Here is a 46,578-nt window from a genome sequence, read left to right as displayed (position 1 = left end):
GTAAGATCCCTGAAAGATGATCAGGTTGATAGGTTCGAGGTGGAAGCATGGTGACATGTGGAGCTGACGAATACTAATAGATCGAGGACTTAACCATATAATATGTAGCAAATGTTATCTAGTTTTGAAGGAATATATAATTTTCTTCTTGACATTTCGAAAGAAATGTTTATAATGATAAAAGTCTGGTAATGATGGCAGAGAGGTCACACCCGTTCCCATACCGAACACGGAAGTTAAGCTCTCTAGCGCCGATGGTAGTTGGGACCTTGTCCCTGTGAGAGTAGGACGTTGCCAGGCTAATATTATTCCGCAGTAGCTCAGTGGTAGAGCTATCGGCTGTTAACCGATCGGTCGTAGGTTCGAGTCCTACCTGCGGAGCCATTATGCTTCCATAGCTCAGCTGGTAGAGCACTTCCATGGTAAGGAAGAGGTCACCGGTTCAAGCCCGGTTGGAAGCTTGGGAATAGGTTTAAAACTTTTTTGGCCCGTTGGTCAAGTGGTTAAGACACCGCCCTTTCACGGCGGTAACACGGGTTCGAATCCCGTACGGGTCACCACTTTTGGAGGATTAGCTCAGCTGGGAGAGCACCTGCCTTACAAGCAGGGGGTCGGCGGTTCGATCCCGTCATCCTCCACCATATATATTTTAAATGTCGGAGGGGTAGCGAAGTGGCTAAACGCGGCGGACTGTAAATCCGCTCCTTCGGGTTCGGCAGTTCGAATCTGCCCCCCTCCACCATTTTCTTTAAAATAACCTGAGAGGGTTTATTTTTTTGAAAAGATAACCATACTAGTAAATATTAATGGGCTATAGCCAAGCGGTAAGGCAACGGACTTTGACTCCGTCATGCGCTGGTTCGAATCCAGCTAGCCCAGCCATTTACGAGCCATTAGCTCAGTTGGTAGAGCATCTGACTTTTAATCAGAGGGTCGAAGGTTCGAGTCCTTCATGGCTCACCATTTTCGCGGAAGTAGTTCAGTGGTAGAATACAACCTTGCCAAGGTTGGGGTCGCGGGTTCGAATCCCGTCTTCCGCTTAATTACTAAGGGGCCTTAGCTCAGCTGGGAGAGCGCCTGCCTTGCACGCAGGAGGTCAGCGGTTCGATCCCGCTAGGCTCCATCTAATAGAGAAAGCTTACATCATATGATGTAAGCTTTTTTTGTGTTTAAAAAGACAACTTTCATACTTGTCATTTAAAATGGAGAAAACGTGAAAATAAAGGGTGGGGGATAATTATGAAAGTTGTTATTGCATCTGATTCATATAAAGAAAGCTTAACAGCTATAGAAGTATGTGAAGCTATTGAAAGAGGTTTTGGAGCAATTTTTCCTAAAGCAGAGTACGTAAAAATACCAATTGGAGATGGAGGGGAAGGAACGGTCGATTCCCTTGTTGATGCTACAAGCGGGAGGATTATATCATTTCATGTGACAGGACCGCTTAGAGAGAGCGTACAAGCCTTTTACGGTATGTCTAAAGATAAAAAGACAGCGTTTATTGAAATGGCAGCAGCATCAGGTTTACAACACGTTCCGGCTAAAAAGCGAAACCCACTTATTACGACGACGAAAGGAACAGGAGAACTTATACTACATGCGCTAGACGAAGGAGCTGAGCATATCATTTTAGGACTTGGGGGAAGTGCTACAAATGATGGAGGAGCGGGTATGTTGTCAGCTTTAGGAGTCAGGTTTATAAATAGAAAAGGAGAAGTAATAGAGCCGTCTGGTGGAACGTTACATTCGATTGTCTCTATTGATTTTTCACAAATGGATTCACGCTTAAAGCATATAAAGATAGAAGCAGCATGTGATGTAGATAATCCGTTAGTTGGAATAAAAGGAGCATCTTTCGTATTTGGACGACAAAAGGGTGCGGATGAAGAGATGATGAAAGAGCTGGATGAGAATTTAAAGCATTATGCGCATATCCTTAAACAATACCTATTTTGCGACGTATCTAAAATACCTGGTGCAGGAGCTGCAGGAGGTATGGGAGCAGCTGTTATTGCAGTGCTAAAGGGAGGCTTGCGGAGAGGAATTGAAATTGTATTAGATTATACAAATTTTGATAAGCATATAGAAGGTGCAGATTTAATTATAACTGGCGAAGGGAGAATAGATGAACAAACAGCATATGGAAAGGCACCAGTAGGTGTTGCGGAGCGTGCAAAGCGTCTTCATATTCCTGTCATTGCGATTGGGGGATCAGTATCTCCGAATTACTCGGCTGTTCATGAAAAAGGAATTGACGCAGTATTTAGTATTACAACAAGTCCGATGACATTAGAGGAGGCATATAAAGTAGCAGAAGAGAATATCGAAATGACAGCAAAGAATATTGCAGCAGTGTGGAAAATAGCATCAGAAAAACACTTCTAAATGCGGGAGTGTTTTTTATTATTATCTAATAATAATGATGGTAGTTGTTTCATTAAGTTAACTTTATACATAGAATAGTCTTAACATTTGGATTTTTAGGTGGATATAAGTGAATAATTTGTATATCCATACAGAAAAATGTCGAGTTGAGTCAGACTATATAAAAGATTTAAAATATTTAGTGAAGGCACAGAAGGGGGATACTATCTATGAAAAAAGAAATTTCAGTTATTGGAGTTCCAATGGATTTAGGGCAGATGCGTCGTGGCGTTGATATGGGACCGAGCGCAATCCGTTATGCAGGTGTAATTGAAAGAATTGAAGAAATTGGATATGACGTTAAAGATATGGGAGATATATGTATAGAGAGAGAAAAAGAAGTAGAGGTAAATACAAGCTTAAGAAACCTTACACAAGTTGCAACTGTATGTAACGAATTAGCAAGTAAGGTGGATCATATTATAGAAGAAGGGCGTTTTCCACTTGTATTAGGTGGCGATCATAGTATCGCTATCGGTACATTAGCTGGTGTTGCGAAACATTATAAAAACCTAGGTGTTATTTGGTATGATGCACATGGTGATTTAAATACAGAAGAAACTTCACCATCTGGAAATATTCACGGTATGTCACTTGCAGCAAGTTTAGGGTATGGACATCCCACGCTTGTAGATTTATACGGGGCATATCCAAAGGTGAAAAAAGAGAATGTTGTAATTATCGGTGCACGTGCATTAGATGAAGGAGAAAAAGACTTTATTCGAAATGAAGGTATTAAAGTATTTTCAATGCACGAGATTGATCGTATGGGTATGACGGCTGTTATGGAAGAAACAATCGCGTATTTATCTCATACTGATGGTGTGCATTTATCATTAGATTTAGATGGTCTTGATCCTCATGATGCACCAGGAGTTGGAACACCTGTAATTGGTGGCTTATCTTATCGTGAAAGTCATTTAGCAATGGAGATGTTAGCGGAAGCTGATATTGTTACATCTGCCGAGTTTGTTGAGGTAAATACGATTTTAGATGAGCGAAATAGAACGGCAACAACAGCGGTTGCTTTAATGGGTTCTTTATTCGGTGAAAAACTAAAATAAATGTAAGAAAAGCAACTGAGAAGTTGCTTTTTTTATTTGAAAATAGGCGTATAATAATGATTTATATTATACTGTACGATAAGAATGTTTGACATCTTACCAATTTAGACTAAAGGGGGTTGTTTGTAATTGTCGTTTGTTTCATGTATGGTATAATTAACTAGTTGTTGGAAATACATACAGATAGAGCATAAAACAATATTTCAATATATGGATAGAATTGCTCGTAAGTAGGAGGAAGGGTTAGCATGCCTTTTGAAGATACGACCATTTTGAAATATCTTAGTACGGCATTAGATATTGCCGTTGTATGGTTTATTATATATAAGCTAATTCTCATAATCCGAGGGACGAAAGCTGTTCAACTTTTAAAAGGGATTACAGTTATTATTGTCGTTCGGATGATCAGTATTTTCCTTGAATTGCGAACGCTATATTGGCTAACTGAACAAGTATTAACGTGGGGATTTTTAGCCGTTATTATTATTTTCCAGCCAGAATTGCGAAGAGCGCTTGAGCAGCTAGGACGCGGGAGTTTATTTTCGCGTACTGGAACTCACGAGGATGATGAGCCTGAAATGGTTGCAACAGCGATAGCGAAAGCAACGGAATATATGGGAAAACGTAGAATTGGTGCATTAATTACCTTGTCAAAAGAGACCGGTATGGGTGATTATGTAGAAACGGGTATTCCGCTAAATGCAAACGTATCATCGGAATTACTCATTAATATTTTCATTCCAAACACACCTCTTCACGATGGAGCAGTAATTATGCAAGGAAGTACCATTAAAGCAGCAGCTTGCTATCTTCCGTTATCGGAAAGTCCATTTATTTCTAAAGAGTTAGGAACTAGGCATCGCGCTGCAATGGGAGTTAGTGAAGTTACTGATAGTATTACAGTAGTTGTGTCGGAAGAAACAGGCCAAATTTCTTTAACGAAAAATGGTAAGTTGCATCGTGATTTGAAGACAGAACAACTGAAAGATATGTTGTTAGCTGAATTTAGTGCGAACGAAAAAACGACTTCTTCGTCTTTATGGAATTGGAGGAGAAAGCGTCATGGATAAGTTAATGGAGAATCATTGGTTTTTAAAGGGGATCTCATTACTATTGGCGTGTATGCTTTTTATGTCAGCGACTTTAACTGAAAAAAATACGACATCGGGGATACTACCTTTTGCAAATGATGCGAAAGAAACATTAACTAATTATGCTATTAACGTTAAGTATGATGAAGAGAAATATATTGTAAGTGGTATTCCGGCAGAGGGCGTTAAGGTGAAGTTAGAGGGTCCAAAAGCAGCAGTTGCTACGGCAAAAGCGAAAAAACAATTTGATATACCAGTTGATTTGAGAGGCAGCGAAAAAGGAACGTATGAAGTTTCTTTGAAAACGAATGGACTTCCAGATGATGTGAAAGGAACAGTTCAGCCATCAACAATTAAAATTACTCTTCATGAAAAAGCGAGAAAATATGTTCATGTAGACTTGAAATTATCAAATGAGGATCAAATGCCAGCTGGTGCTACTCTCGAAAAATCAAACATTAAACCTGATACGGTTGAGGTAGTTGGGACGAAAGAAGAAATTGAAAGTATTTCATCTGCTAAGGCGTATGTTGATTTAAAAGGTGTTAATAAAACTGTTACAAAAACAGCCGAAGTTACATTATACAATAAAGAAGGCAAACGTTTAAATGTAAGAACAAGTCCATCTAAAATTAGTGTAACGTTGAATGTGGCGACGCAAGCTACGGCCAATAATACTGAAAAAACTGTTCCTATAACATATGCGAAAAAGGGGAGTTTACCGGAAGGATTGGCCGTTACAAATATTAGTGTTGAGCCGAGAGAAGTAACGATAGCAGGTCCAAAAGATATATTGGATAATATACAATCGATAGAGGGGGTCGAAGTAGATCTTAGTCAATTGACAGAGTCTACAACATTCGATACCTCTGTTTTATTACCAAAGGGTGTAACAAGTGCGAAGCCAAATCAAGTAAAGGTTTCAGTAGGTGTACAAAAAACAAAACAAACGAAAACAAGAACGATTGATGGTATATCAATTCAAAAAAATGGACTTTCTAAAGACGTTACGGCCCAGTTACTTTCGCCGCAAGATGGGAAGATAAGCGTTGATATTTCAGGAGAAACAAGTATAGTAGATAAAATAACAGCTGCTCAAATAACAGCAGTGATTAATCTACAAAATGTGTCTCCTGGGACGAAGGATGTTGCTATTCAAGTGAGTGGCCCTGGTAATATTTCAATAGAGCCAAAACAAAAAAGTGCTAAAGTTACAATTGTGAAGAAAGAAAATCCCGATAAAGAAGTACAGGGTAACGGTGAGCAACCAAATTCAAATAATAATAAAGATAATCAAACTGAAAAACCAAAAAATCCTGAACCTGAACCTAAGCCTGATCCAGAAAAGGAAAAGGAAAAGGAGAAGGAATCGGAACAAAATAAAGATAAAGAAACTAGCCAAGAGCCAACAGTAGATAATCAAAAAGAGCCAGAAAAAGGAGCGAATCATAATGGGTAAATATTTTGGTACAGATGGAGTACGCGGGGTTGCGAATAAGGAGTTAACACCTGAATTAGCGTTCAAAATTGGACGTTTTGGTGGTTATGTATTAACAAAAGATACAGACCGTCCAAAAGTAATTATCGGCCGTGATACACGTATATCAGGACATATGTTAGAAGGAGCTTTAGTAGCAGGTCTATTATCAACTGGAGCAGAAGTAATGCGTCTTGGTGTTATTTCTACACCAGGTGTTGCTTATTTAACGAAAGCGTTAGATGCACAAGCTGGTGTTATGATTTCTGCATCTCATAATCCAGTACAAGATAACGGAATTAAATTCTTCGGTTCAGACGGTTTTAAATTAACAGATGAGCAAGAAGCAGAAATTGAAGCTTTATTAGACAAAGAAGTGGATGAATTACCACGTCCAACAGGTACGAACCTTGGGCAAGTGAGTGATTATTTTGAAGGTGGACAAAAGTATTTACAATACATTAAACAAACTGTAGAGGAAGATTTCTCAGGTTTACATATCGCTTTAGATTGTGCGCATGGTGCTACGTCTTCTTTAGCTCCGTACTTATTTGCTGATTTAGAAGCTGATATTTCAACAATGGGAACTTCACCAAACGGTATGAACATTAACGATGGAGTAGGTTCTACGCATCCAGAAGTATTAGCTGAATTAGTAAAAGAAAAAGGTGCTGATATTGGTCTTGCTTTCGATGGTGATGGTGACCGTTTAATCGCTGTAGATGAAAAAGGAAACATTGTTGATGGCGATCAAATTATGTTTATTTGTGCAAAGTACATGAAAGAAACTGGTCAACTAAAGCATAATACAGTTGTTTCAACAGTTATGAGTAACTTAGGTTTCTACAAAGCACTTGAAGCTAACGGTATTACAAGTGATAAAACAGCAGTTGGTGACCGCTACGTAATGGAAGAAATGAAGCGCGGAGGTTACAACTTAGGTGGAGAACAATCAGGCCATATTATCTTACTTGATTACATTACAACTGGTGATGGAATGTTAAGTGCACTTCAACTTGTAAACATTATGAAAATGACGAAAAAACCATTATCTGAGCTTGCAGGAGAAATGACAAAATTCCCACAATTACTAGTAAACGTTCGTGTGACAGATAAAAAACTAGCACTAGAAAACGAAAAAATTAAAGAAATTATTCGTGTTGTAGAGGAAGAAATGAATGGTGATGGCCGCATTCTTGTTCGTCCATCTGGAACAGAACCACTTATTCGTGTAATGGCAGAAGCACCAACACAAGAAGTTTGTGATGCATATGTACATCGCATTGTAGAAGTTGTGAAAGCGGAAGTTGGCGCTGAATAATTTAATAAATTTATTGAAAAGGAGCACAATAAGTGCTCCTTTTTCATATGTTTTATAGATGGTGAAAAAATTTTCATTGACGGTTTATCCATGTTTGTTATAAGATGGTCTTGTTCTTTTTCTCAAAGGAAATATTGTAAATTATAGAAGCGCCAGAACTACAAGTAGTGTAGTTGACGAGGTGGGGTTTATCGAGATTTCGGCGGATGGCTCCCGGTTGTTCATCACAACCGCAAGCTTTTACTTAAATCATTAAGGTGACTTAGTGGACAAAGGTGAAAGTGTGATGAGAGAAAAGGAACGGATACAAACTAGCTGTATAAGTATATACGGACTTAAACCCAATCGAGAGGAAGGTGAAAGCCGTTACAAGCTTACAGGGCTAGCAATATGTAATCCGTTTTTTAGTATAAATAAAAATGGTATCGGACTATGTCGTTACATGTTCGCAGAGCAGTGTAAGCATTTGTAACGGCGACTAAACATGTGTGGAATCGTAGGATTTATTGGAGAGCAAGATGCAAAGGAAATTTTATTAAAAGGTTTAGAAAAGCTAGAATATCGTGGATATGATTCAGCAGGTATTGCAGTACAAGCAGAGAACGGTGTTGTTGTATACAAAGAAAAAGGCCGTATTGCAAAACTTCGCGAAATCGTAGATGAGAACGTAGCAACAAGCGTGGGGATCGGTCACACACGCTGGGCTACACATGGTGTTCCGAGCAAAGTAAACGCGCATCCGCATCAAAGTACATCAAAGCGTTTTACACTAGTTCATAACGGTGTAATTGAAAACTATGAGTTAGTGAAGAAGGAATATTTACAAGATGTAACGTTCGTAAGTGAAACGGATACAGAGGTTATCGTACAGCTTATGGAACAACAAGTGAGCACAGGACTAAGTGTAGAAGAAGCGTTCCGTAATACGCTATCTCTTTTACATGGCTCTTATGCAATCGGATTACTTGATGCTGAAAATCCAAACATGATTTATGTTGCTAAAAACAAAAGCCCGCTATTAGTAGGTGTTGGTGACAACTTTAATGTTGTGGCGAGCGACGCTATGGCGATGTTACAAGTTACAGATCAATTTATTGAATTAATGGATAAAGAAATTGTAATTGTAACGAAAGAAAGTATTACAATTAAAAACTTACAAGGTGAAACGATTGAACGTGCACCGTTTACAGCGGAATTAGACGCAAGTGATATTGAAAAAGGAACATACCCTCATTTCATGCTTAAAGAAATCGATGAGCAACCACTTGTTATCCGTAATATAATTCAAAAGTACCAAGATGAAAATGGCGAGATTGAATTAGATCAAGATATCCGCAATGCGATTTTAGATAGCGATCGTATTTACATCATTGCATGTGGAACAAGTTATCATGCAGGTCTTGTTGGAAAACAATTTATCGAGAAGTTTGCAAAAATGCCAGTTGAAGTGCATGTAGCAAGTGAATTCTCTTATAACATGCCATTATTAACAGAAAGACCATTCTTCATTTACATTTCACAAAGTGGTGAAACAGCTGATAGCCGTGCAGTACTTGTACAAACAAATGAAATGGGTCATAAAGCATTAACAATTACAAACGTACCTGGTTCTACACTTTCTCGTGAAGCAGATTATACACTTCCGTTATACGCGGGACCAGAAATCGCCGTTGCATCAACGAAAGCTTACACAGCACAGCTTGCAGTACTTTCAATTTTAGCTGCAGATATTGCTAAAGCAAAAGGTGAAATTCTTGGTTTTGACTTAACACACGAACTAGGACTTGTAGCAAATGCAATGGTACAACTTTGTGATCAAAAAGAAGAAATGGACGCATTAGCAAAACAATTTTTAGCAACAACTCGTAACTGTTTCTTCATCGGACGTAGCGTAGACTTCTACGTAGGTTTAGAAGGCGCGTTAAAACTAAAAGAAATCTCTTACATCCAAGCAGAAGGATTTGCTGGAGGAGAATTAAAACACGGTACAATCGCCTTAATCGAAAATGGTACACCAGTTATCGCACTTGCTACACAAGAGCACGTAAACCTTGGAATTCGTGGTAACGTGAAAGAAGTAGTAGCACGAGGAGCTAACCCATGTATCATCTCAATGAAAGGCTTAGAAATGGAAGGTGACAGCTTCGTATTACCAGCTGTACATGAAGCACTAGCACCGTTAGTAGCAGTTATTCCATTACAACTTATCTCATACTACGCAGCACTTCACCGTGAGTGTGACGTTGATAAGCCACGTAACTTAGCTAAGTCTGTTACGGTTGAGTAGGAGATTAGTAGGTTAGTAAATATAGTTGTGGATTTGAAATAAAGTCGCGATGTTTTAAAAAAAGTTGTGATGCTTCACCCCTTTAGATATGATTATCTAAAGGGGTGTTTTTATGTCTAAAAGAAAAAGAACACCTGAAATTGAAAAGTGGATAAAAGAAGGTCGTGGTTCAGGTATCGGTATAAATTATAAAACATGGCTGAAAATTCAAGATGTATCCTCTCTAGGTCGTTCAACTCGTTTAAAAGGAATAAAAATGAGTAGGTAACATGAATTTTTATCGGATTTAGAACAAAAACATTTTTATTTAAATGAATATTAAGATTTTATTAAGAGAGAAATTGTTTAAGAGGTTATTGAAGTGAGGAAATATCCGAAAGTTTATTTTGAGAGATCTGTCAATTTTTATTCTGAATATTATAAAAAAGAGTTGTTTTGTAATAAAATTAGAGTAGATTTAAATAGCATTTACTGATGAATTGCATTAATTTGTAAAGATGAATAAATTTCAAAATAATTGTACTTTACTTGAAGGTATGATGGTGAAAACGGGTGCGAAAAAAGCTTGGTCAACAGTAGCGGGGTGGTTTAATTAACATGCAAAAAAATATAGATTTTAATAAGAAAGCTTTTGAATACTATATGGCTGTTTATGCTGCACAGGATATAAGATCGACCATTATTACTCTTGTTATTGGGATAGCAGACATATTTGTTCTTGCGCCTGCTTTTGCGAATCCTTTTCGATTATTGTATGTATATATAGTGGCTCCTCCGATTATCTTTTTGAACTTATGGGCGATATGGATTATTATCAATCCTCGGAAACGGCAATTACAATACACTCTATTTCGAGGAGTATTTGGTATCGTATGTTCAGTAGGATTATTGGTTATAGCTCAAAAATTTGCATATGAAATGTTAGAATTACAAACGCCAATTTATTTTATTTTTTCATTTGGTTTATATAGTTTTGCTTTGTATCATTATTATAAAAATCATATTAAAAAACTTCAGGAACCAAGAAAAAAGTCAAAATCATCGAAAGGAATGGGGGGCATAGGAGCAGTTGCTTTTGTAGGATTAGGGCAACTTATTGCTAACATCAGTCTTGGTTTTGCAACACAACAGATGGTGGCAATTGTATTAATGTGTGTATACTCAATGCTTTCGCTTATTTTGTTTCATTTCATTATGGAACTTCATAGATATTATTATTTACGGAAGCATATAGAAAGTGGAGGGAAAACACATAGAGCCTTTTAAAGAGGGTTTGTTGAACCTTGATTATATAATTGCATTCCTCTTTTGGATAAGAAACCATTTTGATTAGACTTTTTCAAAATGGTTTCTTTTTATTCATCATAGAATACGGTTTAACACAATATTTTTAATCAAACTTTATTTTAAAGCCACACATTGCTTTTTCTTATGGTAAATTTGTTTCTTAGTTATTTCCTGCATTTTATATCGTTCACCAATTATGTAATGTTAAGGGAGATGACAAAAGAAAGGAAGAATGTACAAATGAGTATAGTAAAAAACGGAACATTGCAAGTAATTGGAGCAAGCATCTATTATGAGGTGCGTGGCTCGGGTCCAATTCTTCTTTTGATTCATGGTGGGGGTGGTGATGCCGACAAGTTCCATAATATCGCCGACCATCTTGCTAAGTGGTATACCGTTGTTACTTACGATCGTCGTGGTCATTCCCGTAGCAATCTCGTCAATAAAAATGAGGATTACCATGTGCACACGCATAGCGAAGATGCTCATCGGTTGCTAGCTAATCTGACCAAAGAACCGGCTTATGTATTCGGAAGTAGTTCTGGTGCTGTTATCGGACTTGATTTGTGCATACGTCATCCTGAGCAGGTACAGTTACTAATTCCACACGAACCGGTTTTATTACAACTTTTATCTGAAAATGAGTTGAAGCAGGCTATAAATTTCATGGAAGACCTTAAAGGGAATCATCAAAGTGAGGTCATGAAGTTATTGTCAAATATTGATGATAGTAATTCCGAACCATCGAAGGATATGCTAACAGAGCGACTACTTGGCAATTCGATGTATTTCACTGAGTATGAAATCCCGGGAATTCTCAGCTATACTTTAAATATCGATGCATTAAAGTCCCTATTAAAACCTGCATCGATACAGGTACGTCCAGCTGGTGGAAGTATTTCAAGAGAAACTTTTCCTTATCATTGCGCATTCAACTTAGCAGAACACCTCGGAACAGAATTCACAGAGTTTCCAGGACATCATGTGGGTTATAACACAGTGCATCATAAAGAGTTTGCTGAGAGGTTACATGATGTTATTGAGAATTAATCGGGAAGCTATCAATGAGCAATGTATAAACACAATAGCGCGAATAGATATTCATGGAGTTACAAGACAATACGTAATTTAGGGTTTTGTCTATATGTCTAAATTAATTTCAAAGCATCAGCAGAATATGAACAACTAAAAAAGCAGCTACCTCTCCATTTAAAGGTAGCTGCTTCTTTTTACATAGATTCTATAATTATTTGTCTTTCATACCACTTGTTTCGTTTTCCATTTCCTAAATCTTCTTTATCAACAATAATAGTTTTGGGGTGACTTGATTTGTTAGCTTAATAATTATGGGATTTCCTCTAATAGAACCAACGCGAACAATAAAAGCGCTTGCATAATTAAAAATCCGAGTTATAATACTTGTATACAAGTATACTTGATTAACACGAGGTGGATTTATGACGAAATCAATGGAATTTCTTTATCCTGAAAAATGGCTTTCAAAAGCTTCTACAGGTGATCGTGTTGCGAGCGAATTGAGAATGCGCATTATTGCAGGTGCAATTGAAAGCGGTACCATCCTGTCAGAAAATAAAATAGCTGCCGATTTTTCTGTAAGTCGGTCACCCGTTCGTGAAGCATTAAAATTACTAGCTTCTGAAAATATTATTCGCTTAGAAAGAATGGGCGCAGTTGTCATTGGTTTAACCGAGAAAGAAATTGAAGAAATATATGATGTTCGTTTACTTATAGAAACGTTTATCTTTGAGCGACTTGGAAAGATGGACACAAATGATTTAGTAAGAGAACTAAATAAAATAATGGAAATGATGAAAATCGCCATTAAGTATCATGATTCTGATGAATTTTCTTATCAAGATCTCTTATTCCATGAAACGATTATTCGAACCATTGAGCATTCCTACATCCTGATGATTTGGAATAATTTAAAGCCTGTTATGGAAAGCTTAATCCTTTTATCAATGCGTACTCGTTTCAAGGAAAAGTACGAAGACTTTGAACGGATTATTAAAAATCATGAGCTTTATATAAAAGCAATCGAATCAAAAGATCGAGCCCTCATGATTAAGGCCTTACATCAAAACTTTGATGATGTTCAAGGGAAAGTCGAAGACCTCTGGATGTCACAACAAATGTTATCTAAAGGAGTTGAGCAAGGACATGAGTAGCTATATGTTAGGTATAGATATCGGTACAACAAGTACGAAAGCAGTTTTATTTACTGAAAAAGGCGAAGTCATTCAAACTGAGAATATTGGTTATCCACTTCGCACACCGGATATATCCACAGCGGAACAAGATCCAGAAGAGATTTTTCAAGCAGTTTTACAAGCAATATCAAATATAACGAAACAGCATTCAGATAAAAACCCATCGTTTATTTCATTTAGCAGTGCTATGCATAGTGTCATTGCCATGGATGAAAATGATCAGCCGCTGACACCTTGTATCACTTGGGCAGATAATCGCAGTGAAGCATGGGCACATAAAATCAAAGATGAACTGAATGGCCATGCAGTTTATAGACGAACAGGAACACCTATTCACCCAATGTCACCATTAAGTAAAATTACATGGATTGTGAATGACCATCCGGAAATTGCTATTAGAACGAAAAAATATATTGGAATCAAAGAATATATCTTCAAAAAATTCTTTGATCAATATGTTGTTGATCATTCCATCGCCTCGTGCATGGGTATGATGAACTTAAAAACGCTAGATTGGGATGAGGAAGCTTTAAAAATTGCTGGTATAACATCAGCTCAATTATCTAAACTCGTACCAACCACCAAAATATTCAGCAACTGCAATCCAGATTTAGCCCAAAAGATTGGTATCGATTCCCAAACGTCGTTTGTCATTGGTGCCAGTGATGGGGTGCTTTCTAATCTAGGTGTGAACGCAATTCGGAAAGGGGAGATTGCTGTCACAATTGGAACAAGTGGTGCTATTCGGACCATCATTGATAAACCACAAACAGATAAAAAAGGAAGAATATTTTGTTATGCCTTAACCGAAAAACATTGGGTAATTGGTGGACCGGTAAACAATGGAGGGATGGTCCTTCGCTGGATTCGTGATGAACTTGCTTCATCAGAAGTAGAAACTGCGAAAAGACTAGGAATTGATCCATACGATGTATTAACTAAAATAGCAGAACGCGTGAGACCTGGTGCAGACGGATTATTATTCCATCCGTACCTCGCAGGGGAACGTGCACCATTATGGAATCCAGATGTACGTGGCTCCTTCTTCGGTTTAACGATGTCACATAAAAAGGAACATATGATTCGTGCAGCTTTAGAAGGTGTTATATATAATTTATACACTGTATTTTTAGCATTAACAGAATGCATGGATGGTCCTGTAACTCGTATTCAAGCAACAGGCGGCTTCGCAAGGTCTGACGTTTGGCGACAGATGATGTCCGATATTTTCGCATCTGAAGTCGTTGTTCCAAAGAGCTACGAAAGCTCTTGTCTAGGTGCATGTATATTAGGTCTCTATGCCACAGGAAAAATTGATTCTTTTGAAATCGTTTCCGAAATGGTTGGCAGTACCTACAAACATACACCGAAAGAAGAAGCAACAAAAGAATACAGACAATTACTGCCTATATTTATTAACCTATCAAGGGCGCTAGAAGACGATTATACACGAATTGCAAATTATCAAAGAAATTTAATAAAGTAAAACTTTCATCAGTAATCTCCCATGCCTCGCTTCTATCTAAATCTCGAGGTGGTGGGGGCCTTACTGCCCACGAATAGCGGGATCAATACAAATACAGCTAAGATTAGGGGGGAACTACGATGCCATTAGTCATTGTAGCAATTGGGATTTTAGCATTACTTTTACTGATTATGCGCTTTAAATTAAATACCTTTATTTCATTAATCATTGTATCCGTCGGGGTTGCGTTAGCACTTAGAATGCCACCAGAAAAGATTTTTAAAACCATTGAAGCGGGATTAGGTGGAACACTTGGGCACTTAGCACTCGTTTTTGGACTTGGTGCGATGTTAGGTAAGTTGCTTTCAGATTCTGGGGGGGCACAACGCATTGCCATGACCCTTGTGAAAAAATTTGGTGAAAAGAACATTCAATGGGCTGTTGTGACTGCCTCATTTATTATCGGGATTGCATTATTTTTTGAAGTAGGATTAGTATTATTAATTCCGATTGTATTTGCAATTTCAAGAGAATTAAAAGTTTCTATCTTATATCTCGGTATTTCGATGGCAGCTGCTTTATCTGTAACACACGGATTTTTACCACCACACCCAGGACCAACTGCTATCGCTGGTGAATTGCATGCAAACATCGGTGAAGTATTACTTTACGGTTTTATGATAGCGGTTCCAACAGTTGTGTTAGCTGGACCTGTATTTACTAAACTTGCAAAAAAACTAGTACCTGAGGCGTTCACAAAAACCGGTAATATACAATCATTAGGTGAGCAGAAAGTATTTAAACTTGAAGAAACCCCTGGTTTTGGAATCAGTGTTTTTACCGCTTTACTGCCTGTTCTTTTAATGGCAGTCGCTACAATTATTACTTTGTTGCAAAAAACAATGGGATTCAAAGATAATAGTTTACTAGCAACGATCGAGTTTATTGGGAATGCGGATACTGCCATGTTGATATCCTTACTAGTTGCGATCTATACAATGGGATTGGCAAGAAATATTCCAATCAAAAACGTGATGGAATCTTGTACAACAGCGATCTCGAATATTGGGATGATGCTCTTAATTATTGGTGGAGGCGGCGCTTTCAAACAAGTATTAATTGATGGCGGCGTTGGTAACTATGTAGCCGAATTATTCAAAGGAACTTCATTATCACCGATCTTGCTCGCATGGATTATCGCTGCCATCTTACGTATTTCATTGGGGTCTGCTACGGTTGCTGCATTAACAACTGTCGGTTTAGTGATTCCGATGTTAGGTCAATCTGATGTTAACCTTGCTTTAGTTGTCCTTGCAACAGGGGCTGGTAGTTTAATTGCTTCACACGTGAACGATGCTGGTTTCTGGATGTTCAAAGAGTACTTTGGTTTAAGCATGAAAGAAACATTTGCAACATGGACTTTACTTGAGACTATCGTTTCTGTAGCCGGATTAGGGTTTACTTTATTATTAAGTTTATTTGTATAGATCTTTCTAAACAGTAAAAGGGATACGGAAGCTGTTTAATGTGATTTTTCATGATTGATTAATAAGGATGAAAATTTCTCTTTATTTTTTAACTTGATAGTGATGTGCCGTGTCCCTTTAACCTTTTGCACGAATACTGGCAGAGCCTATTGAAATGAAAAAGTTGGATTATTTGATTAAAATGTTATTTTAGGTATATATACTATAATACAGAGTAACATACATGGAAAGGAACGATAGAATATGGAAAAGTTACAAATTGGAGTTGTTGGTGTGGGCGTTATGGGAAAAAGCCTTGCACTTAACTTTGAGAGTAAAGGGTATTCTGTTGCCCTATATGATATTTCAAAGGAAAAAGTTGATGAAACCATTGAGGAAAACCGTGGTAAAAACTTAGTTGGTACTCATATAGTTGAAGAGTTTGTTAACTCACTCGAATCACCTAGAAAGATTTTATTAATGGTTAATGCGGGAGAAATTACAGATAAAGCGATTGATTCTCTAGTCCCTCACCTCGATAAAGGTGATATTTTAATTGACGGTGGTAATACATACTTTGTCGATACAATTCGCCGAAACAAACGTCTTGCCGAAGAAGGAATCAATTTCATCGGGGCAGGTGTGTCAGGCGGCGAAGAGGGTGCATTGAAGGGACCATCTATTATGCCCGGCGGACAGAAGGATGCATACGAAAAAGTAAAGGATATGCTTGAAAACATCTCTGCAAAAGTGAATAACGAGCCTTGCTGTTCTTATATCGGACCTAATGGGGCAGGACACTATGTAAAGATGGTTCACAATGGTATTGAGTATGGAGATATGCAATTAATTTGTGAAGCATATTTCTTCTTGAAACAAACACTAGATTTGACTGCAGAAGAGTTCCATGAAATATTTGCTGAATGGAATAAAGGTGAACTGAACAGCTATTTAATTGAGATTACAGCCGATATTTTCAAGAAGAAAGATGAAGAAACTGGTAAGCCATTAGTGGATGTTATTCTTGATACTGCAGGACAAAAGGGTACAGGGAAATGGACAAGTCAAAGCGCACTTGATTTAGGTATCTCTCTGCCTATTATCACGGAATCTGTATTTGCACGTTGCATTTCTGCTTTAAAAGAAGAGCGTGTGAACGCAAGTAAAGTTTTATCTGGCCCTAAAGATAAAACAGCAATTGGAGTTGAAAAAGCCGAATTAATTGAAGCGGTGCGTCAAGCTTTATATATGAGTAAAATTTGTTCTTATGCACAAGGATTCACGCAGTTGAAGGCAGCTTCTGAGGAATATGATTGGAACCTTGATTTTGGCAGCATTTCTATGCTTTGGAGAGGCGGATGTATTATCCGTGCTGCCTTTTTACAGAACATTAAAGAGGCTTATGAGGCTAACATTGACCTACCGAACCTTTTACTTGATCCATACTTTAAAGAAATTGTAGAGTCATATCAAGGTGGATTACGCCAAATTATCTCAATGGCGGTACAACAGGGCATTCCGATACCTGCATTTTCAGCAGCAATTTCTTATTATGACAGCTATCGTACTGCCAAACTACCTGCAAACTTGTTGCAAGCGCAGCGCGATTATTTTGGAGCGCATACGTATAAACGAGTAGATAAAGAAGGTACATTCCATACAAAATGGATATAAAATAAAAAATGGACTAAGATTAAATTCTTAGTCCATTTTTTATTCCACAATTCGTAGGCTATAAGACTCCCACTGATGGAAGTTCACTTTAAACGAATGTATGAATCAAAATGCGTTTATTTTTCCCATTTAGATGAAAACCACATAATCTTTAATTTGAGTGGATAGAACCCTATAGATTAAAGTTTTACTTTATCAGATGCACTTTTATTTATCTGAATTTTCCGTTACTATTTTAAGTATCCGTGAACAATTTACTTTATTATGACAAAAAGAGACGAGAGATTTATGGACATTACAAGGGGGCATATTGATGAAAGTGAGTGAAAAAACATATTTAAGTATAGAAGATATTATTTCATTACCGGCCGTATCAAGTACAAACATAAGTGATGATGGCAAAAACGTAGCATTTGTTAAGAGGACAGCTAACTGGAAAGACAATACATATAGAAATCATGTATGGATATATGAAAAAGGTAAAGGGCAAAATTATCCATTAACAAATGGGGATATAGATAGTACATGCCCGTTATGGTCTCCAAATTCTAGGGATATTGCATACCTTAGTCCTGGTGGTAATGGGAAAAATCAAATCTTCGTTAAGTCATTAGATGGTTATGGTGGGGTGCAAATTACTGATGAGGAAGAAGGGATCAGTACATTCAAATGGGATCATACTGGTAAAGGTTTTTATTATATTACACAGTCAAAAGAATGTGAGGAAATAAAGAAACGTAAGGAGCTATATGGAGATTTTCAACATGTAGGTAAGGAACATCAAAATAATTGTTTATGCTACATTGAAATAGAAAAAGTGATACAAAATGATAAAGAGGAACGAGAGATTAACGGTGTTTATCAATTAACTGATGGTAAGGAGTTTTATATCCATGACTTTGATATTTCAAATGATGGGAAAAAAGTTGTATGTATGGCTACACCAAGCCTAAACGATTATATGAATGGTGATCTATATATATTAGATGTTGAAGCTGAGGAACTGCAAAAGATGAATGTAGATAAGTTGTTGGGCGGGAGCATTTGCTTTTCTCCTGAGGGCAGCAAAATATGTTACTCAGCAAGCATAAGAGAGAAGGATTACTATAGAAACCATATACAAGATAGTACATTAGAGATATATGATATGAATACGAGAGAGGTAATTCAACCTTTAACAAATTTTGATAGTACGGTTATGCCATTACAGTGGACAGCTAAAGGTATTTTAATTAGATGGCAGGATAAAACGAATTATCGTATTGGATTACTAGCTGAAGATGGCACTGTGGAAGCATTAAGTGACAACATAGATGGCTTTATAATGGATGCCTCTATAACAAGGGATGGCAATCATATAACCTATAATAAGGCTATAACAAATGAAACCTTTGAAATCTATTTGGATGATAAAAAAATAACGAATGAAAATAGCTTTTTCGAAGACAAGCTTAAAAGCAACAGGGAAATCATCTCATGGCAAAGTAGTGATGGTCTTAAAATAGAGGGTGTTTTATCAACACCAGTAGAGTTTGATACAAATAAAAAATATCCTTTATTAGTAGTAATTCACGGAGGTCCGGCTTGGGCATCCTTTCCGATATTTTCAGACTGCTTCAATGAGAAATATCCGATTGAACAGTTTGTTGAAAAAGGCTTTATCGTTTTAGAGCCAAACTATAGAGGAAGTTCTGGTTATGGTAATGAATTTTTAAAAGCGAACTACAGAAAACAAGGACTTGCTGATTACGATGATGTTATATCTGGAGTGGATGAACTAGTTGAAAAAGGGATTGTAGATAAAGATAGAGTAGGAGTTATGGGATGGAGTAACGGAGGATATATATCAGCTTTCTGTTCTACATTTAGTAGCAGATTTAAGGCAATTTCAGTTGGGGGCGGAATTACGAACTGGAGTACTCATTACGTAAATACAGATATCCCTTACTTCATTAGGATGCATTTAGGAAATACTCCATGGAATGATCCAGATATATATACGAAAACATCACCAATGACGTATATTAAATCAGCTTGTACGCCTACCTTAATCCAACATGGCGAAAAGGATGCAAGAATTCCAGTTACAAATGCATATGAGCTACATCAAGGATTAAGGGATATGGAAGTTGATACAGAATTAATGATATTTAAAGGAATGGCATATAGTCCTGATCAGCCAGGAATGAATGTAGCTATTATGAAGCAGAATTTGATGTGGTTTTCACATTATATTCTTGGAGAAAGTATGGAGGGTTTTAGTACTATATAATGGATATCCGCACAGGGATTATTCGTTGTGCAATCGGGCCAGATTGTTGTAAACTGCAAGTAAACCATTATTGAGAAGATTTAAGTGGTTATAAGGAAGCTTAATTCGGAGGACGAATATGACAGAGAATAAAAATGAGTTATCTGTAGAACGACGTGAAGAACTATTAAAAGTATTACAAGCCCGTTTTGAGAAAAACATGAACCGCCATGAAGGCCTTGAATGGGCTAAAGTTGAAGCGAAGCTGGCTACTAATAATGAAAAATTGTGGTCACTTAATGAAATGGAAGTAACAGGCGGTGAGCCGGATGTTGTTGGTTATGATGAAGAGAAGGACGAATATACTTTCTATGATTGTTCAAAGGAGAGTCCTAAAGGCCGTAGAAGCCTTTGTTATGATCTTGAAGCGTTAGAATCAAGAAAGAAGCATAAACCAGAAAATAACGCTATTGATGTGGCAGCCGCTATGGGTATTGAACTATTAACTGAAGAACAATATCGAGAGTTACAACAACTTGGAGATTTTGATATGAAATCATCAAGCTGGGTACAAACACCTTTAGATATTAGAGAACTCGGTGGTGCGCTATTTTGCGATTATCGCTTCGGGCATGTTTTCGTGTATCACAATGGGGCAGATTCTTATTATGCTGCCAGAGGTTTTCGTGGCTCGTTAAGAGTTTAAATTTGGAGTAAATAAAAAAGAGCCTATACGCAGGCTCTTTTTCTTATTTATATTTTAAGAGTAAACCGTTACTACGCAGTTTTACTTAATTTATATGTTCCGTGGTTGTTTTTACGGAAAATTTTTGGGAAAACATAGCCATCTAATCCAATACGTCCAGCGTTCTGTCCTGCAACTAAAATGAACATAGTCAAAATAAGCAGGTTTGGATTTACACTAACAGTTCCGCTTAATAAAAATGAAAGATTCATTATGATTGCGAAAAATGCAGCTGTTTTTGTTAATCCACCTAAAATCAAACCTAGACCTACTAAAATTTCTCCCCATTGAACTAAAAAGCTAAATAGGTCTGCGTTTGGAAGGACAAAATGTTGAAGAAAATCTGCCCACCAACTTTGCACTGCAGGATGGTCACCTGATGCTTGAGCAATAGCGCCCTTTAGAAAACCACTTGCGTCAAAAGATTGTCCAAAGACTTTGCCTATTCCAGCAGCGAGCCATGTATACCCTATGTAAAGTCGTAAAAATAATAATATGAAAGTAGCACGTTTATCAGTTCTTAAAAAATTGATAACCATTGAAATCCCTCCAATATTGTATTTACAAGTTTATTATATATCCATTGTGAAAAAATTCACAATGGATATAATGTGAACAAATTTATGATTTTTTATTTATAAAATTGCACATAAAATATTGTGAAGTTTATTTTTGAAAATTAAGCAATAAATGAGAGATGGGAGCTATCTATTGTAGCGGATAGCTCCCGTAGTAAACAGGTTCATGTATGTTCTTTAAGTTCATCTGGGGGTTCCTTATTATTTCTCTGGTTTTATATAAGGAACAATTGGTGCAGTAACCCCTACAGAAGCACCACGAATAAATTCTTGATTTTCTAATGCCTTAAAGTTTTCCGTTTTTCCTGTTAGCATAACACCTAAAATTTTCACTTGATCGAATGGTTTGCCCTTGTTTGATTTTAAAAACTTTTGGATATCTTCGTGATATCCATCGTCATCGTATTGTTTAAGTGAATCAACGAACTCTTTGTACGCTTCTTTAGGAGAATTGTCTGGATTGAATCCGTAAACGGGCATACCAGCAGGTCCTTTGCTTTCATCTCCAATTGGTGAGGTCATATATAACCATACAATGTTTAAGTTGTCTGGAATTTTTTCTTTAATTTCTTGTAGTGTGTAGGGCTGATTGAAAGAGATAGCAACTTCGGCAACATAGTTGTTCATTTGTGAAACTTCTCCTAATTCATTTTGGACATCATCAAAATAGTCCTTAATAGCAGGATTATAAAATGTTGCAAATTTATTCTTTGTTTGTTTATCATACTCATAAAACTCTGTATTGGACCTAGACCAATAAAAACCAGGCGTTAATTCATTGGAATCAATATTGATACGGATCCAACCATAGGAGCTTGTTAATGTGTTCCATGGGACGATATAACCATTAATATTTTTGGAACGATTTGATATAATATTGCCGCCAAACATAGATGAATTACTCGTTACTTGAGAATCAATTTGTACATTTGGTTCTGCAATTGCATTATGTAAAAATAGTTGTTCGTGAAGTTTCGTAGAACTTTTGGCTGCGAAGTAATTGCCCACCTTATAAATGATAGGGATAAGTATGATGACAACGATAATAGAAGTAATGATGATTTTAAGTAACTGTTTCCTTTTAGCTTTTTTTAATGCATCTTTTAAAGAAGTATCCATTAAGGTTTTCCTCCTACTGTAGAATGAATTGTTTTACGTGCGCGATGTAACTTTTGTTTGACGCTGTTTACTCGAATATCTAGTATTAGTGCGATTTCTTCGTATGTAAAATCGTAATAATACTTTAAAAAGAAGGCTTCTTTGTATTCTAGTTTTATATCTTTTAATAGATAGAAAATCTCATCTTTATTTAAAACAGCATCTAATTCTCGGTCTGTATATTGTAGTTTTGAATAAATCTCTTCAGTTAAATAGATGTTTTGCTGCTCTTTTTTTCTCTTCAAGTCAATGTATTCGTTTAATGCAACCCTAAAAAACCATGGACGTATGTTATTCTCTGTTAGGTCATCTAGCAACGTATATACTTTATAGAAAGTATTTTGGATGATGTCTTCTGCGTCTTCTTTTATAGCCCCTTTCGCTAGTAATAGTTTGAACACTTCCTCCCCTAAATTGATAAGATAGGAGGTCAATATATTTTCTTTTCCCATCATTTTTCCTCCCTATACTTATACAACGAATAGGTAATCATAAATGTATACACTTAAATGAAAGTTTTGTTCTTGATACAAATAGAAAAGGCATATAACAATCATATGTTATATGCCTTTTCTATTATATATTTAGTAATTTATTTAGGTAATGTAAATTTAGCTTTTTTACCTTGTGAAATATCTTTAGCTTCTTTATTTCTCATAGGTCCTAACTCAATCTCAAAGCTTTTGTCTTTCCAAATCTTCTCATACTGCTCTTGATCTAAAATAAATACTTGCAGTAACTCTCCAGATGTTCCCGTTTTGACTGCAGCGTTATAGTCGTAATTTAGTAGCATACCTTCATTAATCGTATATTGTGTACCATCATTCACTCTCAATGTAGAGCTTATAGGAGATAGTGAAACGTCTTGAGTATCTTTGTTATCAAGCTTGAATTTCACTGTTAATAGAACAATACCATTTTTGAAATTTGCAAAGCGTGGAGCTTCGACGGAATTTGGTGTGAATTGAGTAAATTGGTATCCGTCTAATGTAACATGAACAGCACCTAATTCTTGGCTGCTATTAATACTTGATTTCTCTTTTAACATTTTTTTATCGCCCATGTTATTAGCCGTAGCTTTATCTTGGTAGAAAGTTTTATCTGTTGCAACCTTCTCAGCACCTTGTTTATTTAAACTTAATGAAAAGCTTCCAGGGCTTCCGATTGGAGCATCGAATTTTCCTTTATTAGCTTGTGCAGTTGGGACTGTGACTGAGACTGTTGAGAGACTTGAAATTTTTTCTAGATCATCTTTTCCGAATGGATACGCGATATAACCAGAAATAGTTTCTCCTGCTTTTACTAAGTAATCATTCGTTGGAGCAAGCTTAGTTGGTAGCTGATCTTCTTTTGGAATTAAGTCTTTATAGTTACTATATACTTTCTGAGCACCAGTAAATGACATGTCCAATGCTGGCATATAATAAATATCTTTAGCTGAACTATTTTTTACGCTATAGTTCACAAGAATAACTCCGCCCTCTGTTTGACGGTTAAATGGAATGTTAAAGTCCGTATGGAATCCATTTAATTCAACTAATGTATAACTATTCATTGATACTGAAACATCTTCAGATTTATAGACTTGTGGTTCCTTATTTTCAAAAAGAACTTTTGTTTTACCACCTGTTTCTTTTTCCATGTAGGAAATAAGTTTAGAATAATCGCTGGAGCTAGTAGCGGTATTTTCCGTCTTTTTATCTTCAGTTTTCTTGTTTTCGGATTTTTTATCTTCAGGTTTATTTTCTTTCGTCGTATCCGTTTTTTCTGTTTTGCTTTCTTTTGTTGCATTCTCTTTTTGTTCTTTATTTGTCGTATCGCTTTGACCACAGCCGGTTATTACAAAAGCTGCTACGATTATTGTAGAAAATAAAGAAAGTAATTTTTTTGACATGTTTCTTCCCCCTATTTGTATAAAACTAAACTCTCACATTAGCCCCACGTTTTATTATAAGAAGGCTAGTCAATATTTACCAGTGTTTTTTCTAATTATTTCCATTATTTAAATATTATAATATAATAAATTTGATAGAAGTTTGGAATGGAATATTGGTTTTTATTTTTTATCATTTAAAATATTACATCATATTGTTAAGATAGAAATAGAGGTATATGGAAAGGAGACAAGGACTCAATATGTGGATGAACTTGTAATGATTAGAAATTAGATAGATGAATTTTTCTCTCATAAGTGAGGGGTTATTTAGCTATCTGTAAATCATGCAAGGATTGCATATTTGGCTTGTGCATCCCCTTTGTAAGGATAGATACGTATGTGGGGAAATTCATATCTCTTATATAAAATATGCGTCCTTTAAAATTGGAGGAGTATATGATGAATCAATTAAAACATAAAGTAGCAGTTGTTACAGGTGTAAGTCGTCTAGATGGTATAGGTGCAGCAACTTGTAAAGAATTAGCTGAAGCAGGATACGATATATTTTTTACATATTGGACAGCTTACGATAAAGAGATGCCTTGGGGCGTTGATCAAAGTGAACAAATACAATTACAAGAAGAGTTACTAAAAAATGGTGTGAAAGTATCGAGTATGGAGTTAGATTTAACTCAGAATGATGCACCGAAAGAGCTTATAAATAAAGTTACTGAACAACTAGGCTACCCCCATATATTAATTAATAATGCAGCATATTCTACGAATAATGATTTCTCTAATTTGACTGCTGAAGAACTGGATAAGCATTACATGGTAAACGTTCGTGCGACTACATTGTTAAGTAGTCAATTTGCCAGAGGATTTGATAAGAAATCTGGTGGTAGAATTGTGAATATGACGTCGGGACAATTCCAAGGGCCTATGGCGGGAGAACTAGCGTATGCAACAACGAAGGGAGCTATTGATGCTCTAACTAGTACGTTGTCAGCAGAAGTAGCTCATTTAGGAATAACAGTGAATGCAATTAACCCAGGTCCAACCGATACAGGCTGGATGACTGAAGAGATAAAGCAAGGATTAAAACCGATGTTTCCATTTGGTAGAATTGGTGAACCAAAGGATGCAGCAAGACTTATTAAGTTTTTAGTAAGTGAAGAAGCGGAATGGATTACTGGACAAGTTATTCATTCAGAAGGTGGATTCAAAAGGTAAAAAGAAGGTATCTCACCCTGGTGAGATACCTTCTTTTTTAATCCTTATATATTTTATTTTAAGGTAATCGAAACATTTCCTTTTTTATGCCCTTTTTCCACATACATATGAGCTTCAGCAATTTCTTCTAATCGGTAAGTTCTATCAATAACAGGTTTTAAATGTTCTGTTTCAGTTAGTTTTTTTAGTAGAATCATATCCTCTTTACTTACCTTTGCCATCATTCCATTCACAGATACATATTTTCCATTGGGTGTTAATGTATTTGTACAAAGGGATTTTTTATACTTCCCAACTGCATCAAATATAATATCGTAGCGCTCGCACCCCTTAGTAAAATCTTCTTTCGTATAATCAATTACTTTATCAGCCCCTAAAGATTGAACGAGTTCAAAATTTGAATTACTACAAACAGCCGTAACGGTCGTACCAAAATATTTAGCGAGTTGTATGGCAGCTGTTCCTACTGATCCAGAGGCACCATATATGAGAACTTGTTGCCCCTTTTTTATCCGGCCTTTTCTCAGAAAATGCAACGCTGAAGTTCCACCAAAAGGAATAACTGCCGCTTCTTCATACGTTACATTGGTAGGTTTTAATGTTATTAATCCACTTTCATGCACGCATGTGTATTCGGCATAACCACCAAGATTGAGTTCTGTTAATGCAAAAATTTGATCCCCTTTTTTAAATTGAGTTACATCTGTCCCAATATCCTCTATCTCTCCTGCTAATTCTACGCCAAGTATAGGGTTTCTCGGTTTTCTAAGTCCTAATATAAGTCGCATAGGAATCCAAAATAATAGAGGGCTATTAAATCCGCGTATTTTACAATCTCCAGTCGATACACTTGTTGCGTGAATTTTAACTAATACTTCGTTCTTTTTAGGTATAGGTTTCTCTATATTTTGAAGCTGAAGAACGTTAGGTGGTCCATACTGTGTGCAAATGATCGCCTTCATAATGTCCTCCTGAAATGAGTTGTCGTTATTTACATCATATTTAAAATCTTTATTAAACATGTCGCTATATAGCGAGTATAGATTAAAAATTATATAGATTTCATAGGAAAAGAGGTGATATTATTTTGGGAAAGGGGGCAACAGTATGAAAAAAATTATTTTTGTTTCAAGTTTAGTACTTGCAATCAGTCTAGGGGTAGGGTGTAGTAATGAGAAAACAGCAAAGACGGATGAGCCGAAAAAAGAATCCGTTCAAAAAGAAAAGGAATTAACGGCGAAAGATGTTTTCAAGAAAACGAATGAAGCTTTTAAAAATGAAGAACATGTAACGATGACATATGGTGTAGGGGTAAAAGCTGAGGGGACAGAGATGGATATATTAAAGGCTAAGATGCAATTAGAGCCAAAGACAAAGAATTCTCGTTCTGAAATGAATATTTCCGGTACAGATGTTGTAGTGTATACTGTGGATGGTAAAGTTGCTGGTGAGGTAAAAAACCCTAATACAGGAGAAGTTATAACCGTACCAGAGGAGCAATTAAACGCTGGTGGAATGAAAGCGACTCAAGATATTATAGATAAATTAGAAGTACCGGAAGTAGTTTTAGATAAAATGAAGCTGGAGAAAAGCGGAGATAAATATAAACTGAAATTTACATTAAAAGGGCAAGAAACAGAAAGTATGTTAACTAGCATGGATGAAACGCAGAAGAAAATGTTACAAGCACAAAATGCGAAGATAGAAGAAGTGGATGCAGAATATATCATTACAAAAGATTTTAAATATGAATCAGCAAAGATAGACATGATTATGAGTAGTAATGGCAAGGATAAAGCACACATTATTACGAACGCAAAATATACGTCGTATGAAAAGTTTGACCCAATACAATTGCCAGCAGCAAAGTAACAGTTTTGATAAGGAGGGACCTAAAATAAGGTCCCTCTTTTTTGTATTCTTTCTTCATAGGAAAATAGGTACAATATAAAGAGGAAAAGATGTAGAAGAGGAGAGTGTCATTTGAAAAAAAGAAAGATAGCGGTGGTCATTGTAGCATATACAGTGTTGCTTGCAACGTCTGTACATACATATAAAAAACAACTCGATCATCCTATTATGAGTGATGTAGGTAAATTGCTTCCGACAAAAATAAAACGTGTTGAAAGTGCTACTGATGAGCAATCGTTAATAAAATTAGTGCAAGATGCGAATGTTTCTGGAGAGAAGATTTCTATTGCTGGTATGCAACATAGTCAGGGCGGGCAGACGTATTATCCACATGGTACGATGCTTGATATGAAAGGGTATAATAAAATATTAGAATTTGATCCAGAGAAGAAGCGCATTACAGTTCAAAGTGGTGTCACGTGGAATGATATTCAGAAGAAAATAAATCCATATGGTCTTGCAGTTCAAGTTATGCAATCTCAAAATATTTTTACGGTTGGCGGTTCATTAAGTGTAAATGTACATGGTCGTGATATTCGTCATGAAGCATTGATTGATACAGTAGAGTCGTTTAGATTGCTAATGGCGGATGGTACGGTGCGTAATGTAAGTAGAGAAGAGAATGCAGATTTATTTCCTTACGTCATTGGCGGTTACGGGTTATTTGGTGTCATTTTAGATGTGACCTTAAAGTTAACAAATGATGAATTATATGAAACGCATACGAAAATGCTAGATTATAAAGAATACACGTCTTATTTCAAAGAAAAAGTGAAAAAAGATGCTAATGTTCGTATGCACTTAGCTCGTATTTCTGTTGCTCCAAATTCATTCTTAAGAGAAATGTATGTGACAGATTATACATTGGCACAAAATCAAAATATGAGGGAAGAGTATAGTGAACTAAAAGAAGAAACTATTATAGCAGCGCCGAAATTTTTACTTGGATTATCACGTTATAGTGATTGGGGAAAGAATACGTTTTGGGATATACAAAGAAGTTATTTTGAACGTACAGATGGAAAGTATGAGACGCGAAATAATGTTATGAGGTCAGATAGTGCCTTTATGGAATATGAAAACCCGAATAGGACAGAGGTGTTACAAGAATATTTTGTGCCTATAGATTCTTTTACGGAATACATAGATGATTTACGTAACGTATTAAATGAAGAAGAGTTTAATTTGCTCAATATTACGATTCGTTACGTGGAAAAGAATGAAAATGCAGTTTTATCCTATGCGAAAGATGATATGTTTGCACTGGTTCTTTTAATTAATCAAGGGCGTTCTGAAAATGAGATAAAGAAAACAGAGGATGTTATTCAGAAGATGATTGATGTTACGTTAAAGCATAACGGTAGTTATTATTTACCGTATTATTCTTATCCAACGAAAGAGCAGTTAAAGAGAGCATATCCTCGTATAGAAGAGTTTCTTCAGAAGAAAAAAGAAGTGGATCCAAAAGAGAGATTTGTGAATTTATTTTATAGGGAGTATACGAAATGACATATAGAAGATTTGTAGCTTCACAAAGCATCATTATGATGGCAGGAAGTATGGTATTTCCTTTTTACATTCTATTGCTTCGGAATGTTGGAAATAGCTTCTCACAGTTTGGCTGGGCATATGGCTTATTTGCCTTAACTTCAGCTCTAGTATATCCGTTAGTTGGAAGAATCTCTGATAGAGTAGGTGATAGAAAGTTACTAATTATATACGCCTGGTCTATGGCAATATTAATGCTTTGTTTTTCTATTGCAACAGAAGTATGGCATGTATACATTCTTCAAATTTTAATGGGTATTTTAGGGGCTGTGCAGCGTAATACGGAGAAGACTTCGTTAGCACGAAAAGTTGTACAAGAAAATGCTGGTTATGAGATTGGAAAATATCATGTGTGGACATCGATTGGAGGAGCAGTAGCAATTATTGCAACAGGATATTTAGTAGATTTCTTTACGATCGGCACGATTTTTTATATTGCATCTATCTTATATGTAGTGAGCGGAGTTGTATTAAGTAGTAAAAAAATATAACAATTCCCATTTTTACCTGAATAACCTTTATTTGTTATACTAAAGAGGAAGACAAAAGAAAAGGGGACATTGCCTTTGATGAAATTTTTAATTTTAGCTATTCTCACTTTGTTTTTGATTCCATGGACAAGAAGAAGCGGTAGTAAACTTCGAGCAGTGGATAAGAAAGGGGATGAGAAGGTTGTAAAGGGTAAGAAATCATCTATTTTAGTTATTCCAGTTTTATTTTGGATAGGTATTGCAATCTATGAATATTTTTGGCTAATTGATGATCGAGCAGATTCAATTCTTACTCATTATTCTGTTGCAGTAGCGATTTTAATTGGGCTTGTTTTATTTTCCCAAGATCAAATAGGTAAATTAAAAGGTACGTTAAAAGGACTTCTAATGCTTGTTTTACTTGCAAGTTACGGCTACTTTGGTTATTTGTACGATATAGTAATCTCGCAAAAGAAATATGATTCTGTTGTAAAGGTAGAGAAAGATATTTCAGAGCCATTTACTGAAAATGATCAGCCATTTACAGTGCCGCCAAAGACAGCGGAGAATAAGATGAAAAAAGTATTTGGGGATATTCCGAAAGTAGCTTATTTTGAGCTAGGAGAATTAACGCCACAAATGGTAAATGGCGAGGCTTTATATGTAGCACCGATTGAAGTTTCAGGATTTTTTAAAGCACGTAAAGCTGAGACAATTCCAGGGTACGTCACGATGTCAGGTACGAATCCTGATGCAGAAGCAAAGCTGCACCTTGGTTATAAAATGAAATACGTGCCAAGCATGTTTTTCGGAAATAATTTAGAGCGTGTGGTAAGGCAAGCAGAACCAAATTTAATCTTTAAAGGAAAACCTAAATTTGAAGTGGATGATAAAGGGAAACCGTATTATACAATGACGTACGGTGAATTTATTTCAGGAAGATCTGGATTTGAGGTAGAGGGCGTTGTAGTAGTAGATGCACAAACAGGCGAAGTGAAAAGATACGATAAAGGAAAGGCACCTAAATTTGTTGATGGCGTATTAAATCACGAGACTGCATCTACGTTAAATACGTACTTCGGTAAATATATTCACGGATTTTGGAATACAAAATTCTCGCAAACTGATATGAAGATCCCGACTGAGTGGGGAACGAAAGAAGGAGTTACACCGATTTTCGGTAAGGATGGAACACTATATTACTTTACTGATTTCACTTCTCCGAAAGAAGGAGTAGATTCTGCGTTAGGTTACTCACTCATTGATGCGCGTACAGGTAAGTTGTATTACTATAATGGAAAAGAAGTAAAGGGAATTATGGATGGTTCGGCTGCTTCGGAAGTCGTGGATAATTCCTTTAAGAGAGAAAAGTGGCATGGAACAATGCCGGTTATTTATAACGTGTACGGTAAACCTTCTTGGATTGTACCTGTTATTGATGATGGAGGGTTAGTACGTGCCCATACTGTTATCTATGCTTCTAATGCGAAAATATTTGCAACAGGTTCGACGCAAAAAGAAGCGCTTGAGAATTATAAAAATGCGCTGAGTGGAAGCGGAGATTCATTTAGACCGACTTCAAATGGAAAAGAGGCGCAAAAAGAAGGCGTTGTACAACGTGTATATAAAGAAAAATCAGGTGAAAATACAATCGTGTACGTACTGTTAGAGAATGAACAAAAAGTATTTATGATACCTGTGAAGAAATTCCCATATGCTATGTTTACAGAAGTGGGAGATCCAATTCAAATCACATATTTAGATACAGGAGAGGCGATGTCTTCCGTATCCAAATTTAAAAATAGTAATTTGAACAAGTAAAGCGATAGAAATTCTATCGCTTTTTTTACAGAATTAAACAGGAAAATGCGCTATACTTGACGTATGTTTATGTTGTAACTATAATTGTTACGATTTAGTATGTATAGGAAAGGGTGAACGAAAAAAGTGAATGAAGTTAATCAGGAAATATATAAGCCTGTAAAGATGAACAGGTTATGGATGATTCTTGTATTAGGAACACTTACGGCAATTGGGCCATTATCTATTGATATGTATTTGCCTTCGTTACCGAAGTTAACGGATGACTTGCAAACAGGTGCATCCCTAGCGCAGCTTACATTAACAGCTTGTTTGCTTGGGCTTTCAGTAGGACAATTATTTGTTGGCTCAATTAGTGATATTTATGGAAGACGCAAACCTCTTATTATTGCTCTCATTATTTATGTTGCTTCTTCTTTACTTTGTGCTGTTGCGCCATCTATTTGGACTTTAGTGTTATTACGCTTCCTACAAGGAGCTTCAGGATCAGCCGGGATTGTTATATCACGTGCAATGGTACGTGACATGTATTCAGGTTCTGAAATGACGAAATTCTTCTCATTGCTTATGTTAGTAAACGGAGCAGCACCTATTTTGGCACCGATTATAGGGGGACAATTATTACAGTTCACAACGTGGCGCGGTGTCTTTATCGTTCTCGGGGCAATAAGCGTATTTATGTTAATATCAGCTACTTTCGTATTACGTGAAACATTACCTCCTGAAGAAAGAGAAACAGGCGGTTTGTCAGGGACGTTAGCGACGTACGGAAAACTATTAAAGGATCGTTTGTTTATGGGATATGCATTGTCACAAGGATTAGTAACAGCGGCAATGTTTGCTTACATTTCGGGATCGCCATTTGTATTGCAAAATATATACGGGGCATCACCACAGCAATTTAGTTTATTCTTTGCGATTAACGGTATCGGTATTATTATTGCTAGTCAGGTAACGGGTCGTTTAGCAGGGAAAGTGAATGAGAAGACATTATTTGTCTCTGGTATCATTATTGCAGCTGTTGGTGGTTTATCTTTATTACTGACAATCTTACTAGGGATAGGGTTAATTGGTGTTTTATGCTCGTTATTCCTTGTCGTATCAAGTGTTGGGGTTGTCTCAACAACTGGGTTCTCATTAGCGATGAGAAATCAAAAACAAGCTGCAGGAACAGCATCAGCTTTATTAGGCTTATTACAGTTCATTTCAGGAGCGCTTGTTGCACCGCTAGTAGGTATAGGTGGAAGTAACACGGCATTACCGATGGGTGTTGTAATAGCTCTTTGTGAAATTGGTGCGGTACTATGCTATTTATTTATGGCTAGAAGAAGTGAAAAGCAGTTTGAACTGCAAGCAAGACAAAATTTAGAGGCTTAACAAAAAAGAACTGATTCAAAGGGAATATTTGAATCAGTTCTTTTTTCATTTCTTTGAAATACCTCATATAGTTTTGTAAGGTGCTGTAGTAAAGCAGTGCAAAAGTTATTTGTATAAAGTGACGATACTGTGACAAACATGTTGGTATATATATTATGATGTCGTCTTAAGTGTAAAAAGTAGGATGTTCTCGGTATAATAACAAGTGGAGATAAAAGAAACTATAATGAGTAGTAGCTGTAGATAAAAGGAGAAGAAGAGATGAAGAAGGTTTTGGGTATTGCTGTAATGGGAAGTATGATCCTTCTAGCAGGATGTAATGGAAATAAGGATACGAAAGAACCGAAAGAAAAGGTAGAGCAATCTACAGAACAAACAGAAGAAATGAAAGAATACCGTGCAGTACATGAAAAATACGATTTGAAAATGAATAAAGAAATTAATAATGCACTGCAGTTATTTGAAGTGGCAAAAGAAAAGGGCGGTAAGGAAATAACGACTGCTACATATAAAGAAGATGTGCAAAAGGTAACAACGAGCATGTTAGAAGATATTGATCATATACGAAAAGAAATTCGTGTTCCGAAGTCGAAAGAGCAAGAACATGAGGTATATGTTGGTTTCTTGAATGAATCGGAACAAGCAATGAAAAAATTACAGAAGTTAGCTAAAGAAGAAGATTCATCGTTGATTCGTGATATAGAAATTAATTTTGCAACAGCATCGACATACTATAAACGTTTTCAAGCAGAAACGAAAAAATAACCTTGCCTATGCAAGGTTATTTTTTCTTCTTGCCATCTCCATCTTCATCCTCGGATACTAATATCTTCTGTTCTTCGTGAAATTCGGAAATAGTTTGCCCGGTAATATTATCAAAGGGGGTGTAAAAAGAGGTAATGCTTTTCTTTTTAATGAAAAGCTTATAAAATCCAATGATAACAAGTATAACGATTGTTAATGGTAATCCTATAGTTGTTAGAAGTAAGGGATCCATCATATAACTCCTTTCATATCGTTTTTTTTTATTATAGGCGAAAAACTGTAATTTAGATAAATACACTATTAAAAACTGATTTTTCTAAATATATCCAATTTGATTGACTTTTCATTTTTTCAGAATTATAATTCGAAATATACAATTTGAACCAAATAATAATATAGCAATTTACTTATCCAGAGAGGTAGAGGGACTGGCCCTATGACACCTCAGCAGCGGGTTCTGTAATAGGAACACCGTGCTAATTCCAGCAAGCAAGTCTTGAAAGATAAGTGATAGGCCTTTGTTTATTAAGCCTTGATCTTATTTTTTAAGATCAAGGCTTTTTGTATTCTAAAAAGAGAAAGGGAGTAATGGAAAAAGTACGTTCATAAAACTAAGTAAATATATGTGTTTAGGGGGTTATTGGAGTGTATGTAATTAAAAAATTATCGGTTATGGTGTTCACACTATGGGTTATTACGACAGTGACATTTCTAATTATGCATATTATTCCGGGAGATCCATTTTCATCAGATGCAAAGATCTTTCCGGAGGAAGTTGTGCAAAATATGAGAGCGAAGTATCACCTTGATGAACCGTTATGGAATCAATATGTTGCTTATTTAGACGGCGTAGTTCATTTTGATTTTGGTGAATCTGTTCAATCAACCGGGCAAGGTGTATCAGAAATCATAACAACTGGCTTTGGTCCATCAGCAATTATTGGTTTACAAGCACTTATTATTTCATTGCTAGTCGGAATTGCTGCAGGTACATTTGCTGCTCTCTATCATGGGAAGGTAATTGATTACGGTGTAAGTTTACTTGCCATCCTCGGTATTTCTATTCCAAGTTTTATTTTAGCACCACTATTTATACAAATATTCGCTATTCAATTCGAGCTCTTACCAGTAGCCTCTTGGGGTACATTTGAACATACAGTATTGCCATCCTTTGCATTAGCGTTAGGACCAATTGCAGTTATTACAAGATTTGTTCGCTCTAATATGATTGAAGTTTTGCAGAGTGATTATATTAAGTTAGCGAGAGCGAAAGGTATACCGATTAAGAAAATTATTATAAGACATGCTCTTCGAAATGCAATTGTTCCAGTGCTTACATTTGTTGGGCCGTTAATGGCTGGGTTGTTAACGGGGACTTTTATTATTGAAAAAATCTTTGCAATTCCTGGTCTCGGAAAATATTTTGTAGATAGTATTTTTAACCGAGATTATCCAGTCATTATGGGGACGACGATTTTCTATAGTGCATTATTAATTTTTTGTATTTTCATTACAGATATTATTCATCGTATTGTTGATCCGCGTATTCGTTCTATTACGTAAGGAGGGAGGATATTTAAATGGGTGCTTATGAAATTAATAAACAGTTATTGACAAATGAAGAGAAAAAAGAATTAACAATAAATAAAGATCAGCAAGCAATTAGCAGAAAAAAAGAAGTGTTCCGTAAGTTTGTATCAAATCCAATCGCAGTTCTAGGAACGGTGACATTGTTACTCATTATTATTTTTTCTCTTATCGGTGAAAGTTTAACCACTTTCACTGCGAGTGAACAAGTAAAAGAGGCGACAAATTTACCACCTAGTAGTGAGCATTGGTTCGGAACAGATGATTTGGGAAGAGATATTTGGGCGCGTACTTGGGCTGGTGGGAAGATTTCGTTAGTAGTTGGATTAGTAGCAGCTGTTCTTGATATAGGACTTGGTGTACTAATTGGAGGATTTAGTGGATATGTGAGAGGGCGTAATCGCCTTGGAACGTTAATAGATGAGTGGATTGTACGAGGGATTGAAATATTATACGGTATTCCATATTTATTAATTGTAATTTTATTACTAATCATTATGAAACCAGGACTTTTTACAATTATTATCGCCCTTGCATTAACAGGTTGGATTGGTATGGCACGTCTCGTTAGGGCGCAAGTCTTATCTTTAAAGCAAAGAGAATTTGTTATTGCAGCGGAGCGATTAGGTACATCACATATGAAAATTATATACGGACATATCATTCCGAACTTAACAGGTATTATTATCGTAAATTTATCATTTACAATTCCAGCAGCTATTTTTTCAGAATCATTTTTAAGCTTCATTGGACTCGGGGTACAATCACCAGCAGCAAGCTGGGGGACAATGACGAATGATGCGCTTGGGACATTATTAAGCGGAGAATGGTGGCAACTTTTCTTCCCATCACTAATGATTGCGCTTATTATGTTCGCATTTAATGCAATTGGTGATGGTTTGCAAGATGCAATTGATCCGAAAATCGTAAAACGGAATCGAAAGGAGAAACAACATGGGACAGCTTTTATCTTTAGAAAACGTAACGTTAGCCGTTGAAAAAGAGAATAGTAAGCAAGCAATTGTGAAACATGTTTCCTTTTCTATTAACGAAGGTGAAATTGTTGCACTTGTAGGAGAGAGTGGTTCAGGGAAAAGTGTTACAGCACAAGCTATTATCGGCTTAAATCAAGAATCAATTCAAATTGATGATGGAAATATATCTTTCGAATCAAAGGCATTAACTAAGTTACAAGAATCAGAATGGAATCAAATTCGTGGGAAAGATATTTCTTTTATCTTTCAAGATCCGCTTTCATCTTTGAATCCAACGATGAAGGTGGGAAGGCAAATTACAGAAGTGATTTTGCAGCACGAAAAGAAATCGAAAAAAGAGGCAAAAGAAATTGCAATTAACTTATTAAATGATTTAGGAATACATGAAGCAGAGAAACGTTTTGAACAGTACCCACATCAATTAAGCGGAGGCATGAGGCAACGTATTTGTTTAGCGATCGCATTTGCCTGCCACCCAAAACTCGTTATTGCAGATGAACCTACAACGGCATTAGATGTAACGATTCAAAAGCAAATTATGGAGTTATTAAAGGAAAGAAAGGAAAAACAAAACACGAGTATTTTATTAATTACACACGATTTGGCACTTGTACGTGAAGTAGCTGACCGAATAGTTGTCATGTATGGAGGACGTGTTGTTGAAAAAGGAACGATAGAAGAAGTAATAGGTTCCCCTAAACATCCATACACAAAAAGCTTATTACAGGCAATTCCGAATATGGATGATTCTGAAAAGGTACTTAGGGCAATTGAGGGAACAACACCATCAATTGAAATATTAAATAGCTTTGGGTGCCCATTTGTCAATCGTTGTCCAGTAGCGATAAAAGAATGTATTCATCGTTTCCCAGAGAGAACAACATATTCTGGGGAGCATAGTTCACATTGCTGGCAACATGTTCTAGAGCATGACCAAGCGAAATCAAAAGAGAAGGTGAATGCCTCGTGAAGACAGACTTAATTACTGTAAAGCAAGTAACGAAAACGTATGGAAGTAAAAATAAAGAACTCGTAGCTTTAAAAGACATATCGCTTGCGATCCCTAAAGGAACAACACTTGGCATTATTGGAGAAAGTGGTTCAGGAAAAACAACACTTGGTAAGCTCATAGCTGGAATCGAGAGCCCAACGTCTGGTGAAATTGAATATAACAATCAAGTCGTTCACAAGCTGAAGGCAGCTCATAAACGTGATTTCTTACAGAAAGTACAGTTTATTTTTCAAGATTCAACGGCTGCATTAAATCCGCGCTGGAAAGTGCGCGATAGCGTAACGGAAGGTTATATTTCATTCGGAATCGGTGATAAAGGATTGAAAGATAAAGTCGCAGGTGATGCGCTAGAGCGCGTTGGATTAGATAGACGATATATTGATCGTTACCCGCATGAATTTAGCGGAGGGCAACGTCAACGTATTGCTATTGCAAGAGCGTTATTGTGTGAGCCAGAAGTATTAATTCTTGATGAACCAATTTCAGCCTTAGATGTTTCATTGCAAATTCAAATTGTACATCTGCTGCAAAAAATTCAAAAGGAACAAGGCTATACATATTTATTTATCGCGCATGATTTGCCAATGGTTCACTATTTATGTGAAAAAGTGGCTGTCTTATATAAAGGAGAACTTGTTGAATTTGGAAATACGGATGAAGTATTCCGTAATCCACAACATTCTTATACAAAAACATTATTAGCATCAACACCAAAAATTTCAGGTTAAAGGGGAATGGAAGATGAAGAAGTTTTTATTATTTGTCATTATGACCGTATTAGCAATTACTTCTGTCGCTTGCGGTAAGAAAGATACTTCAAAAGCAAGTGCTAGTAAAGGAGACCGTTTTGTAACGAATCTCGGTAGTGATCCTTACACGTTAGATTCAGCGATTTCAACAGATAATAACTCTAATTATGTAATTGAGCACTTATTTGCAACTTTGTATAGACAGACAACGGATGGGAAGTTTGAAAAGGATTTAGTAGAGAAAGAGGAAGCTGGGGCAGATGGAAAAGAGTATACATTCTATTTGAAAAAAGGATTGAAATGGTCTGATGGTTCTCCATTAACAGCAAAAGATTTTGAATTTGCTTGGAAGAGAATATTAAATCCTAAAACGGGTTCTATGAATGCAACTGAACTCTATTTCATTAAAGGTGGAGAAGCATTTAATACGGGGAAAGGTGCAGAAGATGCAGTAGGAATTCAAGCAGTAGATGATGTAACTTTAAAGCTACAATTTGAACATCCGGTAACATCCATTAAGCGAACATTAGCCCAGTCGTTATATATTCCACTTAATAAAAAATCTATTGACGAAAAAGGTAAACTAAAAGTAGATCCAAAAGAATTAATTACAAATGGTCCTTTCACATTGAAAGAATGGAAGCATAATCAAGCGATTATTTTAGAAAAAAATAAAGAATTCCATGATAAAAAAGTAGCATCAAAAGAAATCGAATTCCGTATTATTCCTGAAGGTAAAACAGCGTATCAATTATATAAATCTGGAGAATTAGATTTATTATCTAACATACCAACAGATTTAGTTGAAAAAGAACAAAATAATAAAGAGTTTAAAAAAATGCAAGACTACTCAACTCATATTTACTCATTTAATTCAGAGAAACCACCATTTACAAATGCTAAAATTCGTAAAGCCTTTGCATTAGCTGTAGATCGTAAGTTTATCGTAGAGAAAATATTAAAGAATAATGCAAAAGAAGCATATGGATTTGTTCCAGAAGGAGCAAAAACAGAAGGTGGTCGTGACTTCCGTAAAGAGAAGGGTGATTATTTTAAATATGATCCTGCGGTAGCTAAGAATCTATTAGAAGAAGGAATGAAGGAAGAAGGATGGACTACACTTCCAGAAGTAACGGTGAAATATTCAGATAAGAAAAAAATAGCTGAAACACTTCAAGAAATGTTTAAGAAAAATCTTGGTGTAGACGTAAAGATAGAAGGTAAAGAGTGGAAAAGTTATATTGATATGTACAAACAAAGTGACTTCCAAATCGCATATATGGGATGGGGAGGATCTACATTAGATCCAGCTGCTCAATTAGAAATTTATGCAGGTGATGGACCAAATAACTATGCGAAATGGTTTAATAAAGACTTTGATAATTTAATTAATCAAGCAAAATTAGAACAAGATGAAAATAAACGCTTTGACTTATTACATCAAGCAGAAGATATTATGTTTACAGAATATCCTTTAATCCCACTTGTATTCCCAACAGACTCTTATTTACAAAAGTCATCTGTATCTGGATTAGAATACTACGTAGGATCTCAACCAAGTTTACGATATGCTAAAAAATAAAATAAAGAAGTAGGCAACTGCCTACTTCTTTATTTTATTTCTCTTTTATATTCTTTTTTCGTTCCATCAGAGAAGACAACTTCTAACTCGAATTTTTGATAGTCTTTATCAAGTTTGAACACGTTCACTACTTGATCGATTACTTCTTGGTCAGCAGTATCTTTATCAAATTTTAATTCTTGTAGAAGTGGGCTTAATTTTGTAATAGCCTCGTCTCCTGTTAATTTTACATCTGCTTTATGATCTTCAATTTTTGCTTCCATTTTCTTATCAGCTGCTACATTTTTATAATCAGCTTCGTAGTCTTTCTTCGTATCTTGATAGTCTGCATCTAAACTAAATTCATTAAAATTAAGTTTTAAATCTGCAGGAGCTTCATTTTTTGCTTCTTCAGTCGTTTTCTTATTCGAAGTTGTATCTTCTTTTGCAGGAGCTTTACATCCTGTTAATGCAGGTACTAGCATAAGAGCTAATAAAACTGATAGTAGAATTCTCATTATAAATTCCTCCTTATGTAAATTCGTTCTATACAAGTTTTTCCTAAAAACATGTAATTATGTATGTGTTGAAAATAAATTATTATTCTGTAGTCACAAGGGCTAATCCGCAATTTAAATCAAAAAAGATTTGTATGTATATGGTAAATTGAAGTTGTGAGGGAGGTACTAAAATGCATGAAGAGTATAAAGAGATAATAAAAAAATCAATTGAATATATAGAGAATCACTTACATGAGGAGCTTACAACAGAAAGAGTGGCATCTCACAGTGCAGTATCGATGTACCATTTTCATCGTATCTTTCAAAGATATGTTGGGATGAGTGTAACGGATTACATTCGAAAGAGAAGATTAACTCATGCTGCACAGGCTTTAGTATCAACTGAAATAGCTGTTATTGATATTGCAATGCAATATGGTTTTTCCTCACAGGAGGCATTTACGAGGGCTTTTAAAAGAATGTTTCAATTGCCACCAAAGAAATATCGAAAGTACTTCCAGTCATTTTATATAGAAAGAGAGGGTGTTTCAATGCAAAAAGGTATACCGAAAGGATGGATCTTAAGTGGAAGTCATCCTGCTGAATATGAGATGGGTTTAGATTATGAAGTTGTCCATCAAGGGAAAGTATCTGCATACATAAAAGCAAAAGAGAATGTTACGCACGGAGGATTTTCAACATTAATGCAAATGTTCCGAGCAGATAAATATGTAGGGAAGAGATTACGTTTTACAGCATTTGTTAAGAGTGAAAATGTAAGAGATTGGGCAGGATTGTGGATGCGAGTAGACGGAAAAGAGACAGAACCGCTCGCTATGGATAACATGCAAAATCGCCCAATTAAAAATACGAATAACTGGCAATCGTACTCGGTTGTATTAGATATAAAAGAAGGAGCGCTTGGTATTGCATTTGGTGTTTTATTATCAGGAGAAGGTTGTGTATGGCTAGATAGTATTCGATTTGATGAAGTAGATGAAAAAATTCCTTCAACAGATTTGGCAGAAAATTTTTATGAAACACTCTTAGAAGAGCCGGTGAATCTGCAATTTGAAGAAGTAGAAAGATAAAAAATAAGGAGAAAAGATATGCTCAAATATGTAAAACTAATAAGTGTTAGTTTAGTAATATCGTCTTGCATTATGGGGATTAATTATTTAATTAGCTATCTTTGGTCAGGACATGTACCTTCTTTGACGTGGCGAACATATTTGATGTTTATGTTTATATTTATGATGAGTTTTAGTTCGATGCAAAAAGATGGGGAAGAGGATTATTGAAAATAGTCTTCTTCTCCTTTCTTTCATTAACACAAATGTTCATAGCTGTTTTCGGAAATGCAGGTATGATCTTTAATATAATTTCACTATCGTTACAACTCGTAAATTCGGGTGTAATTGTACCGCATGAAATGCTTTCTAAAACATATCAAACAATCGGCGAATTATTTCCCGCAACATATGCAGCAAATGGCTATTATACAATAATATTTGGGGGAGTTAATTTAGAGAGAAATATTATTTCGTTATTAGTTATTGTATTGGTTACACAATCAGTAGCAGTGATGACTTTAGCTATAAAAGGAATGGTAAAGGGAAGAAGAAGCTCTGTAGTTAAAGAAGCATAAAATAAAAAGGTATCCTCGGTGGGATACCTTTTTATTAGTACTTATTATTTTGCAACTTCTGTCCACTTGTAGTTAAACTCACCACCGAAGTCAGTTGTTACAAGTCCTTTAATGAAAGAGCGTTGTAAGTAAGAGCGACCTTGTTGGTATAAAGGAGCGACAGCACCGTCTTGTAATAGAATTTTTTCAGCTTGCTTCATTGCTTCCCAGCGAGCTTTTTCATCACCAGCTAAATCTGTTTTTACTTTATGAATTAGCTCATCGTACTCTTTGTTAGAGTATTTATCGAAGTTGTAAGCACTATCTGTTGTAAATAAATCTAAGAATGTAATTGGATCAGCGAAGTCAGGGCCCCAGCCATCAATACCGATTTCATAGTCACCACTTAACAGTAGTTTTAACTGTTGTTTACGTGGTTGTGGTTTTAAATTCACTGTTAATCCATCTAAGTTCTTTTCTAGTTCACCTTTTAAATATTCACCAGTCTTTTTAGCTAAAGCATTATCACTTGTTAGGAGTTCAATTGTTACTTTGTCAGTACCAAGTTCTTGCTTCGCTTTTTTCCAGTTTTCTTTCGCTGTTTTCACATCATCTTTCACTAGATTTCCATTTTCTTTACGGAAGTCGTTGCCATCAGGACTTTTTGCGAATTTCGCAGGAACCATTCCTTCAGCTGCAACAGCGCCGTTATTTAAAATTGTTTCTACATATGCTTTCTTATTCATTGCTCCGTTAATAGCAAGGCGTGCATGTTGATTTTTTAATGTTTCATTTTTTTGATTGAGTCGTAAAAATTGAATGCCAACTTCAGCGCGTTCTTTGAAGTTTGGATCGCCCTTATATTTATCAACAAACTCCGCAGTTAAAGCAACGCGATCAATTTGTCCTGAATCATATAAATTAACTTCTGTAGACTTGTCTTTAACGACATTGAAGTTGATTTCTTCTAATTTCACCGTTTTAGCATCCCAATAGTTAGGATTCTTCTTCAGTTGGAAGCTTTGCTCGTGTTTCCAGTTATCTAATGTGAAGGCGCCGTTGTAAATTAAATGATTTGTTTCTAAACCGTATTTATCGCCTTGAGACTTTAAGTACTCTTCATTAATTGGTAAGAATGTTGAGAATGTCGTTAAACTTAAGAAGTAGGGAACAGGACGATCTAGTTGTACTTCTAATGTTTTGTCATCAATAGCTTTGACCCCTAGTTGATCAATCGGCAATTGTTTTTGGTTTATTTGTTTCGCATTCTTTATATCGAAGAATAAGAATGCATATTCAGCTGCTGTATCAGGGTTTACAGCACGTTGCCAAGCGAAGACAAAGTCTTTTGCTGTAACAGGAGTACCGTTTGACCATTTTGAATCACGCAGATGGAATGTATATTTCGTTTTATCGGGACTAACGTCAACCGACTCAGCGACACCAGGAATCGGTTTATTATCTTCTCCCATTGCATATAACCCTTCAAAAACATTACGCATTACGTTCATGGATTCCCCATCCGTTGCTTTTGCAACATCCATTGTTGGAATTTCTGAAGCAAATGATAAGTTAATTGCCTGTTTATCAGGTGCTTTATCATTTGCTTTCGCTCCGCTTGCGTTATCTTTATTTCCCCCGCAAGCAGTTAGTAATAGACTTGCCCCTAAAACAGATGCAACAACAGGTACAACTTTTTTCTTCATTGTTCGTTCCTCCCTAAATGTGTTGTTCGTAACGTCATAATGTCCATGTTTTGAAGTGTATCTATAGAAGAAGAGAAAACCTATTATAAATATGTACATGTAGGTAATCAGGTGTTCTATATGTATATACATGTTGAACTATAATTTATCATTATATGCTTCGATGTAGTAGACGTTATATTATGATGGTGAAATATTTCGTTTCTTTGATTATTTAGAATATTAACACTGGAGGGAACTATATGTCAATAATAAAAAGTTGAGCATTAATTTTTTAAAATAATATATTAAAAAAGCGGATTTCCTCTTATTGAGAATCCGCTTTTAATACATTTTTTCAATAAAATAATTGGTTTAGATAGAAAAACTTCAATTCAGGTTGTCTTTTATTTTTCAATTTGTGCCCATTTGAAGTTTAATTGGCCTGCAAAGTCTACTTGCACAATTCCTTTCACATAAGAACGTTCTAAATAAGATTCACCTTTTTGGTAAAGGGGAGCGATAACAGAGTCTTTAAATAATATTTTCTCAGATGCTAGTAATGCTTCCCATCGAGCTTTTTCATCACCAGCTAAAGTCGTTTTAACCTTTTCAATTGTTTCATCGAACTCCTTATTAGAGTAATGATCTAAGTTGTATGGATTATTCGTTGTAAACAATTCAAGGAATGTAATTGGATCAGCAAAGTCAGGGCTCCAGCCATCAATACCGATTTCATAGTCACCTTTTAATAAAAGTGAAACTTGTTGTTTACGTGGTTGTGGTTTCACATTTACTGTTAATCCATCTAAATTCTTTTCTAGTTGTCCTTTTAAGAACTCACCCGTTTTCTTATCAAGGTCAGCATCACTTGTTAATAATTCTAATGTAATCTTTTCAGAACCAAGCTCTTGTTTTGCCTTTTTCCATAACTCTTGTGCAGATTTTGTATCAACTTTGGTTAAATCCCCGTTTATAGTACGGAAGTCCTTTCCATCAGGCCCTTTTGCAAAGTTTTTTGGAACGAGACCAAAGGTTGGTGTAGAGCCATCATTTAATAGTGTATTTACAAAGGATTTTCGATCGATTGTTTGATCGATTGCTTGGCGTGCAGAAACGTTTTGAAGTACTTTATTTTGTTGATTCATACGTAGAAACTGTACCCCTACGTTCGGACGTTCTTTAAAGTTGGCATCTTTTTTATATTTATCAACGAAGTCGGATGTTAGTTTTATACGGTCTAATTGTTTTGATTCGAATAAATTTACTTCTGTAGATTTTTCTTTTACGACGTTAAAATTGATTTCTTCCAGTTTGACAGTATCTTTATCCCAATAGGTAGGATTTTTCTTGAATTTAAAGCTTTGTTCATGCTTCCAATCGCTTAGTGTAAAAGCGCCGTTGTACAAGATTGTATTGTCTTCTAAAGCGTACTTATCACCTTGTTTTTTAAAGAATTCCTCGTTAATTGGTAGAAATGTTGGGAACGCTGTTAAGCTAATAAAATATGGAACAGGGCGTTCTAATTCTACCTCAAATGTATGGTCATCAACTGCTTTTACACCAAGTTGGTCGGCTGGAAGTTCTTTGTTGTTAATTTTTGTTGCATTTTTAATATCAAAGAATAGAAATGCATATTCAGAGGCTGTTGCTGGATCAACAGCTCTTTGCCAAGCGAAGACAAAATCTTTCGCTGTAACAGGAGTACCGTTTGACCATTTTGAATCTCGCAGGTGGAATGTGTATTTCGTTTTATCACCACTTACTTCATGAGATTTTGCAACACCAGGGACAGGTTTGTTACCTTCACCAAGATTATACAAACCTTCAAATACGTTTCTCATTACTTGACCAGAATCAGTATCTGTAGCACGAGCTGTATCCATTGTTCGTATTTCAGTAGGTGAAGATAAGTTTAAAACCTGTTTACTAGGCGCCTCGTCTTTTGCATTTGCTCCGCTTGCTTCGTTTTTATAACTACCGCAACCAGTTAATAAAATACTTACTCCTACAACTGATGCAATACCGGGTACAAACTTTTTTTTCATTTGATTTTCCTCCTAAATAATTAAGTTTGGATGATGATGAGGGAAATGAAAAATAAAAAATCCCTCTTTTCATATTGAGAAAGAGGGATTTTTACGTACAAGTTATGCACCCGTATATAAACGAAGTCCCTCATTCTATCTTTCAAGCTATAAAGCTTGCAGGAAGTGGCACAGTATTCAAAAATGAACCTGCTGCCGAGGTTTCAAAGGGCCAGTCCCTCCACCTCTCTTGATACAATGAGTAAACGAATAAACTTTATTAATTTTTGTGTTTCTTTGATAATTCAAAATCTTACACCTTGGATGATGAAGTGTCAACTGAATGAAATATAGTTTAAATTTTCAGTTTTCTTTAATGAAAAACCACTGCATATGGCAGTGGTTTTTCTATTAGAAGTTAAAGTTATCTGGATCTGGACCAACGCGACGATCTTCATTTAAAGCTTGAATTGCTTTCATATCATCAGCACTTAATTCAAAGTCGAAGATGTTTGCATTTTCAATAATACGATGTTCTTTAATTGATTTAGGAATTGTTACAACTTCGTTTTGTAAATCCCAGCGTAAAATAATTTGCGCAGTTGATTTATTATATTTTGTCGCAATTTCTTGCAACGTTGGATTATCTAGTAGTTGTCCTTGCATTAACGGTGACCAAGCTTCAAGCTGGATATTATGTTCTTTACAGAAAGCGTGCAACTCTTCTTGTGCTAGACGTGGGTGGTATTCCACTTGATTGACCATTGGCTTAATTTCAGCAATTTCAAATACGTCTTGTAAGTGGTGAATATGGAAATTACTCACGCCAATTGCACGAACACGTCCGTCTTTATAAAGTTTTTCTAACGCTTTCCATGATTCAGTATATTTCCCTTTTACAGGCCAATGTACTAAATATAAATCTAAATACTCTAGTCCTAATTTTTCTAATGTAGTTTCAAATGCTTGAAGTGTTGTTTCATACCCTTGATCGCTATTCCATACTTTTGATGTAATAAATAATTCTTCACGTGAAACACCTGATTCACGGATTGCTTGGCCAACGCCTTCTTCATTTTGATAAATTGCTGCAGTATCTATACTGCGGTAGCCATTTTTAATTGCTGCTTTCACAGACTCAATTACTTCTGAACCATCTTCTACTTTAAAAACACCTAAGCCGAACCAAGGCATTTTTACACCGTTATGTAATGTTGTATAGTCTTTTAAACTTGTTAAACTCATATTATTTCCCCCTAGCTTTTTTGTTTGTCGCTTCTACTGCTTTTTGAATTGCCTCTGAAAAATTATATTC

The 46,578-nt window shown here is 35.9% G+C and carries 41 protein-coding genes, 9 tRNA genes, 2 rRNA genes, 1 pseudogene and 2 riboswitches (1 of these 55 running past the window's edge); of the genes and pseudogenes, 42 read left to right on the top strand and 11 right to left on the bottom strand.

Annotated features, from left to right (window positions below):
• The 27 genes and pseudogenes from ACTFSI_RS24075 to ACTFSI_RS23945 form a co-directional block, all read left to right on the top strand.
• A 23S ribosomal RNA gene (locus tag ACTFSI_RS24075) occupies nucleotides 1-97 on the top strand; the annotation flags it as partial.
• 87 nt (nucleotides 98-184) lie between these two features.
• Nucleotides 185-300: ribosomal RNA gene (gene rrf, locus ACTFSI_RS24070) — 5S ribosomal RNA — on the top strand.
• 9 nt (nucleotides 301-309) lie between these two features.
• Nucleotides 310-384, top strand: a tRNA-Asn gene (locus ACTFSI_RS24065).
• 4 nt (nucleotides 385-388) lie between these two features.
• Nucleotides 389-461: transfer RNA gene (locus ACTFSI_RS24060), tRNA-Thr, on the top strand.
• A gap of 24 nt (nucleotides 462-485) precedes the next feature.
• Nucleotides 486-560, top strand: a tRNA-Glu gene (locus tag ACTFSI_RS24055).
• A gap of 5 nt (nucleotides 561-565) precedes the next feature.
• A tRNA-Val gene (locus ACTFSI_RS24050) sits at nucleotides 566-641 on the top strand.
• A 17-nt stretch (nucleotides 642-658) separates the two neighbouring features.
• Nucleotides 659-742, top strand: a tRNA-Tyr gene (locus ACTFSI_RS24045).
• 65 nt (nucleotides 743-807) lie between these two features.
• Nucleotides 808-882: transfer RNA gene (locus ACTFSI_RS24040), tRNA-Gln, on the top strand.
• A 5-nt stretch (nucleotides 883-887) separates the two neighbouring features.
• Nucleotides 888-963, top strand: a tRNA-Lys gene (locus ACTFSI_RS24035).
• A 5-nt stretch (nucleotides 964-968) separates the two neighbouring features.
• Nucleotides 969-1,040, top strand: a tRNA-Gly gene (locus tag ACTFSI_RS24030).
• 10 nt (nucleotides 1,041-1,050) lie between these two features.
• Nucleotides 1,051-1,123 (top strand) — tRNA-Ala (locus ACTFSI_RS24025).
• 116 nt (nucleotides 1,124-1,239) lie between these two features.
• Nucleotides 1,240-2,385, top strand: a complete 1,146-nt coding sequence (locus ACTFSI_RS24020; protein WP_044790559.1) for a glycerate kinase — start codon at nucleotides 1,240-1,242, stop codon at nucleotides 2,383-2,385.
• Between the two features lie 209 nt (nucleotides 2,386-2,594).
• The gene (rocF, locus tag ACTFSI_RS24015) at nucleotides 2,595-3,488 is read left to right on the top strand and encodes an arginase (RefSeq protein WP_044790560.1); all 894 of its coding nucleotides are present in this window, start codon (nucleotides 2,595-2,597) and stop codon (nucleotides 3,486-3,488) included.
• Nucleotides 3,489-3,736: 248 nt separating this feature from the next.
• Nucleotides 3,737-4,558, top strand: a complete 822-nt coding sequence (gene cdaA / locus ACTFSI_RS24010) for a diadenylate cyclase CdaA (RefSeq protein WP_001115700.1) — start codon at nucleotides 3,737-3,739, stop codon at nucleotides 4,556-4,558.
• Nucleotides 4,551-6,038 (top strand): CdaR family protein, encoded by a 1,488-nt coding sequence (locus tag ACTFSI_RS24005; RefSeq protein ID WP_000359578.1) that lies wholly within the window; start codon nucleotides 4,551-4,553, stop codon nucleotides 6,036-6,038. The genes cdaA and ACTFSI_RS24005 overlap by 8 nt, the downstream gene beginning before the upstream one ends.
• Nucleotides 6,031-7,377, top strand: coding sequence for a phosphoglucosamine mutase (gene glmM / locus ACTFSI_RS24000; protein WP_000521474.1), 1,347 nt, complete (start codon nucleotides 6,031-6,033; stop codon nucleotides 7,375-7,377). The genes ACTFSI_RS24005 and glmM overlap by 8 nt, the downstream gene beginning before the upstream one ends.
• Before the next feature lie 286 nt (nucleotides 7,378-7,663).
• A complete protein-coding gene (locus tag ACTFSI_RS23995; protein WP_001208183.1) occupies nucleotides 7,664-7,849 on the top strand; it encodes a hypothetical protein in 186 nt (61 codons plus the stop codon).
• Nucleotides 7,850-7,861: 12 nt separating this feature from the next.
• Nucleotides 7,862-9,664 carry a glutamine--fructose-6-phosphate transaminase (isomerizing) gene (gene glmS / locus ACTFSI_RS23990; protein ID WP_440045686.1) on the top strand — a complete coding sequence of 601 codons (1,803 nt, stop codon included), beginning with the start codon at nucleotides 7,862-7,864 and terminating at the stop codon, nucleotides 9,662-9,664.
• Nucleotides 9,665-9,776: 112 nt separating this feature from the next.
• Nucleotides 9,777-9,929 (top strand): annotated as a pseudogene (locus ACTFSI_RS23985) (transposase); the annotation flags it as partial.
• 332 nt (nucleotides 9,930-10,261) lie between these two features.
• Entirely contained in the window at nucleotides 10,262-10,930 is a 669-nt protein-coding gene (locus tag ACTFSI_RS23980) for a hypothetical protein (RefSeq protein WP_001171286.1), read from the top strand.
• A 261-nt stretch (nucleotides 10,931-11,191) separates the two neighbouring features.
• On the top strand, nucleotides 11,192-12,001 hold the full coding sequence (locus tag ACTFSI_RS23975; RefSeq protein WP_044790562.1) for an alpha/beta fold hydrolase: 810 nt from the start codon (nucleotides 11,192-11,194) through the stop codon (nucleotides 11,999-12,001).
• A gap of 407 nt (nucleotides 12,002-12,408) precedes the next feature.
• Nucleotides 12,409-13,140 carry a gluconate operon transcriptional repressor GntR gene (gntR, locus tag ACTFSI_RS23970; protein ID WP_000167471.1) on the top strand — a complete coding sequence of 244 codons (732 nt, stop codon included), beginning with the start codon at nucleotides 12,409-12,411 and terminating at the stop codon, nucleotides 13,138-13,140.
• Nucleotides 13,133-14,668: a gluconokinase gene (gntK, locus tag ACTFSI_RS23965; RefSeq protein ID WP_000100548.1), complete on the top strand. Its 1,536-nt coding sequence runs from the start codon at nucleotides 13,133-13,135 to the stop codon at nucleotides 14,666-14,668. Before gntR ends, gntK begins: the two co-directional genes overlap by 8 nt.
• Before the next feature lie 119 nt (nucleotides 14,669-14,787).
• Complete coding sequence (gene gntP, locus ACTFSI_RS23960) at nucleotides 14,788-16,134, top strand: gluconate permease GntP (protein WP_044790563.1); 1,347 nt, start codon at nucleotides 14,788-14,790, stop codon at nucleotides 16,132-16,134.
• Nucleotides 16,135-16,377: 243 nt separating this feature from the next.
• A complete protein-coding gene (gndA, locus tag ACTFSI_RS23955) occupies nucleotides 16,378-17,787 on the top strand; it encodes an NADP-dependent phosphogluconate dehydrogenase (RefSeq protein WP_138322573.1) in 1,410 nt (469 codons plus the stop codon).
• A gap of 313 nt (nucleotides 17,788-18,100) precedes the next feature.
• Complete coding sequence (locus tag ACTFSI_RS23950) at nucleotides 18,101-20,059, top strand: S9 family peptidase (RefSeq protein WP_440045685.1); 1,959 nt, start codon at nucleotides 18,101-18,103, stop codon at nucleotides 20,057-20,059.
• Between the two features lie 118 nt (nucleotides 20,060-20,177).
• Nucleotides 20,178-20,744: a DUF4256 domain-containing protein gene (locus ACTFSI_RS23945; RefSeq protein ID WP_044790565.1), complete on the top strand. Its 567-nt coding sequence runs from the start codon at nucleotides 20,178-20,180 to the stop codon at nucleotides 20,742-20,744.
• A 71-nt stretch (nucleotides 20,745-20,815) separates the two neighbouring features.
• Here the strand turns inward: ACTFSI_RS23945 and ACTFSI_RS23940 are convergent, their stop codons facing one another.
• The 4 genes from ACTFSI_RS23940 to ACTFSI_RS23925 form a co-directional block, all read right to left on the bottom strand.
• Nucleotides 20,816-21,322, bottom strand: coding sequence for a DoxX family membrane protein (locus ACTFSI_RS23940; protein WP_044790566.1), 507 nt, complete (start codon nucleotides 21,320-21,322; stop codon nucleotides 20,816-20,818).
• A gap of 240 nt (nucleotides 21,323-21,562) precedes the next feature.
• The gene (locus ACTFSI_RS23935; protein ID WP_044790567.1) at nucleotides 21,563-22,480 is read right to left on the bottom strand and encodes a sigma factor regulator N-terminal domain-containing protein; all 918 of its coding nucleotides are present in this window, start codon (nucleotides 22,478-22,480) and stop codon (nucleotides 21,563-21,565) included.
• On the bottom strand, nucleotides 22,480-22,971 hold the full coding sequence (locus ACTFSI_RS23930; RefSeq protein WP_000514137.1) for an RNA polymerase sigma factor: 492 nt from the start codon (nucleotides 22,969-22,971) through the stop codon (nucleotides 22,480-22,482). Before ACTFSI_RS23930 ends, ACTFSI_RS23935 begins: the two co-directional genes overlap by 1 nt.
• 140 nt (nucleotides 22,972-23,111) lie before the next feature.
• Complete coding sequence (locus ACTFSI_RS23925) at nucleotides 23,112-24,413, bottom strand: DUF5068 domain-containing protein (RefSeq protein WP_138322571.1); 1,302 nt, start codon at nucleotides 24,411-24,413, stop codon at nucleotides 23,112-23,114.
• A 438-nt stretch (nucleotides 24,414-24,851) separates the two neighbouring features.
• Here ACTFSI_RS23925 and ACTFSI_RS23920 point away from each other — a divergent pair, with 438 nt between their 5' ends.
• Entirely contained in the window at nucleotides 24,852-25,628 is a 777-nt protein-coding gene (locus tag ACTFSI_RS23920; protein ID WP_041184059.1) for an SDR family oxidoreductase, read from the top strand.
• A gap of 53 nt (nucleotides 25,629-25,681) precedes the next feature.
• Here the strand turns inward: ACTFSI_RS23920 and ACTFSI_RS23915 are convergent, their stop codons facing one another.
• Nucleotides 25,682-26,590, bottom strand: coding sequence for an NAD(P)-dependent alcohol dehydrogenase (locus ACTFSI_RS23915; RefSeq protein ID WP_197225440.1), 909 nt, complete (start codon nucleotides 26,588-26,590; stop codon nucleotides 25,682-25,684).
• A gap of 145 nt (nucleotides 26,591-26,735) precedes the next feature.
• Between ACTFSI_RS23915 and ACTFSI_RS23910 the strand changes: the two genes are divergently transcribed.
• The 6 genes from ACTFSI_RS23910 (at nucleotide 26,736) to ACTFSI_RS23885 (ending at nucleotide 33,520) form a co-directional block, all read left to right on the top strand.
• On the top strand, nucleotides 26,736-27,500 hold the full coding sequence (locus ACTFSI_RS23910; protein WP_000720093.1) for a DUF6612 family protein: 765 nt from the start codon (nucleotides 26,736-26,738) through the stop codon (nucleotides 27,498-27,500).
• Between the two features lie 111 nt (nucleotides 27,501-27,611).
• The gene (locus tag ACTFSI_RS23905) at nucleotides 27,612-29,048 is read left to right on the top strand and encodes an FAD-binding oxidoreductase (protein WP_138322569.1); all 1,437 of its coding nucleotides are present in this window, start codon (nucleotides 27,612-27,614) and stop codon (nucleotides 29,046-29,048) included.
• Nucleotides 29,045-29,578 carry an MFS transporter gene (locus ACTFSI_RS23900; protein WP_138322568.1) on the top strand — a complete coding sequence of 178 codons (534 nt, stop codon included), beginning with the start codon at nucleotides 29,045-29,047 and terminating at the stop codon, nucleotides 29,576-29,578. The genes ACTFSI_RS23905 and ACTFSI_RS23900 overlap by 4 nt, the downstream gene beginning before the upstream one ends.
• A gap of 78 nt (nucleotides 29,579-29,656) precedes the next feature.
• A complete protein-coding gene (locus tag ACTFSI_RS23895) occupies nucleotides 29,657-31,378 on the top strand; it encodes a DUF3981 domain-containing protein (protein ID WP_440045687.1) in 1,722 nt (573 codons plus the stop codon).
• A gap of 165 nt (nucleotides 31,379-31,543) precedes the next feature.
• A complete protein-coding gene (locus ACTFSI_RS23890) occupies nucleotides 31,544-32,755 on the top strand; it encodes a multidrug effflux MFS transporter (protein WP_116777297.1) in 1,212 nt (403 codons plus the stop codon).
• A gap of 261 nt (nucleotides 32,756-33,016) precedes the next feature.
• The gene (locus ACTFSI_RS23885; protein ID WP_000756528.1) at nucleotides 33,017-33,520 is read left to right on the top strand and encodes a hypothetical protein; all 504 of its coding nucleotides are present in this window, start codon (nucleotides 33,017-33,019) and stop codon (nucleotides 33,518-33,520) included.
• A 16-nt stretch (nucleotides 33,521-33,536) separates the two neighbouring features.
• Here ACTFSI_RS23885 and ACTFSI_RS23880 read toward each other — a convergent pair whose 3' ends face one another.
• Complete coding sequence (locus tag ACTFSI_RS23880) at nucleotides 33,537-33,752, bottom strand: DUF3951 domain-containing protein (protein ID WP_070805079.1); 216 nt, start codon at nucleotides 33,750-33,752, stop codon at nucleotides 33,537-33,539.
• 172 nt (nucleotides 33,753-33,924) lie between these two features.
• Nucleotides 33,925-34,030: riboswitch (SAM riboswitch) on the top strand.
• Nucleotides 34,031-34,165: 135 nt separating this feature from the next.
• On the opposite strand from ACTFSI_RS23880, the gene ACTFSI_RS23875 reads away from it, so the two are divergent.
• From ACTFSI_RS23875 to ACTFSI_RS23855, 5 genes are read left to right on the top strand one after another with little or no spacing between them, the layout of a single operon-like run.
• Complete coding sequence (locus ACTFSI_RS23875; RefSeq protein WP_000289330.1) at nucleotides 34,166-35,083, top strand: ABC transporter permease; 918 nt, start codon at nucleotides 34,166-34,168, stop codon at nucleotides 35,081-35,083.
• Nucleotides 35,084-35,100: 17 nt separating this feature from the next.
• Nucleotides 35,101-36,105 carry an ABC transporter permease gene (locus tag ACTFSI_RS23870; protein WP_138322566.1) on the top strand — a complete coding sequence of 335 codons (1,005 nt, stop codon included), beginning with the start codon at nucleotides 35,101-35,103 and terminating at the stop codon, nucleotides 36,103-36,105.
• Entirely contained in the window at nucleotides 36,062-37,072 is a 1,011-nt protein-coding gene (locus ACTFSI_RS23865) for an ABC transporter ATP-binding protein (RefSeq protein WP_138322565.1), read from the top strand. The genes ACTFSI_RS23870 and ACTFSI_RS23865 overlap by 44 nt, the downstream gene beginning before the upstream one ends.
• The gene (locus tag ACTFSI_RS23860; RefSeq protein WP_044790573.1) at nucleotides 37,069-37,842 is read left to right on the top strand and encodes an ABC transporter ATP-binding protein; all 774 of its coding nucleotides are present in this window, start codon (nucleotides 37,069-37,071) and stop codon (nucleotides 37,840-37,842) included. The genes ACTFSI_RS23865 and ACTFSI_RS23860 overlap by 4 nt, the downstream gene beginning before the upstream one ends.
• A 13-nt stretch (nucleotides 37,843-37,855) precedes the next feature.
• Entirely contained in the window at nucleotides 37,856-39,445 is a 1,590-nt protein-coding gene (locus tag ACTFSI_RS23855) for a peptide ABC transporter substrate-binding protein (protein ID WP_000714093.1), read from the top strand.
• A 29-nt stretch (nucleotides 39,446-39,474) separates the two neighbouring features.
• On the opposite strand, the gene ACTFSI_RS23850 is transcribed toward ACTFSI_RS23855, so the two are convergent.
• Nucleotides 39,475-39,942: a YusW family protein gene (locus ACTFSI_RS23850; protein ID WP_001221555.1), complete on the bottom strand. Its 468-nt coding sequence runs from the start codon at nucleotides 39,940-39,942 to the stop codon at nucleotides 39,475-39,477.
• A gap of 173 nt (nucleotides 39,943-40,115) precedes the next feature.
• Between ACTFSI_RS23850 and ACTFSI_RS23845 the strand changes: the two genes are divergently transcribed.
• From ACTFSI_RS23845 to ACTFSI_RS23835, 3 genes are read left to right on the top strand one after another with little or no spacing between them, the layout of a single operon-like run.
• On the top strand, nucleotides 40,116-41,015 hold the full coding sequence (locus ACTFSI_RS23845) for a helix-turn-helix transcriptional regulator (protein ID WP_138322563.1): 900 nt from the start codon (nucleotides 40,116-40,118) through the stop codon (nucleotides 41,013-41,015).
• An 18-nt stretch (nucleotides 41,016-41,033) separates the two neighbouring features.
• A complete protein-coding gene (locus ACTFSI_RS23840; protein WP_087958345.1) occupies nucleotides 41,034-41,225 on the top strand; it encodes a hypothetical protein in 192 nt (63 codons plus the stop codon).
• Nucleotides 41,222-41,572, top strand: coding sequence for a hypothetical protein (locus ACTFSI_RS23835; RefSeq protein ID WP_138322562.1), 351 nt, complete (start codon nucleotides 41,222-41,224; stop codon nucleotides 41,570-41,572). Before ACTFSI_RS23840 ends, ACTFSI_RS23835 begins: the two co-directional genes overlap by 4 nt.
• 44 nt (nucleotides 41,573-41,616) lie before the next feature.
• Here the strand turns inward: ACTFSI_RS23835 and ACTFSI_RS23830 are convergent, their stop codons facing one another.
• From ACTFSI_RS23830 to proC, 4 genes are all read right to left on the bottom strand, one after another.
• Complete coding sequence (locus ACTFSI_RS23830) at nucleotides 41,617-43,257, bottom strand: peptide ABC transporter substrate-binding protein (RefSeq protein ID WP_000731078.1); 1,641 nt, start codon at nucleotides 43,255-43,257, stop codon at nucleotides 41,617-41,619.
• 386 nt (nucleotides 43,258-43,643) lie between these two features.
• Entirely contained in the window at nucleotides 43,644-45,284 is a 1,641-nt protein-coding gene (locus tag ACTFSI_RS23825; protein WP_000726476.1) for a peptide ABC transporter substrate-binding protein, read from the bottom strand.
• Between the two features lie 132 nt (nucleotides 45,285-45,416).
• Nucleotides 45,417-45,523: riboswitch (SAM riboswitch) on the bottom strand.
• Nucleotides 45,524-45,674: 151 nt separating this feature from the next.
• The gene (locus tag ACTFSI_RS23820) at nucleotides 45,675-46,508 is read right to left on the bottom strand and encodes an aldo/keto reductase (protein WP_000060176.1); all 834 of its coding nucleotides are present in this window, start codon (nucleotides 46,506-46,508) and stop codon (nucleotides 45,675-45,677) included.
• Between the two features lies 1 nt (nucleotide 46,509).
• A protein-coding gene (gene proC / locus ACTFSI_RS23815) for a pyrroline-5-carboxylate reductase (RefSeq protein WP_000956262.1) crosses the window boundary here: on the bottom strand, nucleotides 46,510-46,578 show its final stretch. Its footprint extends 735 nt past the window's final position; the window shows 69 of its 804 coding nt (coding positions 736-804); the start codon falls outside the window, past its right edge — the gene reads right to left on this strand; its stop codon occupies nucleotides 46,510-46,512.

Source organism: Bacillus cereus group sp. MYBK101-2 (genome assembly GCF_051918845.1).
Classification (GTDB): Bacteria; Bacillota; Bacilli; order Bacillales; family Bacillaceae_G; genus Bacillus_A; species Bacillus_A paranthracis.
This window is presented reverse-complemented; position numbering and strand designations above follow the sequence as displayed.

Excerpts from the sequence above, each read along its gene's own strand:
- ACTFSI_RS24020 (WP_044790559.1), top strand. The coding sequence starts at position 1,240 with ATGAAAGTTGTTATTGCATCTGATTCATATAAAGAAAGCTTAACAGCT.
- rocF (WP_044790560.1), top strand. The coding sequence starts at position 2,595 with ATGAAAAAAGAAATTTCAGTTATTGGAGTTCCAATGGATTTAGGGCAG.
- cdaA (WP_001115700.1), top strand. The coding sequence starts at position 3,737 with ATGCCTTTTGAAGATACGACCATTTTGAAATATCTTAGTACGGCATTA.
- ACTFSI_RS24005 (WP_000359578.1), top strand. The coding sequence starts at position 4,551 with ATGGATAAGTTAATGGAGAATCATTGGTTTTTAAAGGGGATCTCATTA.
- glmM (WP_000521474.1), top strand. The coding sequence starts at position 6,031 with ATGGGTAAATATTTTGGTACAGATGGAGTACGCGGGGTTGCGAATAAG.
- ACTFSI_RS23995 (WP_001208183.1), top strand. The coding sequence starts at position 7,664 with ATGAGAGAAAAGGAACGGATACAAACTAGCTGTATAAGTATATACGGA.
- glmS (WP_440045686.1), top strand. The coding sequence starts at position 7,862 with ATGTGTGGAATCGTAGGATTTATTGGAGAGCAAGATGCAAAGGAAATT.
- ACTFSI_RS23980 (WP_001171286.1), top strand. The coding sequence starts at position 10,262 with ATGCAAAAAAATATAGATTTTAATAAGAAAGCTTTTGAATACTATATG.
- ACTFSI_RS23975 (WP_044790562.1), top strand. The coding sequence starts at position 11,192 with ATGAGTATAGTAAAAAACGGAACATTGCAAGTAATTGGAGCAAGCATC.
- gntR (WP_000167471.1), top strand. The coding sequence starts at position 12,409 with ATGACGAAATCAATGGAATTTCTTTATCCTGAAAAATGGCTTTCAAAA.
- gntK (WP_000100548.1), top strand. The coding sequence starts at position 13,133 with ATGAGTAGCTATATGTTAGGTATAGATATCGGTACAACAAGTACGAAA.
- gntP (WP_044790563.1), top strand. The coding sequence starts at position 14,788 with ATGCCATTAGTCATTGTAGCAATTGGGATTTTAGCATTACTTTTACTG.
- gndA (WP_138322573.1), top strand. The coding sequence starts at position 16,378 with ATGGAAAAGTTACAAATTGGAGTTGTTGGTGTGGGCGTTATGGGAAAA.
- ACTFSI_RS23950 (WP_440045685.1), top strand. The coding sequence starts at position 18,101 with ATGAAAGTGAGTGAAAAAACATATTTAAGTATAGAAGATATTATTTCA.
- ACTFSI_RS23945 (WP_044790565.1), top strand. The coding sequence starts at position 20,178 with ATGACAGAGAATAAAAATGAGTTATCTGTAGAACGACGTGAAGAACTA.
- ACTFSI_RS23940 (WP_044790566.1), bottom strand. The coding sequence starts at position 21,322 with ATGGTTATCAATTTTTTAAGAACTGATAAACGTGCTACTTTCATATTA.
- ACTFSI_RS23935 (WP_044790567.1), bottom strand. The coding sequence starts at position 22,480 with ATGGATACTTCTTTAAAAGATGCATTAAAAAAAGCTAAAAGGAAACAG.
- ACTFSI_RS23930 (WP_000514137.1), bottom strand. The coding sequence starts at position 22,971 with ATGGGAAAAGAAAATATATTGACCTCCTATCTTATCAATTTAGGGGAG.
- ACTFSI_RS23925 (WP_138322571.1), bottom strand. The coding sequence starts at position 24,413 with ATGTCAAAAAAATTACTTTCTTTATTTTCTACAATAATCGTAGCAGCT.
- ACTFSI_RS23920 (WP_041184059.1), top strand. The coding sequence starts at position 24,852 with ATGATGAATCAATTAAAACATAAAGTAGCAGTTGTTACAGGTGTAAGT.
- ACTFSI_RS23915 (WP_197225440.1), bottom strand. The coding sequence starts at position 26,590 with ATGAAGGCGATCATTTGCACACAGTATGGACCACCTAACGTTCTTCAG.
- ACTFSI_RS23910 (WP_000720093.1), top strand. The coding sequence starts at position 26,736 with ATGAAAAAAATTATTTTTGTTTCAAGTTTAGTACTTGCAATCAGTCTA.
- ACTFSI_RS23900 (WP_138322568.1), top strand. The coding sequence starts at position 29,045 with ATGACATATAGAAGATTTGTAGCTTCACAAAGCATCATTATGATGGCA.
- ACTFSI_RS23895 (WP_440045687.1), top strand. The coding sequence starts at position 29,657 with ATGAAATTTTTAATTTTAGCTATTCTCACTTTGTTTTTGATTCCATGG.
- ACTFSI_RS23890 (WP_116777297.1), top strand. The coding sequence starts at position 31,544 with ATGAACAGGTTATGGATGATTCTTGTATTAGGAACACTTACGGCAATT.
- ACTFSI_RS23885 (WP_000756528.1), top strand. The coding sequence starts at position 33,017 with ATGAAGAAGGTTTTGGGTATTGCTGTAATGGGAAGTATGATCCTTCTA.
- ACTFSI_RS23880 (WP_070805079.1), bottom strand. The coding sequence starts at position 33,752 with ATGGATCCCTTACTTCTAACAACTATAGGATTACCATTAACAATCGTT.
- ACTFSI_RS23870 (WP_138322566.1), top strand. The coding sequence starts at position 35,101 with ATGGGTGCTTATGAAATTAATAAACAGTTATTGACAAATGAAGAGAAA.
- ACTFSI_RS23865 (WP_138322565.1), top strand. The coding sequence starts at position 36,062 with ATGGGACAGCTTTTATCTTTAGAAAACGTAACGTTAGCCGTTGAAAAA.
- ACTFSI_RS23855 (WP_000714093.1), top strand. The coding sequence starts at position 37,856 with ATGAAGAAGTTTTTATTATTTGTCATTATGACCGTATTAGCAATTACT.
- ACTFSI_RS23850 (WP_001221555.1), bottom strand. The coding sequence starts at position 39,942 with ATGAGAATTCTACTATCAGTTTTATTAGCTCTTATGCTAGTACCTGCA.
- ACTFSI_RS23845 (WP_138322563.1), top strand. The coding sequence starts at position 40,116 with ATGCATGAAGAGTATAAAGAGATAATAAAAAAATCAATTGAATATATA.
- ACTFSI_RS23840 (WP_087958345.1), top strand. The coding sequence starts at position 41,034 with ATGCTCAAATATGTAAAACTAATAAGTGTTAGTTTAGTAATATCGTCT.
- ACTFSI_RS23830 (WP_000731078.1), bottom strand. The coding sequence starts at position 43,257 with ATGAAGAAAAAAGTTGTACCTGTTGTTGCATCTGTTTTAGGGGCAAGT.
- ACTFSI_RS23825 (WP_000726476.1), bottom strand. The coding sequence starts at position 45,284 with ATGAAAAAAAAGTTTGTACCCGGTATTGCATCAGTTGTAGGAGTAAGT.
- ACTFSI_RS23820 (WP_000060176.1), bottom strand. The coding sequence starts at position 46,508 with ATGAGTTTAACAAGTTTAAAAGACTATACAACATTACATAACGGTGTA.